Below are 57671 nucleotides of genomic sequence, written 5' to 3' on the forward strand. Positions count from 1 at the left end.
TGGCTCCCGGAAATTCAAGCGGTTGATCGTAGAGGGCAAATATGAAGAGGCATCTGAAATTGCCCGTGCTCAGGTAAAAAGCGGCGCACATGTCATTGATATCTGTGTGCAAGATCCAGATCGCGATGAGATGATGGATATGGAAGCGTTTTTGAAACTGGTCGTAAACAAGGTAAAAGTACCATTGGTGATTGATACCACGGATATTAAAGTGATTGATAAAGCACTTCAATACTCGCAAGGTAAGGCAATTATTAACTCCATTAACTTGGAGGATGGTGAAGAAAAATTCGAGAAAATGGCACCTATTATTCATAAATACGGCGCAGCTGTTGTTGTCGGAACGATTGATGAACGGGGACAGGCGATTACGCGTGAGGATAAGCTTGAGGTAGCCAAACGTTCTTATGACCTGCTGGTGAACCGTTATGGTCTGGCAGCGGAGGATATTATTTTTGATACGCTCGTATTCCCAGTAGGAACAGGGGATGAGCAATATATCGGTTCAGCTAAGGAAACGATTGAGGGCATACGTATTATTAAAGAAGCTCTTCCCGGGGTTCATACCATATTGGGCATCAGTAACGTATCCTTTGGTTTACCTGAAGCGGGTCGTGAAGTGCTCAATTCTGTCTATTTATATGAATGCACCAAAGCCGGACTGGATTACGCAATTGTAAACACCGAGAAGCTTGAACGCTATGCATCTATTCCCGAGCATGAACGGAAATTGGCAGAAGATCTGATCTACAATACAAACGACGATACGTTATCTGCATTTGTAGCAGCTTTCCGTAACAAGAAAGTGGAGAAAAAAGAGAAGATATCCAACCTTTCGCTCGAAGAACGACTGGCTTCCTATGTCGTGGAGGGAAGTAAGGAAGGATTGATTCCAGATCTGGAGCAGGCGCTCGCCAAATATTCTTCGCTGGAGATTATTAACGGACCGCTGATGAAAGGGATGGAGGAAGTAGGACGGCTGTTTAACAATAATGAGCTAATTGTTGCTGAGGTACTGCAAAGCGCTGAAGTGATGAAAGCATCAGTAGCCTATTTAGAGCCGTTCATGGAGAAGAATGAATCCTCGGTAAAAGGTAAGATTTTGTTAGCCACGGTCAAAGGTGATGTGCATGATATAGGTAAGAATTTGGTGGAGATTATTCTGTCCAACAATGGTTACCATATTGTAAATCTGGGTATAAAAGTACCACCAGAACGCATCATTGAAGCTTATCGTGAAGAAAAGGCTGACATGATCGGCCTGTCCGGTCTGCTTGTTAAATCGGCACAACAAATGGTACTAACCGCGCAGGATCTGAAAAATGCGAACATTGATATTCCAATAATGGTTGGTGGAGCTGCCTTAACGCGTAAGTTTACTAAAAATCGTATTCGTCCTGAGTATGATGGACTGGTAGCCTACGCAAAAGATGCTATGGATGGACTGGATATTGCCAATAAGCTTATGGACCCTGAGTCCCGCAAAAAAATGGCCGAGGACATGAAGGCTGAGCAGGAGGCGGAAGCGGCAACGGTCGTGGAGGCCAAGCCGCTCCCTAAGCTAACTCGGGCTGTACGCTCTAACATTGCTCAGGATTTGCCCGTCTATATCCCACCGGATACGGATCGCCACGTACTGCGCAACTATCCGCTGAATTATATTCTCCCTTATGTGAATATGCAGATGCTGATGGGGCATCATCTTGGCTTAAAAGGGAATGTTGAGCAATTGTTAGCTTCGGGGGACCCGAAAGCGATTCAGTTGAAGGAAACTGTGGACAGCATTATGTTTGAAGCTGTTACAGATGGAATTATTCAGGCGAGTGCTATGTATCGGTTCTTCCCGGCGCAGTCCCAGGGAAATCAAATTCTAATCTATGATCCGTCGGATGTAAGCAAGGTACTGCACACATTTACGTTCCCGCGTCAGCAGGTAGAGCCTTATCTGTGTCTGGCTGACTTCTTGAAACCAGTGGAATCAGGGATTATGGACTATGTAGGTTTCATGGTTGTTACTGCTGGTCATGGCATTCAGCAGCTATCTACCCAGTGGAAAGAAAAAGGAGATTATCTGCGCTCGCATGCACTTCAAGCGGTAGCGCTCGAAGTAGCAGAAGGGCTAGCAGAACGGCTTCATCATATTATCAGGGATAGCTGGGGCTTCCCGGACCCTGCCGATATGACGATGAAACAGCGGCATGGCGCCAGATATCAAGGCATACGGGTCTCCTTTGGCTATCCGGCATGCCCAGATCTGGAGGATCAGGGACCGTTGTTCCAATTGTTAAAACCTGAGGACATTGGCGTTGAGCTAACCGAAGGGTTTATGATGGAACCAGAGGCTTCAGTATCAGCCATGGTGTTCAGCCACCCTCAGGCGCAGTATTTTAACGTCGAAAAGGTTTAACACCTTTATCAGATGGGATAGCAAATACCCTCCGAGCTTCGGAGGTTTTTTGCTGGTCAGCAGGAAGAAGGTAAATGTCATGGAATTATATTTTCTCGGTACAAATGCAGGGGTACCTACAATTCAGCGAAATGTAACGTCCATTGCTCTTCGTTTATTAGAGGAACGGAGAAGCATGTGGTTATTTGATTGCGGCGAAGGGACACAACAGGAAGTATTGCGTTCGCCGCTCAAGCTGAGCAAACTTGAAAAGATATTTATCACTCATTTGCATGGGGATCATCTTTTTGGTCTGCCGGGCCTTTTATCGAGCAGGGCATATCAAGGAGGTACTGCACCTCTGACGGTATATGGACCGCCTGGGCTCCAGCAATATATCGAGCTATCATTAGGGATCAGCCAATCTCGGATCAATTACCAACTACATATTGTGGAGCATACAGGTGGAGTTCTGTTTGATGACGGTCAATTTCGTGTGGAATCAGCTTTGCTGGATCATCGGATCGACAGTTATGGCTACCGAATCATAGAGATGGATAAGCCTGGAAAGCTCAACCAAGAGTTGCTGGAGCGATATGGGATCAAGCCTGGTCCGGTGTACGGTAAATTAAAGCGTGGGGAAAGCGTCGAAGTAGAGGGTGGAGTTATTCTGCATCCTCAGGATGTATTGGGCTCACCCAAAAAGGGGCGTATCGTCACTATTTTAGGTGACACGAGACCTTGTCCGAATACAGTAGTGCTGGCACGAGAGGCAACTGTTGTCGTTCACGAAGCCACTTTTCTGCATGATCTGGCGGATACAGCGTACGAGTATCATCATAGTACGGCGCTCCAGGCAGCGGAAGCGGCAAAAGCTGCAGGCGCGGGACAGTTAGTTATGACGCATTTTAGTTCTAGGTATAAAGATCAAGAGCAGCTTCAGCCTTTGCTTGAGGAAGCGAGAAGCCTATTCCCCAATTCATTGCTTGCGGAGCAGCATGTGTTGTTACCGATACCAGATATCGGTCAATAAACAATTGGAGACAAGATATGTGCATAGGTGCCGGGGCTTGCTCCGGTGCTTTTCTTTTTCTACAGAAATTATTTTCCGGGAAAGCGCAGGATGCGACAAGAGGTGAGATGGCAAGAGAATGCGGGAGACGAAATGATTCTACCACATATGGAGGCGTGTCATATTTGAGTTTCTATATATCGAATTTAAAGGATTTAGTTGCTTGAGTATGCACAGGAAATACAGGGAAGTTCCTTTGACGACGTAGCATCTTCGATGGAATTCGACGAAGAAATGATCTTATGCTATGTGGAAGCGACAGCTTTTAGCGAGGAATGACGGTATTTTGGATGGTTTACCAGCAATTCATGGACTTCATATGCATCTTTGACTTAAGATAGATGAGATGAATGGGAAGGATCGGACCGATTATTTAATGACCTAAGTCATTCAGGTGGTTAAATAAAAAGGAGAACACCATTCATGGGGTGAATTATTATTTTCAATGTTATGATGGATGAAATTGAAGTGGGGGAGGGGATTGCGATAAAATCGTTACTAATTGATCTGGATGGAACACTTTATCATGGCAATCGGATGATCGAGGGTGCGGATCTGTTCATTTCGCGATTGCGTTCAGAGCAAATACCTTATGCATATGTCACAAACAATGCTTCACGCACACCCGAATCGGTGGCAGAGCATTTGGTTGGTATGGGAATTGAAGCAGCTAGTCATGAAGTATATACTTCAGCGTTAGCAGCTGCACAATATGTTGCACAGCAAAGCCCTGGAGCTCATGTGTATTGTATTGGTGAAACGGGATTACGCGAGGCACTCACAGGGGCTGGCTTGCAGCTTGTTCAAAGCCATCCTGATTATGTGGTACAGGGGATAGATCGTCAATTTACATATGAAACGCTGGCAGCTGCCATGCGCTGGATTCGGGAGGGAGCTACATTTATTTTGACAAATCCGGATCTACAATTGCCTTCGCATGACGGACTTACACCAGGTGCGGGTACAATTGGAGCTGCCATTGAAGCTGCTTCACAGGTCAAACCGATCGTCATCGGCAAGCCTTCAAGCGTGCTAATGAATTATGCACTGAATCGCTTGAACATTAAAGCGGATGAAGCGTTGGTTGTGGGCGATAATATGCTTACAGATATTGCGGCAGGTGCAGCAGCAGGTTGTAAAACAGCTCTGATTCTGACGGGTGTAACGACTCGCGCTAATATGGATGAACATATTCGTGCCGTTGGGGTGAAGCCTGACCTGATGTTTGAAAATTTGGATGAACTGCAGGAATGGATGCAAAAAGAGCTGAAATCATAAAAGGATATGTCTTAGAAATACATGAGAATTCAAAGCTATGTAGCTACGAAAGGAAAGATGTTGATATGCCGGAACTTCCTGAAATGGAAAACTACAGAATCTTATTGTCAAAACAAATTTTGGACATCCCAATTACTGGAGTAACGGTAAGCCGTGAAAAGTCTATTAATACTGAAGTGGAAACTTTTAAAAACCAATTGCTGGGTGCGACCGTTGTATATTTGGAGCGTCGTGGCAAGCATTTGATTTTTCACTTAAATACGGGCAAACGGCTTGTGCTTCATCTGATGTTGGGAGGACTGTTGTATCTGGGAACAGAGGAGCAGCGTCCAGACCGTACGGTTCAGATCGAATTAGATTTTAGCGGAGTGAAGCTTTATTTTATCGGATTGCGTTTAGGTTATCTGCACTTGCTGACGGCTAAAGAAACAGACGAGGCTTTGTCAGACCTGGGACCTGATCCGTTAGATCGCCGTATGACATTGGAGAATTTTACTGCACGTTTAAAAGGAAGACGCGGGATTTTGAAAACAACATTGGTGAATCAACAGATCTTTTCGGGGATTGGCAATTGCTATTCGGATGAAATTGCTTATATCGCCGGATTTACACCGGGCTCCAAGGTACAAAATATTGTGCAATCCCCAGAAAAAGTGGAGAAGCTATATCATGCTACTCAATCCGTACTTCGTGAAGCTACTGCGGAGGGTGGCTATATAGAAATGCCTCTAATGGAGGGAGACACGCTAACAGGTGGCTTTGATCAGCAGTGTCGAGTGTATGACCGTGAAGGAGAAGAATCTCCAAGCGGTGGGAAAATTGTAAGAGTCGAGCTGGCGGGAAAAAAAGCATTTTATTGCCCGGTGCAGCAGCATGATGCCTAAATTGCTCATCGGCTCCCATGTGAGCACGCGTGGTGGATTTTCCAAAGCTGCTATACGTGCACGAGAGCAGGGAGGACGTTCATTTCAATATTTTCCGAAAAATCCCCGTAGTCTCAGGCTGAAGGAATGGAGCTCTAAAGATGCTGCTGCTTGCAAAGCTTACTGCTTAGAGCACCAGCTTCAATCCATTGCTCATACGCCATATCCGGTTAATCCAGCTCATAGTCGCGAACGTGGTCAGGAACTTTATGAACTGATGGTTGCTTCATTACGCAATGATCTGGATATTGCTGAGGCTTGTGGATCGAAGGGTATTGTTGTTCATTTTGGGCATTTGCATTCGACTGACCCGCTGGAGGGCTATCATAACATTATTAACTGCCTTAATGATGTGCTGGAAGGCTGGCAGGGAAATGCTAAGATATTAATTGAAAATCAAGCTGGGGATCACGGTCCTATGGGAACCACGCTCGAGGAAATGGTCCAAATTCGTCAATTGTGTCGAGAACCTGGCAGCATCGGATTTTGCCTGGATACTTGTCATGCGTTTGCAGCAGGTTTGTGGAACGGTGGAATTGACGAAGCTTTGATTGAAAAAGGGGATCATCTCGGCTATTGGTCAGCACTTTGCGGAGTTCATTTGAACGATTCCAAATACCCGTACGGCTCTAAAAAAGACAGACATGCGCGCGTGGGGCAAGGTTACATTGGTACTGAAGGCATGCGCTGGATAACAGAACAAGAAGCTGTAAGAGGTATTCCCGTTGTTTTGGAGAGTGAGGCGGGGCCTGATGGGACACATCAGGAGGATATTCAAATGATTCAAAGCTGGCAGTAAATTATTCAGTTGATAATTGTACTAAAAGGCTTATGTAAGCTTACTTTTTTGGGAAGAAGGAGGAGAAGCTGATGAATTTGTTTATGGACGATTATCGACCTTGTCCTCCAGGTTTTAAGCTAGCAAGGGACGCGGATGAGTGTCTGCTTCTGCTTCATGAGTACCCTATTTCGATCCTCTCGTTGGATTATGATTTGGGGCCAGGTCAACCGACGGGAAAGGATGTAGCTGCTGCTATTGTTAGTAAGCAATTATATCCACGTGAAATTTACTTGCATTCCTCCAGTCCGCAGGGGCGGCGAGCTATGTATGAACTGCTATATGCGAATAAGCCGGAGGGAGTCACTGTGCATAACGGACCCGTTCCTGAGGTGCGCATGCGAGAGATTCAAGGCGAGTCTAAGCGATGAAAGAGATCGGTCAAAAGGAGGCGTGTCGTGCCATATGGGAGGGATGCAAGCTGGCGCTGTTTGTATACACTCCCATGTGCGGAACATGCGCGGCTGCCCGTAGAATGCTGGAGGTAGCAGAGCATTTGCTCCCCGAAGGAGCAGTGATGCAGATTAATATTAACTATATTCCTGAACTGGTGCAGGAGTACCGCATTTCGAGCGTCCCCGCGCTTCTTATATATGATGGTAAAAATAAAAATCCTGAAATCATCTACAAAATGGAATCTGTAGAACATTTGCTAAGCAGGATAAGGAGCGTGATGGAATGATATCCATGAAAAACATTACATTACAGCGCGAAGAAAGACGTATCTTGGACGATGTAAGCCTAGAAATACGAGAAGGTGAACATTGGGCTATTCTGGGTCGAAATGGTTCCGGCAAAACAACATTGTTGGAAATGATGACAGGGTATATGTTTCCAAGTCGTGGTACGATTGAGGTGCTTGGGCAAACGTATGGTCAATGTGATGTGCGGGAAGTTCGCAAGCAGATCGGATACATTAGTCAGACGTTACTTGAAAAGCTGGCGCTAAAAGATCCTGTTTGGGAAGTAGTGGCTACAGGTGCGTATGCTTTTTTGCGTTTTTATCAGGAGATTCCGACGGAGGCAAAAGAAAAAGCCGTATCTCTGCTGGAAGGTATGAATTTAGGCGATCTGATTCATCACCCGCTGGGCACCTTGTCGCAAGGAGAACGTAAAAAGGTAATGCTGGCCCGCTCGCTGATGGCTGAACCTCGTCTGCTGATTATGGATGAGCCTTGTGCTGGGTTAGATTTATTTGAACGGGAAAAAATGTTGGTCGAGATTGATCGGCTTCGTAAGCGGGACTTATCAGTGGTCTATGTAACACATCACATTGAGGAGATTGTCCCCCTCTTTACACATGTTGCGTTGATTCGGGATGGCAAGGTTGCAGCTGCTGGTTCGAAAAAAGAAGTTTTAACGAAAGAATTGATTATGCACACTTATGAAGTTCCAGTTGAGCTGGAATGGGATGGAGAACGTCCCTGGATTCGAGTGTGCACTGGAGGGTAACGTTATTTTGGAGGAACTATACATGAAAACAGATGAACAGAGTGAGTCCACTTTGTCGACATCGAGATTTGTTTGTACGGCTAACCATGGTTTTGCACCTTATGCTCAGGAGGAGCTTAGAAGATTATTTGGCTCTGTGAAAAGCACGATGCTTCTACCTGGTGAAATGTTCCTAGCAACATTACCCGCGCAAGAAATTGAGGCAGTGAGGATGATCACAGGTCAGCCACCGATGTTTCTGCGTCACTTGTTTCCGGTTCATTTTCAGGAAGAAGGAACGGATCTGCTTCAAGTGCAAGAGCGCCTGGTTGCTTTTATCCGTAACCGCAGGGAATTGATAGATCAACGTGTTTCGTTACAAGTACGCAAAGGATCTAATAGTAGTTGGGCTGAAAGCGCAGGTGCGCTCAAGCTGGCTTTGAGTGAACAATTAAGTGATCTACCTATGGAGTTAGTAGTACAAGGCGCCGATGTTATTGTGTCCGTTTTTGCAGATACGGATACGTGGTACGCAGGTGTATCACATCCCCAGGACAACCTATCGGATTGGAGCGGAGGTGCAGTTCGTTTTCAGAAGGAAGACGGACAGATCTCTCGTGCCAAATTCAAGCTATTGGAAGCAGAAGCTACGTTCGGCATTGATTTTAGCACTTTTCATCAGGGATTGGATATTGGGGCAGCTCCGGGCGGATGGACTTCCTTCTTGCTTGAGCGGGGACTGAAAGTTACAGCGGTTGATCCGGCCAAAATGGAGCCATCGCTGATGAAGTACGCGAATCTTACATTTTTGCGTAAAAATGCAAGCGAAGTTAAATTTAAAGAGAATTCATTCGATCTGCTGGTTTGTGATATGAGCTGGAGTCCGAAACAGATGGCAAGGCTTGTTACTGATTTACTATATAGTTTGCGGAGTGGTGGTACTGCTATCGTAACAGTCAAGCTAATGCATAAAAAGCCCTTGGCGCTCATTCACGATGTGATTGCTTCATTCGAGGAGTCGGGCATGCAGATTCAGCGAGCAAAGCAGCTTTTCCATAACCGAGATGAGATTACCCTGTATATGATCAAGTATGGAAAATAATACTTTACAATAGATACAGGTGTGCTATATAATAGATCCAAATTGTTCCTTTAAAAAAATAATTGTGTTAAATCGAGGGAAAGCATCCCGCGAAAATTGTTTTCATGACATCATGAAAATTTATTTAGCGGTAGCTTTTCCTTTTTTGCGTTGTCTGCTTATAGAAGGGAGGTAAAAGAATAGTGAACCAGCCATCACAATTAGAGTTTGGGTCAATTGTTGGTGAGCGTTACCGAATTATTCGCACGTTGGGTTCGGGGGGGATGAGCCGCGTGTTCATGGCCGAAGATTTAAAGCTGCCGGGTAAACATTGGGCAGTGAAGGAGTCGGTTGCCGATCCCAAAGTAATGAAGATTGTACGGAAGGAAGCCGAAACGTTGATTTCGCTAAGCCATCCACGTTTGCCGAGAATTGTTGATTTTTTTGAACATCCTTCATCTGTTGCGGTATATCTGGTTATGGACTACATCGAAGGAATTACACTGGAAGCATACATGAGGGGATACCAAGGCTGTATTCCACAGGAGCAAATCATCCCTTTCGCTTTGCAGGTACTGGATGTACTTGATTATTTGCATACACGTCAATTGCCAGTCATCTATCGGGATCTTAAACCGGCGAATATTATGCTGACACCAGAAATGGAATTTAAGCTGATCGATTTTGGGATAGCAAGGAGTTATAAGGCTGAGTTGGATCAGGATACGATAAAGCTGGGCACAGTGGGCTTTGCTGCCCCAGAGCAATATGGAACAGGACAGACGGATGCTCGCTCGGATCTGTACAGTCTGGGGGCATTGCTATTGTATCTATGTACGGGTGGTAAATATAGCGAGTGGACAGCAGGAGTTGAAGGGTATATTCGCGGGGAAATACCTCGACACTTGATACCAATAATTCGAAAGCTACTGCGGCATCATCCTCAGGAACGGTTTCAGTCTGCTGAGGAGGTCATTAAAGAACTACGGCGTAGTGCTGATTTTCAGTCTGCCCAACCAGGAAAATCAGTTAGTAACGCTTCAATGGATTATGCAGGTACAAGGGTAGTGGCTGTGCTGGGCGTGTCCTCTGGCTCCGGTGCTACGCACACGGCAATTGCGGTGAGTCACTATTTGGCCCGAAGGGCACGCTCTGTAGCTTTGGTTGAACTGCATAGTACAGCTAAGGCATTTGCCCGACTTCAAGAAGTTGTGGAAGGAATGCCTGCTGGCCAAGCGAGTTCAAGTCGGCGTTTTGAAGTCGATGGAGTCCATTATTGGCGGCAAACATCTCGTGCGGATGTCATTTCTTTGCTGGGCGGCTCCTACAGGTTTATCGTGCTGGACTTGGGGAGTGGACAAGACAATGAACGACTGGAAGAATTTTTGAGAGCTGATTATCCGCTAGTTGTTGGCTCAGGTGCCGAATGGAAAGTTCAGGATATAACGGGCCTAGCCCGATCTCTTCAGCGCCATCCGCAACACAAATGGAATTACTGCTTGCCATTGGCGTCCTCGGAGGCTGTCTACAGGCTGCGTAAGGAGCTAGATCACGATAAAGTATTTGCGTTGCCGTTCCACTCAGACCCCTTCGAGCGTGAGGATGAAATGGACCAGGTATTGGACAAGCTTTTTCGTGGAGTTATTACAGAAACCCGGAAAAAACGTTTCGGATTCCTTAAACGGCAGCACTAAATAGACAAAGGCATATATCAAATAGAGGTGGGGGAGAAGCTGTGTGTCCAAGCTAAGAAAAAGCAGCAAGCAAAAATTATACGCAGGTTGTATTGGGGCAGGAATTGTAGGCATTATTTTTGCAGGCTACCTTATAGTAAATACCCATCAAATGAGTGAGATCAGGAAACAGGCAGAAATGAAGGCAGAGCAAAAATGGAAACTGTATGAACAAGAGCAACGGACCGCGAAAGCAGGCTGGGCGGTTGTTCGTGACATTTCACCAGGCGAGCAGATTACATCTAATGATCTTAAGGGAATTAAGGTCCCTGGTTCTCAAGCTCCGTCCAATTTATTGGCCAATAAAAGTGAAGTTTCTGGCACAACAGCCAAGATAGAACTTAAAAAAGGAGCTGTGCTTACATCGGCTATGATTACTGCTGAGGAACCTACACCTAAGGATCTACGCAACCGTGAGTTAAAAGTGGTGGTACTGCCCAGCAGCTTAAAGCCAGGGGAAGAGGTAGATATCCGTATTCAATTTCCAACTGGTCAGGATTACATCCTATTATCCAAAAAAAAGATTTCCCGGCTAGAAGGTTCAATCGCATGGGTCACTATGAACGAGCAGGAAATACTCTCGCTTTCGAGTGCTATTGTAGATGCCTATCTGCATAAAGCATCCATCTATGCTCTGACATATGTAGACCCCCAATTTCAACCCAAGGCAATCCCGACCTATCCTCCTAATTCACAGGTGCTAGCGTTAATGAATAGTGATCCGAATTTAGTACGTGTTGCTGAACAAAAGCTGTCTAAGCAACTACGAGATTCTCTAGAAAATGCAATTAGTTCATCAAACAATGTGATATCAACACCTGTGGAAAGAAGTCTAAGTGAGGAGATTGCAGCTCAGCATGCAGGTGCAACTATTGAGGACGTAACAAGCGGGATTGATGACACAGGGAGTGAAGAACAGGACCACAAAGAACAAACGAAAATTCTAACACAGGGCGGTAGCTCTGATCCGTATGCCAAATAAATGAGAGAAAAGGAACGGTAGTATGAAAACATGGATATTTGCCGGTCTTTGTGACAAAAGCGATACCTTATTATACATCAGCAGCGTATTGGCAGCTTCCGGCCAACAGGTACTGATTGTAGACGCTACACGGCAGGGACGGTATCGCTATAGCGTAGGGATGCTTGATAAACCACTACCCATTACGCAGTTTTGCGGATTTGACGTGGCGATTGGATTTACAGCATGGGAAGATCTGCATATCGGTATGATGGCTGGTCCAAATACAGAACAGACTTATGACATTGTTATTTTGGATGTAGAGTTGCCTGATTTTTGTCCAATTTCTACTTGGAAAAGGGCAGAACTGCGAGTTTGGGTCAGTGATTATAGCCGTATGCTTATGCACAACGGACAGAATTGGCTTGAGCATTTGTTTGACCAACCTGGATTTCCGAAAGACCTAGTATTTCATAAGCTATTTATACAGGCAGTGGATTGCGCTGTGGAGGAGGCGTATTTGTGGGAATATATGAATCGCTTCCCTGCCTTATGGGAGCAAGAGCCGTATGTACTGCCATGGGATGAAGGGCAGCTTGCTTTAAAGCTGGAAAATGAGCATAAAAAACAGCTTCTGCTCAAACCTCTATCCAGAAGGTATAAGAGGGAGTTGTGCCGTTGCGTTGGAGAATGGATGAGTTGGGAGATAAAAGAGAGTCGACGTGCGCTAAAGCGTGCTGAAAGGAGGAGAGCATGAGCACCATTTTGTTTTGGAGCCCCATTAAGGGGGCGAGTGGAAGTAGCTCATTAGCAGCAGCAACAGCAATTACCCTAGGTAATTTATATAGAGGAAGACTATTGCTGACTCATTTGGGTCGTAGGCATACGGGTATTGAATCAGGATTTCCTATACAGGAGTATGGTATGGACGATCCAAGTCTACAGATTCATGAAGGGGGCTGGGATGCTGTTTCACGTTTAATCCTGAGAGGGACGCTATCTAGAGAAAATATTCGTAACTATACAACACCTGTACTGGAACACACTTTGGATGTACTTGAGGGAACCTCCGGTTTTGGAGCTACATCGCCGTTACTTTCCCCTGATCTTGTAAGGAGGGTAATCGATACAGCGAATCAATATTATGATTTAACGCTGATTGATGCAGGGAGTGGAGTAGGCTGGGGGGCTGTGCAGCATGAAGCGTGTGCTCAAGCCAAGCTGGCCGTTCTTTCGCTCACTCAGAACATGCGTGAGTTGGATGCTTATTTTGAATCTGTGTCTCCGTTGTCTACATATTCGTCATTACCCTTATTAATTGTGCTTGGAAAATATGATGTGCATTCACAAGCAAATGAAGCGAATATCCGCAGGAGATATGGCTACAAGGGTACTTTGCATACAGTTCCTTACAGCACCGAATTCATGGATGCATGGAACCGCAGGGATGTGATTGGCCATGTGCAGCGCGAGGTGCGGAGTGGAAAAGCGCAGCAACGTAAGCTTTTTATATCTGTAGGTTGGGCGCAGAGTGTACAGCAGATTAGCAAAGCTATTTTGGAGGCGGCAGAGTCCGATCTTCGACTTAAGGCTTTGGAGAGGGGCGCTTAATGCTGTCTGCTCATGTGATTAACGGATTGATCATTACCTGCATTGTGCTGTTGTGCATCGTACTGATTATTATTAAGTATCGTGGGAATCTTCACTCGCAACATCTAGCTCTCCGGGTAGAACCAAAGAGCGAGGATGCCACATTCGAAACATTGATAGAGTATATCAAAAATGCGCTTCATGAACTAAGTCATAGCCAGATGGCGGATGCCGGATTACATGAAGAGGAGTATAGGCGGCGTATCCATCAAAGAGCGGAACTACGAAGGGCGTTAAAAGACTGTGCCAATGGCAGCAGTGGAGATAAACGTTTTGTTAAAAACCTGATGAGTGAGCTTCTGATTAACGGTTATGGTTTAAACGAGAAAATCATTGATACTATTATGCCGTTCTCCAGACCTGAGTTGTTTAGCACCCAGGATCAATTCGAAATTATTTTTTACCAATACCAGCAGAAGTTTGGTGCGAATGCATTATCACGTTTATTGGATACTTATGACCTAGCCGAAATGAGGTATTCACAGCAAGGGGAGGAGGATGGAAGTTATTTCGTAACGACAGAGGATGTCCGCTATATCTATGACTGTGAATACCGTCCCCTTTCCTTTATGGAGAAAGTGGATATTATTGTGCAGCGAATTTATCAGCATTACAAAGGATTTTCTGTCATTGATGATATCCGTGATCAGAGAATCGACGGTGTAAGTGGAGGCGTTAGTGGCATACCGGATGGTGGAATTTCTTCATCTCTACATTGGTCTTCGGATAGGTATATGTTTGAACAAAGCTCTGCGCCTACGACGAATGGATATGAGAGCGTATGGATTTTCTATAAGGGTAAAACTATTCACCTTTCATTCCTTTCCTTTGGGTCGGAGCGTGAGCTTAAAAGGGTATGTCAAAATATTTACAAATACAATTACCCGGGACAGCTTTCTGAAGCGAATGGTTATAAGGTCAACGAAATGAAGGATGGATCACGGGTAGTAGTAGTGCGTCCTCCTTTCTCTGAATCTTGGGCCTTCTTTGTCCGTAAATTTGATATTCAAAGTACATCACTGGAACAGTTAATTAGGGGACAAAACGCTAATTTTCCAATCCAACTGCTTTCCTATTTAATGAAAGGCAGTCGTATAACTGCAATTACAGGTGCACAGGGTTCAGGTAAAACGACATTGCTGATGGCGATGGTCAAGCATATTTACGCTTCGTATACGCTTCGCGTTCAGGAAATGGCCTTTGAGCTGCATTTACGTAGTATTTATAGTCGCCGTAATATTCTTACCTTTCGAGAAACAGATCATATTTCAGGTCAACAAGGTCTCGACTTGCAGAAAAAAACAGATGGGACCGTCAATATTCTAGGCGAAGTAGCGAGTGATGAAGTAGCTGCTTGGATGATTCAAATGTCGCAGGTTGCTAGTCTGTTCACTATTTTTACTCACCATGCTAAAACATTTCGTGATCTTGTATTTTCACTTCGTAATTCACTGCTCAAAACCGGAGTGTTTCAGCATGAAGGCATTGCCGAAGAACAGGTGGTACATGTCATTAATTTTGATGTGCATCTCAAGCGTGATGCGGAAGGACGGCGTTATATTGAACGGATTACAGAATGTGTGCCGCGTAATTTAGGGCATACGGATGTAGATCTCAATGCTTCATCAAGCTATAGCTATCGCCATGTTATGGAATATCGAAATGGAGGCTATGTACCAATGGAGCCCTTAACATCTAAAAGTGTAGAAGAAATGTGTGAACAGATGAATGCAAAGGATGCTGCAGATTTCCGCAGCTTTTTGACCCGTTACTGGGAGGAAGACTATGAGTCTTAAAGAAATTTTATTGTGGGTTTTGCTTATATCAGGTGGGGGATTTACTGTTCTATATATAGCTTTGTATTGGTTTCACAAGCATAAAAGCTTTGCAGTACGCGGAGGTAGAATTCATTCTGTACAGGAAGGGCGGAAGGGAAAAGCGGTACTTTCACGAGAACTGCAAACTCTAATGCACAAATTGTACACGCTATGCATGAAAGTCCCTATCACATCTGGATACATCACGAGTGTACGTAAGCGACTAGCTGGTCAGCATGCATATGATGAGTATAAGCTTCGTCTACAGACTATGAAGATGATACTGTTCATCTGGGGTGCTTTTGCTTGCAGCAGCGTTGTGCTGTTGATGATGAAACCAGGAATAGAGTTTGCTATACTGGCCGTTTTATGCGGAGTGGTAATCAACAGTCTCATTATCGATGTGGCCACTAGCCGAATGGAAAAAAGGCTGCTGGCACAAATGATCGAATTGTTTGCCAATGTACGTCATCACTATCATCAGCACGGTATGGTGGAAGAAGCCATATCCGAAGCGGCCGATTTAGCAGGGGCAGAGGCTGGAAGACATGCACGACTCATCCATGAGGCGCTGACAGATGCTGATCCGCACGAGGCACTCGAAAGATATTATGAATCGGCTCCAAATCGGTTTTTAAAAGCCTTTACTGGTATCTCGTATATGGTAATGGAGTTTGGTGATCGGATTGAAGAAGGTGGTTCCATTTATTTAAAGGGGATAAGCAGTCTTGCACGTGAAATTCAGTTGGAGTTGCTGCGGAGAAATAAACTGGACTATCTGCTAAAAAGTTTAAACCTGATCGCACTGGCACCCGTTTTCTTTACTACTCCAATTGAGAGATGGGCGAGATCCAGCTTTCCATCCATGGAAGAGTTTTATCTGGGGAAATTAGGTTATATCACGAAATTGACTGTTTATATTGTTATCATCTTATCCTATTTTCTGCTACAAAAACTGCAACAGTCCGACGAGACAGGATATCGTGCAGGTAAAGGGCGGAGAGTGTGGGAGCAGAAGCTATACCGCATGCCTATCCTTCGTAATATGGTGGATTCTTTAATTCCACGGCAGCATATGTCATCTTATTTTCAGATAACTCGGCTATTAAAGGAAAGTGGTGCGGAGGTAAAGCTCGAGTGGCTCTACATACGCAGAATTGCTCTTTTTATCTTAGGTTTAGGGCTCAGTATCAGTACTATATTTGTTTTACATGGAGCTGAAAAGACGCATATCCTTCACGCGCCAGTACAATCGGGGCAAATGTTTGGACGTTTAAGTCCAACAGAGGAAAAGGAAGCTTTGAAGCAGAGTGAGATTGACCGCAAAATCATGCAAATGTTAAACATGAAAGCGGACAGCACATACGAGCGAACGTACGCTGTTTTAGAACATTATGCTAATGGCACAGCTACTCCAGAGCAGCTATCCAGGAATACTCATCGAATCCTCCAAAAGCTGAAAGATTGGAATGATGAGTATATCAAGTGGTGGGAAGTATTGATCAGTATAGTTGCTGGGTATGTAGCCTATCAAATGCCCATGCTTTTATTATATTTGCAAAGGAAAATGCGTCGTCTGGATATGAGGCATGAGGTGTATCAGTTTCAAACGGTTATTTCCATTTTACGGGTTATGGAACGAATGTCTGTCGAGGAAATACTGGAGTGGCTGAACAGATTCTCAGTTATCTTCAAAAGGCCTTTGCAAAAGTGTCTGCTTCATTATGAACATGGGCCAGAGTCAGCTCTCGATTTGTTGAAAGAAGAAGCACCTTTGCCGGAATTCCAACGTTTGGTGGACAAGCTCCATTTGTCTTTGGGAAAAATTACGATAAGAGAGGCATTTGATGATTTGGAATCCCATATGTCCTACTATTTTGAACAAAGAAAACAGGAGTACGAAAAAATAATAGACAGTAAGGCGATCTGGGGAAGAATGATTGGTTTTGCACCGATGTATGGGCTTATCTTTTTATATTTGGTGATTCCGTTGATCGGTATGAGCTTTGTTCAAATGGATAGCTATTATGAGCAAATACAAAAGATCCAGTAAGTAGGTTTTTTGATGTAAATCCAATATTACAAGTTGAGGAGAGAAAAAAATGAATAATGCATCAACAGCATTAAAGGTAGCCGCTGGGATATTTTTAACCATCGCTCTAATTACGATTGTAGTCATACTATTTATCTCAGCACAGGAGGCCACCAAAACGGCACAAAACAATTTCGCTGATATCCAGACCGAATTGTCACAAGCCTCTTTTACGGTATACGACGGAACAACGATTAGCGGCTCCCAGGTAACCAATGCGCTGCGAAAGTTTCAGGGAAAGGACCAGTTTGGTATTCAAATTAAAACTGGCAAAAATATGTCAGGACAGTGGTACGGAAATGCTCTGAATATTAGTCCAGACAGTGAGCAGTATGGCGCCGTGAATGGCGGCAGTGATAAGACGGGAAAAATTGCGAATACACTGAATGAGAAAGAGAATGAATACGTAAATCCAAGCGGGAAATTCAAAGCTGAAATCGTGAAAGACAAATCGAACGTGGTACGTGGGTTGCTGTTTACCCAGTCTTAATAGTACAGCAATGATAATAGTCATAAGGGAGATGTAAGTATGTCTGATCACGCTTCAAGTATGCTGCGGCTTGGTGTGTCAGTTATTCTATTCATAACCGCATGTGTAATGACAGCAAACTTGTCTAGTCAACTGGGTAGTACATTGGAATTAAGGTCGCAGCAGGAGGAGCAATCTGAGGGACGGCTATTCCGAACTATAGGGGTGGAAACGCCGCAACGGATTAAAGGAACACAAATCATCCAGACCATTCGTATGAACTTGCAGGAGGGGATTCCGGTTCAAGTTGACGGTTCAAAATACGATGTGTACTCTGAACCATTTGAGCCTGATGTAGCTACCCTGGATGCTTCCTCAATGTATGCCATATACCCACAGCGTAATGGGAACGGAGACATAACATCTGTACGTTTTGAGAAATTGGGGGAGGATTGAAGTGGTTCAAACAATATCCAAGCTGTTGGGGGCGCTACTCGCTGTATTGCTTTTGTATATCGTACCCGCAGCTCAAGCTGCTGAACGGCAGGATGATATATCCGGGTTAAATACATATCATTCGACTGTACATTTTGTTGATATGGTAAGAACCAAAGGCTACATTACACCGACGATGTATAACGATTTTATGCATGACCTGGAGCTAACAGGCAATACGTACGAAGTTAACTTGGAGCATATGCACAAAAAATATGTACCAAACTACGCAGACGCAGTGAATCCAGACAGCTTTTTGGGTAGTTATGAAGTTGTATACGATGGTTACTATAACCCGCAAATCTTACCTGTATTGTTTCCTGATCATCCCCAGCCTAAGTCGGAACAGACACGTCGTTATACCTTGATGGCCGGTGATTATTTTACAGTGCGACTACATAATACGAATCGGACTCCTGCGGATTTGTACAAATCATGGCTTCTGGGTGGAATAGATAATGGTAAGCCAGCAGTTGAAGCTTCTTACGGGGGCATGGTTTTAAATGAAGATTACTGATTTTGCAGTTATATTTATACTGATTTTTTTACCTTTTGGTGTGGTTAGCGATTTACGAGTCCAGAATCAGCGAGAAGTGCAGCGGTTAGAAATGAAATATACATCTGCTCTCCGTACCGCAGTTCAGGATGCAGGTGTGGTGCTCTCACAGAATGAACGCCAGGAACGCGAGGCCGGATATGGGTCAGATAAGTTTTTTCGTGTAGATAAAGAGGAAGCGCTGACCACGTTCCTGCACACTCTATACCTTAATATGGACATTGATGGGGATACAGCCGCACAGCGTGCATTATTGGATTACATACCTGTTATAGTGGTTCTAGATTATGATGGTTATTATACATTCGCTTCAGCAACCTACAAAGATATGCATGGACAAGCGATTATAGACCACAAGTGGAGCGAAAAAAAGCCCTATGCCTATGTTGATTCCACAGGCAATAGTGTAGGATTTACTCTGGATCATTATCTACATGCCTATGATGTGCAGAATCACAGATGGGTGGAGGGTTTTCAGAAGGAGCTTGAGGGCCAGACCCCCATTTCGTTACTGAATGATTCAAAGACATTTGAGCAAATACGCCGTTCTACCATCGTTCGCAGTGTTCAGGAGGACTTGGTTCGACTGATTAATATCCACAACGATAAAACAGCGCGTAACGGCATTTCCTATACGTTCACGCTACCGCTCATTCCACAAGAGGAGTGGTATAACACGATAGATGATGTGGGTATGATTGCATTTATCCAAGGCATTCCAGTTGGAGATAGGTATTACAATAACTATGGGTTTGGTGGTGGGAGAGTCGTCAGAAAGCAGCCTATTATCGGTGGTGAAGAACCGGATACTGGAATAAAATATTTTTATAGAGCTTCATGTCCAGTTCCCTTCAAAGCAGTTGAACGTTTTACAGATGAACAATCTGCTGCAGCTGCGGGATATTTCGAATATCCATATGATAATGGCATAAAATAGCCCACTCTGAAATATCTACATGCTTGCCTTCAGGGTTTTTGGCGGGTGTTCAATGAAATAAAGTATTAGACTGGCAACGTACGATTAAGCTAACGAAAAATTTTAGTCAATCATGAATCGACGGCAGTTGGCTATGAACGGCTGAGGATTTCATTGAAGTAACGAGCAGGGAAGGAGTTTAATTACAGAAACGAATAGCAGGGCATTCCTCGAAATAGAGTGCCCTACCACAAAAATGTTTTCATTACATATAACATATTATTATGAGAGTAAAATGATTAGTTTAGTTTCTGTACACCTTTGAACCATACGGCTTTAATGGACAAGGCATCCGAGATGTTGGTTATCGGATCACCGTTTACTAGTATAAGGTCAGCGCGCGCACCCTCGGAAATACGGCCGCGATCGATAAGACCAAAGCAACGGGCTGGTTTCGAGGTAGCCGACTGAAGCGCTTCTATCGGAGTGAACCCGGCCTTCACCAGCAATTGCATTTCATGATGGACGCTGGCTCCATGAGCGAGACCGCCAAGATTTGGAATGGGAACCGGAGCGACATCCGTTCCTACTAGAATATCAACTCCGGCACGGTGTAGGTCCATCACATTCTTAAAGCTGTCCTCCATATTGCCTTGTGGAAACGTATTGAAACTGGAGTTCAAGATATCGATCCAGTCCGGGCTTAATTTGGAATGAACACGCGGATCATTCGCCAATTCCAATGCCGTATTTCCAATGATAGATGAATTCAACACCAAGCACGGTATAACAAAAGCGCCTGAACTCGCTATGGATTTCACTAACTCGGATGTGTACCCGGGTCTGTCGATAAACAAGTGGCCCAAACCGTCGACTCCAAAATTGATGGCTTCTTGCGATGAACGAGCCGTCAAGACGTGGGCGATGACCAACTTATCGAACTTGTGGGCTTCTGTCACAGCTGTTTTTAGAATCTCGTCGTTTAGTACAGGTAAGCCAGGTGCACCCATGACTGTTCCTTCTTCAATCATGATCTTAATATAGTCGGCTCCATTTTCCACTTGAGTATGCACATGTTTAATCGCCTCTTTTACCGTCGTCACTTGTGGTATTTCTTCGTGATCGTGAGCGTATGCAGCCAACATCGCTTCCTGGTCTTCCTTCGATAACTTCTCTAGCTCCTTTAATACGAATTCCGGTATTTCATCTTCATCTGGGATTAATTCATCTGGGTGTCCGCCCGGAGCGGTGATCGCCATGCCAGCAGAACGGACGTCTGCGATGTCATTCACATTTTTTAACTGAATTTCGCGCCCTCTTTTAGTAAAATCGCCGTTCATTTCGAGTTCTGTTGTAACGCCAAATTTTAAGGCATCTCGTAATCCTCCAATTGAGGTATGGACATGTGCATCAATCAGACCAGGCATGAGAGTCGCATTTTCTCCATCGATAATCGTTGCATCGGCAGGAATGTCTCCACCGACTGAAATAATGAACTCCCCTTTAAGGACAACATATCTGGGGGTAATAATTTGATCTCCATCAAAGATACGTACATTTGTAATTGCTGTAACTTGTTCTAACGCAGCATTTTGAGCTACCTTCTCCATTTGAATTCCTCCCAAGTGTTTGCCGTAAACAATTCGGAGTATAACTGTTAGACATCTAACTGTCAACAAACTAATATTCCTTTGACACGAAAGCTATATATCTGTATAGTTTATTTACTTACAGTTAGTTTTCTAACAATATGAGGAGGTACGATCATGAAGCCTCGCAAGTATACGCCTTATCTGGATTTGTTTCAGGTTATTGGCCTTAAGTTAAAGAAAAAAGCGGACGGTAGCATAAAAGAACTAGGATTAAACGCTCAACAAGGAAAAATACTTTGCTATATCTACGAGAATCAAGAAACCGGATTGATTCAGAGGGATCTTGCTGATCGGTTTCATCTGCGTGGGGCTAGCATTACAAGTATGCTTCAAGGTCTTGAGCAAAGAGGATTTATCGAGCGTAAAATCCCAGCCAATAATGAACGGCAAAAAAATATTTATGTTTTACCAAAGGCCATTGAATTGATTGAAGACTTTAATGACTCTTTTCAAAAGGTGGAGGAAGAAATCGTTCAAGTCCTTACTGAAGAGGAGAAGCAAACCTTGAAGGGATTGTTGATCAGAATTAATGAACGCTTATAATTGCGATTGGGATCTGCATTGAAGGTCGCCTGGATTTCTCTATTTCATTAGGCTATGTAATATTGTCCAATAAGCGGAGATTAAAGGTTCAATAGTGGCTACAATGAATGATTACGCTATCGGAAGAAGATAGTTGAATGAATGACAACAGCGGCAGTCTAAGACTTTATTTATCAAGTCTTAGACTGCCGCTGTTTCTTTTATTGGATCAGTCTAAAACTTTATTTTCTGCTGACAACAGGGTTGTTTTGATAGGATTAGCAGTTAACAGTTCCAAAACATTTAGCATTAATTCCATAGGTATATTACTCTAGTGAAGGGGGGAGTATATATACTAATTATCTGCAATTTTTAAACAAGGAGGCTTTTGCATGAATGACCATCTCATTATTTTAATCAGAAGTTTTTCAGCATTCTTTATCCTAATGATAATTGGGAGAATATTAGGGAAGCAAACCCTTTCCAATATGAACTTTCATGAATTCGTAACGGCAGTTATATTAGGAGCGATGGCGGCTAACTTTGCATTTAACGAAAAAATAGAAGTTATCCACCTATTAATAGCCCTGTCCGTTTTTACAGTTACTTCTTATGTTTTAGCCAAGGTTTTTTTGAAATTCAGAAGCTTTAAGATGTGGACAGAAGGAACTCCCACCGTTCTCATCGAAGGAGGGCGCATTCTCGAAGATAACTTGAAAAAAAATAATATGACATTGGATTCTTTAAACCAGCAGCTTCGCGAGAAAGATATTTTTAATATAGAAGAAGTGGAGTACGCTCTACTTGAGATTAACGGAAAACTGTCTGCCCAAAAGAAAAAGGAACTGCAAGCCGTGACATTAAAAGACCTACAGTTGAATGCAGGCAATGTCCCACAGTTCCCAATTGAGCTTGTAATCGACGGACAGCTTTTGCATGGTAATTTAAACTCCAACCATATTTCTGAATCCTGGATGAACTCCCAACTCAAAGCACGCGGCAAAAAGTTAGAGGATGTATTCTACGCCGTTAAAGGCAGCAACGGCCAACTTTATGTGGATGAATATAAGGATAATATTCAGCATCCAATTGATATGGAATAGTATTGATTTTCAGAAAATAGCTACTTGAGATTCAATGTAATCAGATAATTGTATTTGGCAGCGTGCTTAAGCTCATCCAAGATGATACCGTACACCGTGTCCTTATAGATACCAGTGGGTAATCCAAACCAGATGTTGCGGTATCGTTCTACTGCACCCAGTTCTCCCATTAAGGCGCGCTGCAGACCTTCGACATAGGAGTGCACCTTCTCATATTTCTCATTACTGATGCCCGTAATCTCCTGTCCTGTCAAAGCCCGGTACATGTCTCTGAACATTTTATTATGGGCGCGCTCATCGTTACGGATGCTTTCAATAATAGCCACCTGCTCTTGTGAGGGAGCCAAATTAATCAATTCACTGTAGAACAACTCATCGTTACGTTCCCCTTGTACCGCTTCCTTTATCATTTGTACTGCTTTTGAAAAGTCTGTGTTCCAGATCGGTACAAAATCGGCCCGCATATAATATGAATTTCCCCAGTAAGAAGGCACTTGATACAAGTTTATTCCTCCCAATGTTAGTTTTTAGAAAGTATATGCACATCTGCCCATGATGGTTCCCACATCAGAAAAATGGATGTTCCACACTAGTCGCCTTTTTATTGTGAAGTAATGCTGGCGACGATTTGACTTACAAACATACTGGGTTGATTATACTGATAATAGCTAACACCGGGGAAGAATTCATTTTTAAAAAATCAATTGCGATTTGTGTCATAGTTGAGGGTGCTGCATCTATTGCTTCCAGATAATCAATTAATACTCAAACTGCTTGTTTCGAGGTGATCGGGTACGCAAGCTATAAGCTACTGAGAAATAGACGAGGTACCTCTTGACAAACATTAGCTAGTTTTCTTTTTAGGCCAATCCATATAAAAAACCTTTAAATTCGCTGTTTTCAATATTCCGATAAGGTTGCCAGATGTGCTACAATAAAGCTTTGAAAGAAACGAAATGTATTATATAAGAACAGTCGGCAGCGCCGATGACAATAAGGAGCCAAAAACAGCTTATGAGTTTATTGACTGTAGAAAATGTATCACACAACTTTGGGGACCGTGCATTATTTAAAAATGTTTCCTTTCGATTGCTTGCGGGGGAACGTGTAGGACTGGTTGGGGCTAATGGTGTTGGTAAATCGACACTTATGAACATTCTGACTGGAAAATTGCTTAAAGATGAAGGTAAAGTGGAATGGACTCCACGTGTGCGTTACGGTTATCTGGATCAGCACACCAAGCTGACACCAGGTAAAACAGTACGTGATGTACTAAAAGATGCTTTTCTTCCTTTGTTGGAGCTGGAAAAGGAAATGATGCAGATTACGGACAAAATGGGAGAGGCTTCTCCTGAAGAGTTGGAAGTCCTGCTGGAACAGATGGGAGAAATTCAAGAGCAACTGGATATGGGGGATTTTTACCTCATTGATGTGAAGGTTGAAGAAATGGCCAATGGATTAGGTCTCTCCGCCATCGGACTGGATCGGGATGTAGCTGCACTTAGTGGTGGACAACGGACTAAGGTGCTGCTTGCTAAATTGCTGTTGGAAAAGCCGAATGTACTGCTGCTGGATGAGCCTACCAACTATTTGGATGTGGAGCATATTGAATGGCTGACGCGATATTTGAAGGACTATCCTTATGCTTTTATTCTAATTTCACATGATACTGAATTTATGAACCAGGTCGTTAATGTCATCTATCATCTTGAATTTGCTAAAATGACTCGTTATTCAGCTAACTATGAAAAGTTTCTTGAGATGGCGGATCTGAATAAAGCTCAGCATATTGATGCATATGAGAAGCAGCAGGAATATATTAAGAAACAGGAAGATTTTATTCAGCGTAATAAAGCGCGCGCCTCTACCTCAGGCCGAGCAAAAAGCCGTGAAAAGCAGCTTGATCGGATCGAACGTATTGATAAGCCTGAGGAAGCTGCAAAGCCAACCTTTCAGTTCAAAGAAGCCCGTGCGAGCGGGAAAACGGTTTTTGAGGGGATTGATTTTGAAATTGGCTACACACATGCCCTTCTGCCTAAAATGTCTATGACGATCGAACGTGGTGAAAAAATTGCAATTGTCGGCTGCAACGGTGTTGGTAAGTCTACGTTGCTCAAAACCATTCTAGGGAAAATATCCCCAATTAGCGGGAAAACCTATCAAGGGGATTTCTTGCAGCCCGCTTATTTTGAGCAGGAAGTAAAGGCTGGTAAAATTACACCGATTGACGATGTGTGGAATGAATTCCCCCATTTGAATCAGCATGAAGTACGTGCGCATTTGGCGCGCTGCGGTTTGAAGAATGAGCATATCACGCGACCTTTATCTGCGCTTAGCGGTGGAGAGCAGGCTAAAGTCCGCCTTTGCAAACTGTTAATGCGTGAAAGCAACTGGGTACTGTTTGATGAGCCTACCAACCACTTGGATGTCAAAGCAAAGGATGAACTGAAACGAGCTTTGAAGGAATACAAAGGGACTGTGCTGCTTGTATCTCACGAACCAGACTTTTACGAGGATTGGGTAACCAAAACGTGGAATGTGGAAGAGTGGTCTAGTAAAGTCAAATAAAATCCAATTCTGACATATTTCACATGACGTGGGGTTTGCAGAATTAGGAAAATATGCTAAGCTATCTTTAGCTGAAACAATAGAATAGTCACACTAGGGGAGCCGCCCATGCGGCTGAGACGGAATAAATGGATTTCGGACCCTTTGTACCTGATCTGGGTTATGCCAGCGTAGGGAAGTGAGCACCGTACAAACAAGGTAGCTGTTTATTTACTTTTGTTTGCGCGGGGAACGATATATGTTTACGGATATATAGTCCGTATAATTTTGAACGTTCGTCAAACCACTTCCTTTGGGAAGTGGTTTTTTGCGTTTCGTTCTCAATTATTCAAGCTCCCGTAGGCGAATTTACATATGATCTCCTTTCATTATTGCTGGCACATGTGGCTAGCTTCATATGGTATCCCCCAATATGGAGCTGGAACAATATAAGTTTAGCTAAATCGATTTTTTTAACATTTGTTCATATTTTTTAGTCCAAGTGAGGTGAAAATGAAATCGAAATCCACGTAATTACGATGGAAAGTGTCACTTGTGTGAATGTGCCTCAAGTGGCCGCCGCTATTTGTCCTTATATTCATCATTTACATGTACGTTTGAAACAAAAGGGTGCCTCTGCTTTGCTTTCATTGACTCGAAGTATGATCGAGCAGGAAGTTCCTTTGCAGAAAATTGTAGTAAATGACCGTGTGGATGTAGCTTTACTTACCTTGGCAGGAACTGTCCAGCTACCAGCTAATGGGTTATCTGTGGCAGATGCCAAAAGCCTACTTTCAGAGGGCACACGCTGTGGAGTGTCTGTACATTCCTTGGAGGAGGTACAGACTGCCCAGCAGGCAGGAGCGGATTATGTACTATTTGGTCATGTATATGAGACCCATTGTAAGGCTGGTCTTGCACCGCGGGGTATAGCAGAGCTTGAACGCATATGTAGATTGTCGGACATTCCGGTGATAGCGCTCGGCGGCATACAACCCCGCCATATTCCAGAGCTTTATCATGCTGGAGCAAGCGGAATTGCGGTGATGTCTGGTATATGGGAAGCTGAGTCACCCGTAGCAGCAGCGATGGAATATAGACGAATGGTGGATCTTGTAGTTTACGAATCTGTACCAAGAAAATGAAACTAAAGAAAGTGGAATAATCACCGGAGAGGAGACAGGGAGCAAATGTCAGAGACACATACACATACAGAGACCAAAGCGATAGCACACGCTGAATGCTTGGTCATAGGTGGAGGCGTGATCGGCAGTTCCACTGCTTATCATGTGGCCAAGGAGGGACGAAGTACAATCCTGCTGGAACGATGGATTCCCGGTGAGGGAGCATCAGGAGCAGCGGTGGGAATGCTGGCAGCGGAAAGTGAAGAGTTCACAGACCTTGAGCTGGCACGATTTGCTCGCTCAAGTCGGGATGCATTCCCTGAACTTGTCTGTGATTTGGAGCGGTTATCAGGTATTTCAGTGGAGTTTCATACCGAAGGCTTCGTGACCCCTTTTCGTTCAGAAGCAGAGGGCCAAAAACGCTGGAATGCTGCTAAGATGCGAGAAGATGATTGTCCCATTTGGTGGGATGTCAGGGAAGTGGCCCGACGGATTCCGGGCTTGACGGATCAAGTAATTGGGGCTATCTACCGATCAAAGGAGACGCAAGTGGCCCCTGTCCAGCTTTGCCGTGCTTACGCAGGAGCAGCTGCGGTACTGGGAGCAACAATATGGACTGGAACTCAAGCTGAGGAATTGGTCATACAGGAAGGCCGAGTTTGCGGTGTACGAACGAATAGTGGATTTTTTTCCTGCGATCAGGTCGTGATTGCCGCAGGCTTGGATAGCCTGAAATTGCTGGAGCAGATTGGGTTTGATTATCCGCTTTATCCGGTCAAGGGCGAAGCGGTAGCCGTCTCCTTGAAGGATTATCCGTTGGATTATACCATTTATGCCGACGATGTTTACCTCGTACCTAAACAGAATAACGAGCTTTGGATTGGGGCCACAAGTCTTCCGCATCAATATGACAAAAAGGTGACTGTAGGAGGTATAGAGGGGCTACTGAAACGTGCATCTGCCTGGTTGCCGCGTGTGCATGAAGCTTCTTTTATACGTGCCTGGGCGGGCTTGCGTCCCCAGGCAGCAGCAGAACGCCCTTTCATAGGCCCTGTTCCTGGAGTAAAGGGCGTTTATGCTGCGGTCGGGCATTATCGCAACGGTGTCCTGCTTAGTGATGCGACTGGGCGAGCGATGGCAGCATTGCTTAAAGGGTCTGATGCGGCTGGACTTGGAATAAGCAAATTTTCTTCTGAACTCCTCAAGGAGGAAAGCTTATGAAGCTGACCATTAACGGACAGAGCATGATCATTTCTAATCGAATCACTTGTGTGGACCAGTTACTCCATGAACTTGATTTAAAGGTGAAAACTGTAGTAGTAGAGCTGAATCGACATATATTGACCTGTGAAGATCATCATGAAGCGGTACTGAAGGATGGAGATTGCCTGGAAATTGTACATTTTGTAGGAGGCGGTTGATCGTGTTAACCATTGGAAAAGCATCGTTTACCTCAAGGCTGTTGCTGGGAACAGGCAAATTCACGGATCTGGACATCCAATCCCAAGCTGTAGAGGCTGCTGAGACAGAAATATTAACGTTTGCTGTGCGCAGACTAAATTTGGAGGAACGGGACAAGCAGCATTTTCTCGATACACTGGATTTGAGCCAGTATACACTTCTTCCCAACACAGCAGGAGCAACAACAGCAGAAGAGGCAATCCGTATTGCCAAGTTGGCAAAAGCCTCCGGTTTGTGCGATATGATTAAGGTGGAAGTCATTGGGGACAGCAAGACGCTGTTGCCTGACCCTTTTGAAACGTTGAAGGCCAGTGAAAAGCTGCTAGAGGAAGGCTTTGTCGTGCTGCCCTACATATCGGATGATGTGATACTAGCGAAGAGGTTGCAAGAGCTTGGAGTACATGCCGTTATGCCTGGGGCGTCACCGATTGGTACAGGACATGGCTTGCTCAATCCGTTTTCATTAGAGCTGATTATTGAGCAAGCAGAAGTTCCGGTCATTGTCGATGCTGGTATTCGCTCACCTGGTGACGCAGCAATGGCGATGCAGTTGGGAGCAGATGGTGTTCTGTTAAATACAGCCGTCTCGGGGGCGAAGAACCCTGTGAAAATGGCTGAGGCCATGAAGCTGGCTGTACGTGCAGGCAGATATGGTTTTGAGGCAGGGATGATTCCTATAAAACGTTATGCTTCAGCAAGCAGTCCGACAGAAGGTTTGGTTCAAGGATGAGGCTAACTGGAAAATCCGGTGCTGAAGCACCACCAAGTGACCGTTATTCCAGACAGGAAAGGTTCGCACCTTTTGGGCTAATAGGACAACGCCGGCTTGCTTCCTCTCATGTACTGATCGTAGGTGTAGGAGCGCTGGGTACGGGGATTGCGGAGACGCTAGTTCGTGGAGGCGTGGGTACGGTAAGTCTTGTAGACCGCGATTATGTGGAATGGAGCAATTTGCAGCGCCAGCAGCTGTTTCAGGAAAGTGACGCTGTGCAAAGATGGCCCAAAGCAGTTGCTGCCCAGCGAAGATTAAAGGATATTAATTCGCAAACAGTCATACATGCACATGTCTTGGATGTTGGGGTGGAGGAGCTGGAAGAGTTGATCCAGGGGGTGGATCTCATGATGGATGCAACCGATAATTTCGATACCCGACTTCTTATGAATGACATGGCACTCAAGTATCACATTCCTTGGATTTATGGAGGATGCGTGGGTAGCTACGGTGTAACTTACACTATTTTACCGAATCAAACGCCTTGTCTACACTGTCTGATGGGAACTGTACCGCTTGGAGGGGAGACCTGCGAAACGGCCGGGATTATTCCGCAGGCAGTACAAATGGTCACCGCTAACCAGACTACGGAAGCTTTCAAACTTCTTGGTGGATATCCTGACGATTTGAGAGGAAAGTTACTTTCGTTTGATTTGTGGAAAAATGAGTACGTAGCAATCGGAGTAGATCGACTTAAAAAGGTGGATTGTCCTTCTTGCGGAAGCCAACCGACATATCCGTATTTATCGGTCTCTTCTCGGCAGAAAACAGAAGTTTTGTGCGGTAGGGATACCGTTCAGATCAGACCCGCAAACCCGACACATCTGAATCTCACAGAGATAGCAGATCGATTTGCGACATTAAGCGAGGGAAACGTAGAGTGGAATTCATATCTGGTTTCCCTTAGTGTGGGCGAGCATCGCTTGGTTGTTTTTGCAGATGGCAGAGCATTGATCCATGGGACAAAGGACGTGGCAAAGGCAAGAAGTCTATATCATCGCTACTTGGGCTGAAAACTATAAAAGCAGAAAGCCATTCTTTAAAGAATGATTTTCTGCTTTTTTGTTACACTAATACAAATATGTTTTAATGGCTTATAACAAACTTGTTCGTATTCAATATGTAATGCGATGTCCAAACCAGGTGGGTGAAAAGATGAGCCCGTTAATTGTACTTGTGGATGAAAATGAAGCGCCCGTTGTATTCGTTCGTCCATTGGAGCAAGCAGGTTATCGTGTGGTTCATGTTCGCAATACGTCAGAAGCAAGCTCTTATGCAGTTCAGAATCCTGTGAGCTTGCTACTCCTGAGCATTAATGATGAACAGGCGGGCGCTCAAGGCTTGATTCGCATATTGCAGCAGAACCATCCTCATGTTCCGATACTTGCCATGATTTCATCAGATGAGGAGGCGCCTATGGTTTCCTGCTTTGAACAAGGAGCACATGATGTAATGGTAGTGCCCTTTTATCCCAGAGTTCTTCAGGCTAGAGTAGCTAATTTGTTACGCATTTTTGGTATTGAACGTGATATGACAAGAGCAATCGAGGCAGGGGATTTACATATAGACACTGCAAGCAGGATGGTGAGCAGAGGAGAGCGAAAATTGGAATTAACTCCGAAGGAATTTGATCTATTGCTGCATCTGGCAATACATCTTAATCAAGTTTGCAGTAGGCAGCAAATTCTGAAGGATGTCTGGAAACATGATTACATCGTTGATACGAACGTAGTAGACGTGTACATCAGGCATTTGAGGGTTAAAGTAGATAAGGGGCAAAAGTTTAAAATGATTCGAACTGAACGAGGCATTGGCTATTCACTGAGAACACCAACCGAAGCAAATTAGTTAGCATGAGCAATAAAAAAAGCCGGAACTTTTCGTCCCGGCTCACCGATTTAGTATAGGTTTTTATACTATGAGTTTTACATTACAGCACGCGACGTGCTTTAATGTATGTTCTTTTCCAGTTGCCAGAGTTCAAATCAGAGATGGTCACCCCAGGTGCACCATAAGTGTGTAAAATTTTACCCCCGCCCATATAGACTGCTACGTGAGTAATGTTACGTCCTGTGGCACGGCTACCGCTTGAAAAGAACACTAGGTCTCCTTTTTTCAAATTAGACTTGGATACGGCATGTCCGACTTTAGACTGTTCGACAGAAGTACGCGGTAAATCGACTCCGTATTTCTTGAATATGTGCTTCATGAAAGAAGAACAGTCAAAATTACGTGTGGTGCTTGTGGAAGCTCCAAACTTATAAGGAGTACCCATATATTGTTTGCCATAGTTAATTACTTTTTGACCTACAGTAGTAGTAGCAGTAGCAGCTTGTACTGTATTTGTTCCCTCAATGGCAAAAGTACCAAAGCCGATCGTGGCAGCGACTCCTGCGATAATTACCTTTTTTATGATTTTATGCATATTCATGTTGTAAGTACCTCCAAAAATTGATTTGTGCAATATTTTGCTGAGTTGCTAACTTACTGACAGCGTTGAGTATAACAGTTTTGAAGCCACCTAATAGTTGGAAAACTACTCTCAAATGCTTGAGGGACAAGGCTTACGTCGTAATTATTAAAAAACGATTAAAAATTACAATTTGTAAAAAATAAAATAATTTTAGAGCCTGTAAAAATGGAAAAACCCTTGTTAATCAAGGGTTTTGAGTGTGTAAACAACTCTTATAAAAGTTACAACAATGTCATAATTAATCCTTGCTTTGAATAACGAGTAGTAGACCACTTCTAATAGAAATCGTCCCTTTTGTAGCTGTTAGCTTATTGCTGACACCACGTGATTGTCCCATTTTGAGAGTGGCATTGTGAAGTGGATACATAAATCCTTCCAGTTCTATACCTGTTACCTCGGCGGTCAAAGGAATCAGAGATGTATATGTATAGCCCATAGGCTGAATCTCAAGCGTTGATCCGGTGAGCTCAATATAGTTATGTGCGTCCATGATAGCGCATCTAATGTGATGCTGCATGGCCCGTACTAATATTTGAATATTGGCTAATGTGTGGTCCATCCGAGTGCCAGTAACACCGAGCATGAGTACATGATCTGCATGTTCATCCATAGCAATTTCTAAAGCAAGCTCCGTGTCAGTTAGGTCCTTAAGTACTGGATCGCACGCAATCATGCGTTGACTTGCTGATCTTACCTGTGCTTGTTCCTCTGGTGAAATTGAATCAAAATCTCCTACAGAGACATGTGGTGTAACACCGTGTTCTATCAGGAAAAGAGCACCTTTATCTGCACCTATAATAAAATCATCAGGGTGTATTTGTTGTAGATCTTCTTCATGAAGACGACCGCCTGAAAATACAATGGCTCGTTTTCTCGTCATGTCCAACATCCTTTCTTTCTGTATACGGTCCCATATATACGATCATTTTAAGTATACCGCGTTAAATATGGCTTGCACAATTTTGGAGGACCTGGCTACAATGGAACAGAAAAAAACGAAGTGTAACGTGAATAGGAAGGGGAACGAAATGATAAACGTTTTATTTGTGTGTTTGGGCAACATCTGCCGCTCTCCCATGGGAGAGGCCGTACTGAGGCATAAAGCAAAGAGACGGGGACTAGACGCAGAAATCCGGGTGGACTCGGCAGGAACAGGTGACTGGCATATTGGGAATCCCCCGCATGAAGGAACGCTAAAGCAACTTAAACTACACGGAATCAGCGAACAGGGCATACAAGCACGGCAAATAACAGATCGCGATTTTGAAGCGTTTGACTATATTGTGTGCATGGATGACTCTAATGAACGAAACATGCGTAAACTTGTAGGTGGAGCGGATGCTGATATTCTAAAATTTATGGATTTGCTTCCTCAAGAAAAGCTAAGAGAAGTACCTGACCCATATTTTACTGGGAATTTTGAAGAGACCTATCGATTAATGGACGCGGGATGCGAGGCCTTGCTGGACAAGATCATAGAAGAAAAGCTATAATGTGAACGACAGATGACGGCAATCATTGCCGTTTTTCATTATTCATTTTTGAAAGCGTAACCAAAATAATATAAAAGAGGAGGGAGCCTTATAGCCTCGTAGGTCAACGCTCCATTCCTCATTGTTCCTGGGATGTTTATTACTCAGGCGCGATCCAAAAAATACATTAGCGCGTCAGGCAGCTCGTTTTGCCAAAAGCCCCACAAATGTTTGCCATCCTTTTCACGGTAAGAAACTTCGGCGTTCCGCTCGCGCAGCAAATCTGCGCATTGACGGTTCAGCTCTACAAAGTTGTAAATGCCGGTATCGCTCTCAAAAGCATCTTCCTGAAGGCCAACTGTCATCCATACATTTAGATGCGACAGTTCTTTCTCACGGGCAATAATTTCTTGCGAAGCTTCATAGTAGGCACCTGAGAGGCTGATAATGCGATTAAACAGCTCAGGATACAATAGCGCCAAATGCAGAGACACACTGCCTCCCAGTGAATCTCCAGCAAGAATACGGGAAGCTGCATCTTTTCTTATAGGATACTTTTGTTCCACATAGGGAATAATCTCTTCTGCAAAACAGGCAGTGTATGCCTCAAAACGATTGCCGAAGGGAGCGTACTCCTGAGTTCTGATTTTGGTGTTCACTTCTACACCTACAATAATGAAGGGTTCGACGCCTTCATCCAGTATGAGACGGTTGGCGTGTGTTGCAATGCGTCCAAAGTTGAAAAATTCCTCTCCATCCTGACAGTAGACGACCGGGTAGCTCAATATTTCATTATAGCCGGGCGGCAAATAAATCCGAAGAGTTCGGGTTTCGCCAAGTAAGCGGCTGTCTACTTCGTCTTTAAGGATGGTTCGTTTTAAATACCGAGAATCCGTCATTTTTCGTCACCTTTCTTGGGTATTATTTTGCATTAAGGATCACAATAAGTTAAGATTACCCTGATTGCAATAGATGTTTAAAATTTCAATCATGTACTAAGCTGTTATAGTAAAAAACATACCCTGTTACATACACAAAAATGTGGTAAACTCAAAAAAAATAACTAAATCTTTGACGCGAGCGATATAACAGGTGTATAATAATCCTATAACAGCGGAACTTGATATTCAAATTTTTTTGTTGAGGTGAAGAAAATGAGCAAGGTTCCTTATGAAGTTTACACAGAGGAAGTTGAGGCTCTATCCGTGCTTTCTCCGGATGGTGAAATTATCAATAAAGATAAATTGCCTAAACTTACAGATGATCAATTGAAAGAAATTATGTATCGTATGGTATTTACACGTACTTGGGATGACCGTGCTGTTAACTTGGGCCGTCAAGGACGTCTAGGCTTCTACGCTCCAGTATCCGGACAAGAAGCAACCATGGTTGGTAGCGAATTCGCTCTCCAAAAAGAAGACTTTATTGCACCAGGCTACCGAGATATTCCGCAACTCGTTTGGCATGGCCTGCCATTATACCAAGCTTTCTTGTATTCCCGTGGTCATCAACACGGTGGTCAAATTCCGGACGGCGTTAACGTATTGATGCCGCAAATCATCATTGGTGCGCAAATTCTGCACGCTATGGGTATTGCAATGGGCTACAAATTGAAAAAACAAAAACAAGTCGTCATTACATATACAGGCGACGGCGGTTCTTCCGAAGGTGATTTCTACGAAGGTCTGAACTATGCTGGTGTGTACAAGTTGCCAGTTATTTTCTTTGTGCAAAATAATGGTTACGCGATCACAACGCCATTTTCGAAACAAACAGCTGCTCTTTCGATCGCTCATAAAGCAGTAGCTGCTGGTATTAAAGGCGTGAAAATTGACGGCATGGATGTGCTGGCAGTTATTAAAGCTGTTCAAGAAGCTGCAGAGCGTGGACGTAATGGCGAAGGTGCAACATTGATTGAAGCCGTTACTTACCGTTTCCGTCCGCATTCCCTTTCTGATGATGCAACGAAATATCGTTCTAAAGAAGAAGAAGGCGAATGGAATGCAAAAGATCCAATTGCCCGTTTTGCGAAATACCTTGAGAAAAAAGGTCTTTGGACTGAAGAAGATACTGCTCGCGTAAAAGAAGAGGCTAAGGCAAAAGTGAACGAAGAAATCAAAAAAGCCGAGAAAACAGAGAAAATGACAATTCCTGGCTTGATTGATAGCATGTTCGAAACTACGCCTAAGCACTTGGAAGAACAAAAAGCCGATTTTAAATAATTGAACTTAAAAGAGACCGGGCGGCAACCCGATCCGGTCTGCTTTTCGATTGACCTGAACTGAAACTGATCTGTCAATGTTTAAGGAGGAAATGAAGCAAATGGCACAAATGAACATGAAAGAAGCGATTCGTGACGCACTGCGCGTAGAGTTGAAACGCGACCCTAACGTCCTGCTTTTCGGTGAAGACGTAGGTCATGTAGGTGGCGTATTCCGCGCTACAGAAGGTCTGCAAAAAGAATTTGGCGAAGAACGTGTATTCGATACTCCGCTGGCGGAATCCGCAATCGGGGGTCTTGCTGTCGGTCTGGGTATCCAAGGCTTCCGCCCTGTAGCTGAAATCCAGTTCGTAGGCTTTATCTTTGAAGCCCTCGATCAAATGGCAATTCAAGCATCCCGTATGCGTTACCGTTCCGGTGGACGTTACAATTCCCCAATCGTGTTCCGTACACCTTTTGGTGGCGGCGTTAAGGCAGCCGAGCTGCATACAGATTCCTTGGAAGGTCTTTTGACTCAAACACCAGGTATTAAGGTTGTTGTTCCTTCCAACCCTTACGATGCAAAAGGTCTTATGATCGCGTCTATTCGCGATAACGATCCAGTATTTTTCATGGAGCATTTGAACCTGTACCATGCATTCCGTGCTGAAGTTCCTGAAAATGATTACACAGTTGAGCTGGGCAAAGCTAATGTAGTTCGTGAAGGCTCTGATGTAACAATCATTACTTACGGTATGATGGTACACACTTCGGTTAAGGCTGCTGAAGAGCTGGAAAAAACAAAGGGTATTAAAGTGGAAATCATTGATTTGCGTACAATCAGCCCGATTGACATTGATACTATTGTTGCTTCCGTTCAAAAAACCAATCGTGCTATCGTTGTTCAAGAAGCACAAAAGAGTGCCGGTGTTGCTGCTGAAGTTATTGCACAAATTAACGAAAAAGCAATCCTGCATTTGGAAGCACCAGTTCTGCGTGTAGCAGGTCCAGATACCGTTTATCCATTTGCTCAAATTGAAGATACTTGGTTGCCAACACCAACACGTATCATTGATGCGGTTAATAAAGTATTGGAATTTTAATTAAAGCACACCGTAAATTTGGGAGGTTTTAAACGTGGCAAAATTTGAATATAAATTCCCGGAGCTGGGTGAAGGTCTTCACGAAGGCGAAATCATCAAGATGCACATTAAGCCCGGCGACAAAGTAACTGATGATGATATCATCATGGAAGTACAAAACGACAAGGCTGTAGTTGAAGTTCCATGTCCAGTTAATGGTACAGTGCAAGAAGTATTTGCCAAAGACGGAGACATCTTTAACGTAGGTCAAGTTGTGGCTGTCATCGACGCAGAAGGCGAACTTCCTGAACAAGAAGATGCACCGGAAGCACCGGCTGCTAGCCCTGAGCCAAGTGCTGCTGCACAAGGCGGAGCTGCAGGTGCGGCTAGATTTGAATATAAATTCCCAGAGCTGGGTGAAGGTCTTCACGAAGGCGAAATCATCAAGATGCACATTAAGCCCGGCGACAAAGTAACTGATGATGACATCATCATGGAAGTACAAAACGACAAGGCTGTAGTTGAAGTTCCATGTCCAGTTAATGGTACAGTGCAAGAAGTATTTGCCAAAGACGGAGACATCTTTAACGTAGGTCAAGTTGTGGCTGTCATTGCTGCTGAAGGTGAACTGCCAGAGCAAGAAGAAGCACCAGCTGCTGTTAAACAAGAACAGGATGCTGCACAAGGCGGAGCGAACACTCAACCAGGTGCAACACCAGCTGCTTCGAATAAAGACGTACTGGCTACTCCTAGCGTACGTAAATTTGCACGTGAGCAAGGTGTTAACATCGCTCAAGTGAGTGGCTCCGGCAAAAATGGTAAAATCACTAAAGAAGATGTAGAAGCTTTCAAAAATGGTGGCGGCCAAGTAGCTGCACCAGTAGCGAAAGAAGCTGCAAAAGCACAAGAGCCTGCTAAAAAAGAAGCGAAAGCTGCAGCACCATCCGCACCAGCTGCAGATCCGCGTGCTGAGGAAGAACGCGTACCATTTAAAGGTATCCGTAAAGCGATTTCCAATGCGATGGTTAAATCGGCTTACACAGCTCCACACGTTACAATTATGGACGAAGTGGATGTAACCGAGCTGGTTGCTTTCCGTACTCGCATCAAACCAATTGCAGAGAAGAAAGGCACAAAAGTTACTTACCTGCCATTCATCGTAAAAGCTTTGGTTGCTGCTTCCCGTCAATTCCCGGCTCTGAATGCTTCGATCGACGAAGATGCTAACGAAATTGTCTACAAAAAATACTACAACATCGGTATCGCTACAGATACAGACAACGGCTTGATCGTTCCAGTTATCAAAGATGCTGATCGTAAGAGCATCTGGATGATTGCTGATTCCATCCGTGATTTGGCTGTACGCGGCCGTGATGGAAAACTGGCTGCCAATGAGATGAGAGGAAGCACAATTTCCATCACTAACATTGGTTCTGCTGGCGGTATGTTCTTTACTCCAATCATCAACTTCCCAGAGGTTGCAATTTTGGGTACTGGCCGTATCAGTGAAAAAGCAGTCGTGAAAAACGGCGAAATTGTTGCCGCTCCAGTAATGGCTCTTTCCTTGAGCTTTGACCACCGTATTATTGACGGTGCAACTGCGCAAAACTTCATGAACTATATTAAACAGCTGCTCGCTAACCCTGAGCTGCTTGTAATGGAGGTGTAATCAATGGTAGTAGGAGACGCTTCTCTGGATATTGACACATTGGTTATCGGTGCGGGTCCTGGCGGCTATGTAGCTGCCATCCGTGCCGCACAATTGGGACAAAGCGTATTGATCGTTGACAAATCTGAGCTGGGCGGTGTCTGCTTGAACCGTGGATGTATTCCATCCAAAGCTTTGATCTCTGCAGCTCATCAATACGAAGCAGCTAAACATGGCGAAACTTTCGGTATTACGGCTGAAAATGTAAAAGTAGATTTTGCTAAAACACAAGAATTCAAAAACGGTGTTGTTAAGAAAATGACTGGCGGCGTAAGCGGCTTGCTCAAAGGCAACAAAGTCGAAGTTTTCAACGGTGAGTGCATGTTCATCAACGAAAACGAAGCGCGTGTATTCAACGAACATGAATCACCACGTTACCGTTTTAAAAATGCGATTATCGCAACAGGCTCCCGTCCTATCGAATTGAAGCCATTCCCGTTTGGCGGACGCATTCTGTCTTCTACTGAAGCATTGAACCTGCCTGAAATTCCGAAAAGCCTGATCGTTATCGGTGGTGGATACATTGGTGCAGAGCTTGGACAAATGTATTCCAAATTCGGTTCCAAAGTAACGATCATTGAAGGTATGGATACTGTTCTTCCTGGTTTCGACAAAGATATGACTTCCATCGTTTCGAAAAGCATGAAGAAAACAGGTATCGAAATCTTCACTGGCGCTAAAGCGGAAAGTGCGGAACAAACTGATAAAGATGTAACAGTGAAATTCTCTGTTAACGGTGAAAGCAAAGAAGTAACTGCTGAGTACCTGCTTGTAACTGTTGGACGTCGTCCAAATACAGACGGTGAACTGGGTCTGGATTTGATCGGTGTAGAACTGGATGAACGCGGAATGGTGAAAGTTGACCACCAAGGACGCACAAGCATTCCTCACATCTTTGCAATCGGCGATATTGTTCCAGGTCTTGCTCTGGCTCACAAAGCTTCTTACGAAGGTAAAGTAGCTGCTGAAGTAATTGCTGGCCAACCATCTGTTGTAGACTACAAATGTATTCCGGCTGTTGTGTTCACAGATCCAGAATGCTCTAGCGTAGGTTACACAGAAACACAAGCTAAAGAAAAAGGCTACAATGTCAAAGTTGGCAAGTTCTCTTATGGAGCAAACGGTCGTGCCGTTTCCCTGAACGCTGCTGAAGGCTTTGTAAAAATCGTAGCTGACGCAGATACAGGTCTGGTATTGGGTACGCAAATTGTAGGTTTGGAAGCTTCCAACCTGATTGCTGAGCTGGGTCTGGCGATTGAAATGGGTGCTACACTCGAAGATATCTCCCTGACTATCCATGCTCACCCTACACTGGGCGAACTTGTAATGGAAGCAGCAGAAGTCGTAATGGGTCATCCGATCCACGCATTGGCACCACGTCGCTAATTCCATTTCATTATCTTGTTTTTGGTTTTCATACATGAAAAAAAGAGGCAAAGAGCGCTATATCTGCGTTCTCTGTCTCTTTTTTTTTCAAGCTTTAGAATTATAGGGTTAACATGAAAATTCACACAGTCATGGTCAACAAAGCACCGTACATGATAAACTAAATATAGATATAGGGCAGATCGAGAATTTTTAAAAATTAAAAATTGACGATGCTGTTTTTTTAGCCGTGCTCAAAGGAGAGAAATAAACATGCGCAACTACTTGGAATTGCTGGAGGACATTTTAGAGAACGGAGTAAAGAAAGAGGATCGGACAGGAACGGGAACATTATCTGTTTTCGGAAGACAACTCCGTTTTGATTTGGCCAAGGGCTTCCCGCTAGTAACCACTAAAAGAGTGCATTTGAGATCCGTTGTACATGAGCTGTTATGGTTTTTGCGCGGGGATACCAATATTGCTTATCTCAAGGAGAATGGCGTTAGCATTTGGGATGAATGGGCAGACGAGCAGGGGAATCTGGGGCCTGTGTATGGATCGCAATGGCGCGCATGGGAAACAACGGACGGGCAACACATTGATCAAATCGCGAATGTCATTGAGGCTATTAAAAATAATCCGGATTCACGTCGACATATCGTCAGTGCTTGGAATGTGGCTGAGATTGAATCCATGAAGTTGCCGCCATGTCACTTTGTATTCCAGTTCTACGTAGCTGGAGGAAAGCTATCCTGTATGCTGACGATGCGTTCAGTAGATTCTTTCCTTGGACTGCCGTTTAACATTGCCAGTTATGCATTGTTGACGCATATGGTTGCACAGCAATGCGGTTTGGAGCCCGGAGAGTTTATTTGGTCAGGCGGTGATGTGCATATTTATTCAAATCATATACAACAAGTGCATACGCAGCTGGAACGCGACCCGTATCCCTTGCCACAGTTAAAAATTCTGCGTAAACCGGAATCCATTTTTGATTACACTTATGATGATTTTGTTTTTGAGAATTACGAACATCACCCAGGGATCAAGGCGCCTGTCGCCATCTGAGTAGAGGAGGTGGAGAGATGAGCATTTCAATGATATGGGCTATGGCACAAAATGGTGTGATTGGCCGGGATAACAGTCTTCCTTGGCGCCTTCCCAGAGACATGGCTTTCTTCAAAGAGCAGACGATTAATAAAACGGTACTCATGGGACGCAAGACGTGGGAATCGTTTGGTGGGAGAAGCCTACCAAACCGCCGCAACGTCGTTTTGACTCGAGATGAGAGCTATCAGGCGGAAGGAGCAGAAGTGATCCATACACTGGAGGAGGGGCTCAAACTTGCACAGCAAGAAGAACTAATGGTCATTGGCGGAGCGGAGATTTACTCACTGTTTTGGCCACATGCGGATCGACTGATTGTGACTCGAATTGAGGAGACTTTTGAAGGCGATACAACGTTTCCCGACCTGGATTGGAGCGACTGGACTATTGTCAGTGAGACGCCGGGTATCAAGGATGACAAAAACTTGTATGACTACCGTTTTGTTGTTTACGAGAGAACAGAATAACGATAGATGAATTCGGCATAGCTCATTTGAAAAATTAATAAACCATATAAAAAATCCTTTTGGCTGTAGATGCAGAAAGTTGCATAAGTTTTCATTACTTTTACGCTGTATTGTGATACAATAAATCAAATTCAACGAGAACAGACCCTTTCATAACACAAACAGACAAGTTCGAATTTGATCAGAATTCTGAATGGATGATCGGGGTTCATAAGCGAAGAGATGGGGGAACGTAACATGTCTACACCAACTGGATTTATGGAATACACACGACAGCTTCCTGCAGACCGGGACCCGGCAGAGCGTATTAAGGATTGGGAAGAATTCCATAAGCATATGTCTGAAGAAGAGCTGCGTACCCAAGGGGCGCGTTGTATGGACTGCGGAACTCCTTATTGTCATACGGGGATGGATCTCATGGGAGCAACTTTAGGCTGCCCGGTTCATAATCTTATCCCGGAATGGAACAATCTCGTATATCGTGGTTTATGGAAGGAAGCGTTAGATCGGTTGCACAAAACGAATAACTTTCCTGAATTTACGGGCCGTATCTGTCCTGCGCCATGTGAAGGTTCATGTACAGTTGGCCTTATCGGCCAATCTGTTACCATTAAGACAATTGAGGAAGCAATTATCGAAAAAGGCTTTGAAGAAGGTTGGGTTGTTCCTAACCCGCCAGAAAAACGTACAGGCAAACGAGTGGCTGTTGTCGGCTCGGGTCCTGCGGGATTGGCTGCGGCAGCACAGCTTAACAAAGCAGGACATAGCGTCACTGTGTACGAGCGTGCAGATCGTATAGGTGGGTTGCTAATGTACGGAATCCCGTCCATGAAGCTGGATAAGAAGGTTGTACAGCGTCGTGTAGATTTGCTGGAGGCTGAAGGTATCCAATTTATCACGAATACGGAAATCGGCAAGGATATCCCTACTGAGCAGTTGATTGCTGACTATGATGCAGTTGTGCTATGCGGTGGATCTACAAAGCCGAGAGAATTCAATATTGAAGGCAGCGATTTGAATGGTGTCCATTATGCTATGGATTATTTGAATGGCACCATCAAGAGTTATCTGGATTCTAACCTCGAAGATGGCAACTATTTGTCCTCCAAAGGTAAGGATGTTATTGTTATCGGTGGCGGGGATACGGGTTCGGACTGTGTAGCTACTTCTTTGCGGCATGGTTGCCGGAGTGTCACTCAATTTGGCACGCACACCAAAGCTCCACTGGAGCGTGATCCGATTGCGAATCCTTGGCCGCAGTTTCCGAATGTGTACTCTCTCGACTATGCACAGGAGGAAGCTAAAGCATTGTTTGGGGATGATCCGCGTGAGTTTTCCATCATGACAACCAAATTCGTGGGTGATGAGAATGGCAATCTGAAAGAACTGCACACCATTCAAATTCAACGTATTGTCGATGAAACAGGACGTAAAATCTATCAGCCGATTCCAGGTACAGAACGCGTATTTCCGGCACAAATTGCGCTGATTGCGATTGGGTTTGACGGACCTGAGCAAACGATTGTGAAGGAAATCGGTTTGGAAACAGACCGTCGTTCCAATGTTAAGGCGCGTTATGGGAAATATGTGACAAATGTGGATAAGGTTTTTGCTGCAGGTGACATGCGCCGCGGGCAGAGTCTTGTCGTGTGGGCTATTAATGAAGGCCGAGAAGCTGCACGTGAGGTTGATAAATACCTCATGGGTGCTACTGTTTTGGTGTAGTTATAAATTTTATATTATGAATTTAGTAAGCTCCATCTTAGGATGGGGCTTTATTTATATTTTAAACTTTTTAACTGGTTGCTCAATTAATTTTTCTAGAGAGCTATACATATGTTGTGAAGTTTTTGTTATATAATATGACTTAAAATCGAATTTCCAATCATTTTATTGTTATCTATAGTGATCATAACATAAAAAGAAGGGGAGTGTGTAGCTTTTTTATAGAAAAATAGATTTTTAACAAGAAAATTAAATAACACCCTTAAATTTATGTAATATAAACTAACTCGAATATAACTTCGTTTAATCGCATAAAATCATGACCTGAGAGAACCATGCTATCTATGGTATAATAGACGTACATTGTTGAAGCGCTAGACTAAATGAATTTACAAAGGAGCTTTCGCCGGGAGAAGGCTCCTTTTGCATGAGGCCGGGATACCTGTTTTTTATTTGCGTTCCATGATATCTATGATTCATGGGAGAGAAACAGAAGGCCGTCAGGAAGGAATGGAATGAATGAAGACGTTGATTATTGCTGAGAAACCAGATATGGGACGGACGATTGCCGCTGTTATGGAGCCACGTGCTAAAAATAACCGTACCTATTTGGAAGGGGAGAGATACATTGTAACCTGGGCGATCGGCCATTTGTTGGGGCTGGCTGAGCCGGATGCTTACGATGCTAAGTACAAACGATGGAATATTCAAGATCTTCCGATTATCCCTGAACAGTTCAAAATTGTACCCAATCCGAAAACAAAAGATCAGCTTAAAATCATTGGTGAACTGGCCAAACGCTGCAATGCCATCGTGAATGCTTGTGACGCTGGACGGGAAGGGCAATATATTTTTGCGTTAATCCAGCAGCAATTGAAGTTACGACAGCCAGTTAAGCGATTGTGGATTTCGGACTTGACGGCGGAAAGTATTGCGACAGGTTTTGAAAGATTGCGAGATGCTTCGGAGTTTGAATTCCTGACTCAAGCTGCGCGGGCACGAAGCGAAGCGGATTGGCTGATTGGCATGAACGCCTCCAGAGCATTCACTACACGACATAACACCTTACTGTCGGTAGGACGGGTGCAGACTCCCGTGCTCGCACTAATTCATGATCGAGAAAAGGAAATTGAAGCATTTCAGTCTCAAACCTTTTATGACGTGTGGGCTGAGTTCAAGCAAGATCAGATTAAGTACAAAGGGGCATGGCAGGGAGACCGGCTGACGAAACCAGAAGTAGCTGAGGAGATAGCTGCGGCGGTTCGCGGAAAAGAGGGGAAGATTACCAAATATGATACGAAACAGACAAAGGAGTATCCTTTTAAATTGTACGATTTGACGCTGCTTCAACGCGAGGCGAATGCCAAGTACGGTTATTCAGCTAAAAAAACGCTGGATGTGGCACAAGCGCTATATGAGCGTCACAAAGTCATTTCCTATCCGCGTACCAACTCTAACTATGTGACAGAGCAGAATATAGACGGTATGCATAAAGCATTAAGGATGCTGGGGACAGGTCCTTATGCGGATCTGGTACAACAAGCCAACCCTAATTTGGTGCATAAACAGAATAAATCGGTCTGCAATCCGTCTCGTGTTGAGGACCACCATGCAATTTTGCCGACGTTAAAAAGGCCAGGTACGCTGAGCAAAGAGGAACAAAATGTATATGACCTGGTTATTCGAAGGTTTTTGTCGCATTTTTTCCCGCCAGCTGAATATAAAATGCATACTGTAATGACGCAGGTGGACAAGCATCTGTTTAAAACCAATATTAAGGAGCTTCTGTCCTTAGGATGGAAAGTGGTTTTGAGCAAGGCTGATCAGGATAAAGGCAAAAAGAGCAAATCCTCTAAAAAAGAGGATGAGGAGGAAACGGACGAATGGACGGACAAGAAGTTCGAAATTGATGCAGGGCGTCCGGTGGATTGTGTTCGCGCTGAGATGAAAGAAAAGGCGACTCAGCCTCCTAAAAGCTACACGGAGGGCACATTGCTTAAAGCGATGGAAAGCGCGGGTAAGCAAATGGAAAATGAGGAATTACGCGAGGTTATGAAGGATGCTGGCTTGGGAACACCTGCGACCCGAGCTGCCACAATTGAACGATTGAAGAAGGTCGGCTACATTGAAATGAAGGGTAAAAAGATTCTGATTACGGATAAGGGAAAGATGGCTATTAACCTGATCCGTCATGCCGGGGTAGATCTATTAGCCTCGCCGGAGATGACAGGTCAATGGGAACGTCGTCTTCATCAAATCTCCAAGGGTGAGGCGGCTCAGGAGAAGTTTATGGACAACGTTAAAAGGTTTACCTTGTCCATCATTGATAAGGTAAGGCAGCAGCCACCTGCTCCCGCAAATGCCTTTGGCGAGGAGGCAAGGAGCAATCGCTCAGGAGGGAAGGGAAATGTCCGCAGTGCAGGTGCGAGTGGACGTGCCACCACCAAAGGAATGGATCGCACAGCATTAGGAGGTAGTAGCGGTGCAGGAAGTGCTGCACTAAAGCAAGTAGCATCGCCAACAAGACGCAGTTCGACTACAAAAGCAGTGCGAAGCTCGTCTGATGGACAGTCAGATAATTCAGCGAGCCAAAGACAGACGCTGGGTAGCTGTCCGTGCTCCAATTGTGGTGGAAGCATTATTGAAGGCCGCAAAGGGTATGGTTGCAGTCACTATAAGCAGGGCTGTGGCTTTGTTATTTGGAAAGAATATGCTGGCAAGCAGATTACCGAAACAATGCTCAAGTCCCTACTGGTGAAGGGGCAGACGCAATTGTTGTCTTTTAAGCGTAAAGATGGATCGAACGTCAAAGCGCGGATTGTTCTGGATGAACCAGGAACAGGACAACTTAGTGTTCGTGAGGATTCCTGAGATAGACCATCTATTATAGCAGAATGCGAAGGTTGAATGATTTTTTTAGATACGAAAAAGGACCCTATCCGAGGGTCCTTTTTTGTTGATGTAACTGTATGCTTTCGTGGATTACTCGTGGCACTTCTGTCAGCTTCTGTATCGTATACATCACAGAGTTCACGTTCTTTTGCAATTCAACCATATTGTAAATCCATTCTTTTGGCTGCTTTAGATACACAGCATGAATACCTGCTGCAAGGGCTGGAGAGACATCGGTGCGCAGAGAGTTTCCAATCATCCAGGTAATGTTTCGGTCCAAGCGCTTCATTTGGATGATTTCTTCCAGTGCTTCGACATTTTTGTGCTGGCGAATGTAGATGCGGTCATCAAAGTAATTAGCCAGCTTCATTTGCTTAATCTTTTTTTCTTGAATAACCTGCTCACCGCCAGTATAAAGGTGGAGGGAATGACCTGCTTTTTGGAGTGAATTTAACGTTTCGGCCATACCTGGATAAGGTTCGATTTCCTGCTCGTACACACTTCGACCAAGCGAGCGAAGCTCCTGCTCTTCTTGAGAATCTGTTCGGCGTCCGAATTGTTCCGAGAAAAACTGGTACGTATCTATTAGAGATTGTGGAAAATGCTCGCTGGCAAAACCCACCTGATGAACCCCAGCCACATCAATTTCAATTTGTTTTTCACGGATTGCATTTCTCGTCAGGTTATGAGCTGCAAACCATTCCTGAAGCAAATCGAAAAAGTGGTTGAGAATAAGGTCGAAATACTTGTTGCAATGGACCAAAGTGTCATCAAGATCAAACAAAATGTGTTGCTTCGGATACGACATGATGCATACTCCTTCCAAGCCAAAGCTTTAACGGCGTTCGGTTTATAACTACAGTTGCAATACAAACTATAATCCAATATAGGATTCCAAAAATATTTGTAAATCAGCCGCACCGTCGGGGCGGATGCTGAATTTTTCCTTATGATACCGTCCAATGTGAATACGGAGCAGGCCAGCCACTCGCAAAATCATCATATCAGACATAAGTGTATCTTCCAATCGGCTTAAATCATGGCGCATGTCTTCGAGAGACTTGGGACCTTGAGCTACATAACGCAGAATGCGCAGCCGTTGCGGATCACTGACCGCACGAGTGAGTCGTAGTAGAAGCGTTGGTGGCTCTTCCTCACTCTCCTCAGGAATATCTACTGGATATTGGATCAGCAGTGTACGGGTATAAAAGCAGTATGAATTAATTGGGCGATTATGGACGACCGGAAACAGCACTACTGTATCGAGATCTTCCATATTCGGCACGACTAGTCCAGCTGTCGCATATTCTACAAGGGCTTCGGGTTCCATCTTACTTAACAGCATGCGCTTTTCAGCAGCGTCTTCTTCTGCCAATACACGCAGTTCGCCTTCCAAAGCCCGGAAATAATCACGATCCCACAATCTGAGGAGAGGTGCATATACCTTACGGATGCGTATAGATTCCTCGAAGGTCAAGAAAGGAATATGTGGAACAAGCAGTTCAAACATATCTTTATCCGGTCCGTGATCCAAATAAGAGATATAATCGGATATTTCATCTGATTCCGGTCGAAGTACCGCCCAGGCATAGAGCGCGTCATAATCGCTAAAAGGGCAACTCTGAGCTGTAGCAAGCTCAGTACGAACTTCATGTTGTAGTCGTGCATCCACCTTGTCAATCCATTCATGACCCAAGTCCATATCTTGAACCCACTTTTTAGTTACATAGGCCATGAAGCTGCCGAGCAATTCATAAATTGGAGAAGTGTCTATTTTTATTTGATAACTCATGGAACCAAATGCCTCCTATTCTGTCTTCTAGCCCAGAGCGGTGAACGTAATTAAGCCCGTCCATAAGCAAAACATGAGCATTTTGTAATTGCCCACTTATTTATTATGGCTTGTTCTGCCGGACATTGTCCACTATAATATGAAATAGTGCGTTGTGACGTGAACTTCGTCGGATTGAATATATGAGACTCCTTAACCGAATGGGAGTCGGATACATACCAGACAAGCTCTATCCGTAAAATCGTCATCTCCGATGGCGATTTTTTTCTTTCTCTCTTTAATACACTAAATTTAATACATTAAAAACATCCTAATATGTAATATACTGATTTTTTATAATCCATGATACAAATAGTGATAAGAATTATTATTGATTATGATATCAAATGCAAATCATTTCTTAGCATTCATTTTATAATGTTGATATTTTATTTGTTCGAGCAGGAGGAGCTAGGATGTCGTCGTCGTTACGTGTTCATTATTTTATCTTAATTGCAGTTATTATTGTTGCCGGATTATGTCAAGGTTTATTATTACCTATTTTGTCAATCTCTTTGGAACAAATGGGAGTGTCATCTTCGCTAAACGGAATGAATGCAGCTGCGCTGTATATTGGCTCATTTGCAATGACACTGGTGGCCGAACGGACTTTGGGATGGTTGGGCTTCAAAAAGCTGATGGCCGGAGGGCTTGTGCTTGTGCTCATTACGTTGCTGCTGTTTCCGCTGATCCCTGATATTCGAGTTTGGTTCATACTGCGTCTGCTGGTAGGTATTGGTGACAGTGCCCTGCACTATTCAGCGCAGTTGTGGATATTGCTCGTAACTCCGCCAGAGAATCGAGGTCGCAACATTTCCTTTTATGGTATGTCTTACGGTCTTGGTTTTGCATTAGGACCATTGGGCCTATGGCTGCTCGATTATGGAATGCTGGTTCCATTTGCTGCGTTGGCGTTACTGTGCCTGCTTGTGTTGCTGTTAGTGTTAATCAAGCTGCCTGACTCCAGGCCGGAGAAACAGGAGACCGAGGCGCGCCCCGCACGAAGATTCCGGCGCAGCTATAGCTGGGCATGGTACGCGCTGTTGCCTGCATTTTTATACGGTTATATGGAAGCAAGCCTGAACAGTAATTTTCCAGTCTATGGCCTGCGTATTGGCTTTCATACCGACGAAATCGCTGCTTTGCTGCCTTTTGTCAGTTTGGGGGGCTTAGTGCTGCAACTGCCTTTAGGTATATTAAGTGACCGTTGGGGACGTAAAAAAGTGCTAATGAGCGTAGGCATAGCTGGAGGGTTGACCTTTATGTTACTACCATGGAGTGGTAATCATTTTATGTCTACTTTGGTGTTGCTGACCATCGCAGGTGGATTGGTAGGCTCCTTTTTCTCGCTTGGTTTGGCCTATGCGGCTGACCTGCTGCCCAAATCATTTTTAGCAGCTGCCAATGTTCTGGCATCCTTTCATTTTAATCTAGGAAGTGTGGTCGGACCTAATATTAGTGGAGGATTGCTAGACATTGGAACACAAGGAAGTATGTTTCTAGTACTTGGAGGTAGTTACATTGTTTTCGGATTGTTAGGTCTGTTTTCCCGAAAAAGAGTGCCGGCCGTTTAAAACTGCGGTTTGCATAGTATTTGTTTCACAATTACTATAAAATATAAACATGTATTGATGGCGGACAAAGGGGAATCATAGATGATTAAAATTCGGAAGCTAACCAAGCAAGTGGGACCTGAACGTACCCCGTTGCTTCGAGGGATTGATGCTGAAATTCATCAAGGTGAATTCATTGCTGTAGTAGGGCCGAGTGGAAGTGGTAAAACGACACTTCTTCGCTGCCTTGCTCTACAAGAGCCTTGGGAAGATGGCAGTTTGATTGTGGGCGGCCATGATGTACTGAAATCCGGGTGGACGGGCAAGATGAAAATAAAGCGGGAATGGGCATATCTGGAGCAAAATCCGCATCTTAATATGAATCGGACTGCTCTTAAAAATGTTCTCATTGGCAGATCCGGTCAAACACCCTGGTGGAGAATGGCGACTGGCATGGTGCGTTCCGACGATTATATGGGAGCGATGGACGTCCTGGAGGATCTGGGTCTGCTGGATAAGGCGCATGATAAATGCGACAAGCTCAGTGGTGGCGAACGGCAACGGGTAGCTACTGCACGTGCTCTCGTTCACGGAGCCAAGGTTATTTTAGCTGATGAGCCTGTAAATGGACTAGATCCTGCTTCAGCGGCGCATGTACTGGAAACCTTTCGCAAGCTGTGTTCAGACGAGCGTGTAACAATCATTACTGTACTGCCGCTGGAAATGGCTGAACGTTTTGCTTCCCGAATCTGGGGGCTGAATGAGGGCGAACTGGTGTTTGATATCCAGGGAAGACGTTTGACACAGGCAGAAAAGAACAAATTGTGAAGGGGACGGCAATAGAATTGAAAAAAACGCTGTTGAAAATGGTGGCTGGCTGCTGCTCCTTGCTGCTCCTTGTTGGATTTTTAAGCGGCTGTAACGTGATTAGCGACCCGATTTCGCTGATGCAGACACCAACGATGTCTGATGAGAAACAACAGCTGAATGGTGCAGTGAATACGCAGTTAGGGGCGGTACAGCCTTTAAGGCCGAATGATCCGGACGATCCTACGCCAATTCGGACGGGAGATTTGAATAATGATGGTATAGATGAAGCGGTGCTTTTTTATGAAACACCAGATGAGAGCGTAAAAATACATGGTGCCTTGTTTGAAGATCAGGGCGGAACGTGGGTAAAGAAGCTTACGTTTGATGGGGAAGGCACTGTGTTGGAATCATTCAAGCTTGTTGATTTAACGAATGACGGTACGCTTGATATTGTAGCAGGCTTTTCGAGCGGAGACAGTGGCGAGAATGGGGACCAGAAGGGTCTTATCGTTTACTCTTATACTGGAGGGACGTTGGAAAAAATATATGCAACAGGCTATACGGATTTCGTTGTAGACGATTTTAACCATAAAAAGATGGATTTGAACGGGGATAATCTGAATGACTTGACGATTATCTTGCTCCGTCGCAATGAATTTTTTACTGTAAAAACGTTCCAGTTCAGCGGAGGAACCTTTAAGGAGATCGGATCGTTGGATTTGGACAGTCAGGCTTTAGGTGTATATAATGTCGTCGCTGGTAAGGTAGCCCAGGGTAGGCAGGGAATCATTATAGATACAAAGATTGCTCAGACGACTACGGTATCCAATGTTATCGTGATGGATCACGGCAAACTTAGAAAGCTCAATCTTATGGATGTTACCTTCAAGGATGCTACCATCGCTAGTGGTGATGTGGACGGTGACGGTATTCTTGAATTTGGAAATTTGGAGAAGCCCAAAGGCTGGAGCAACAGGCCGCTTGATGAAGTTCCGTATTTTGTATCGTTCTATCAGTGGGACGGAGCTAAAGGGACAATTTTCAAACAGCAGCAGTATCGAGATTCTAATGAACAGGTCTACTTCAGGTTGCCTAAAGAACTGCATGGCAAGGTGACCATTGACCCGAAAGTTTCCAGGAAGGACAGCTATTTACGGTTTATTCTGGATGATACAGACAAAACGATAGCTGAAATCAAATTTTTCTCATTATCACAATGGGAGCGAAATAACGAAGGCTATAGCCAACTGTGGCGAACGAATGCACAGGTAGTTGGTATTAAACGATCCAGCGAGCTGGAGCCACGTAAAACTATTAAAAACAAGCTGGGGGAAAGGCAGGTAGAGTAGAGTGAGTAAAGTTTTAATCATGGAAGACGAGGAATCTATCCGTAGCTTTATCGTTATTAACTTGAAACGTAATGGCTTTGAGGTGTTGGAGGCGTCAGAAGGACACGAGGCTTTGAATATTTTGAATACGGTGCGGGATATCGATATTGCGTTGCTTGACGTGATGGTGCCGGGCATGGATGGTTTTGAGGTTTGTCGGAGAATTCGGGAAACGAATGAGCGCATCGGCATTATCTTTCTCACGGCCAAGGTACAGGAACAGGATAAGGTGTATGCCTTGTCTGTAGGGGCTGATGATCATGTGAGCAAACCCTTTAGCCCAACGGAGCTGATTGCACGTATACAGTCGTTATTGCGCCGGGTGAATGTGCATCGTGAAACAGCAGCCAAGGTGTCCTTCCAGTCCGGTCCGTTCACGCTGGATTTGATAGCTAAGCAATTTAAGAAAAACGGGCAGCTGATCGAGCTGACACCGACAGAGTTTTCCCTGATTCAGTTTTTTCTCGAAAAGGAAAATACGCCGCTCAGCCGGGATGTTCTGCTTGACCACGTATGGGGCAAGGAATATATGGGCGATCCGAAAATTGTAGATGTGAACATCCGACGTCTGCGGCAGAAAATTGAAAACAATCCATCCGAGCCGGCTTTCTTACAAACCGTATGGGGACATGGATATAAATGGAAAGGTCAGTCTCAATGATCAAAAAGGGGATTCGCCGACAGATTGTGCTTCACTATTTTTTCGTAGTGTTCTTGGCGCTTCTGTTAGTAGAAGTCATTTTTATGTTTGCACTCCGGTCATATTATTATGACACTATTTATAAAAAGATCGAGAACCGTATCCAATCGGTAAGTGAATTTGCATCCAAATTCAAGGAGCCGGAACAATCATTACAATCGTATTTGTTGGATACATTTTCACTGCCCAACACTGAATTGCAATTGCTAGATGAACAGGGAAATGTAATTGATAACTCGACAAATTTCGCTGCAGATCTAAGTGTGCAAACCAGTGATGTGACACAAGCTTTAGCTGGAGATACGGGCAAATGGATCGGAAAACAACCGAGTACGGGGCAACAGGTAATGGCGGTATCTCAAAAACTGGACAATATCGTCGGAGACCAAGTGTATATTATCCGATATACGACTTCGCTGGAATTAGTAAATGACAAGTTGTTCATCATTACATTATTTTCGGTGGGAATCATGGCAGCCGTACTGATTATTGTCTTTGTAGTGAGTACAGGGCTTGCCAATTCCATCGTCAGACCGATTAACAATATTCGCGATGTATCTGCTCAGATGGCGCAGGGGCGATTCGATGCACGTATCAAAGGCGATTATCGCTATGAATTGGGTGAATTGGCATCGACGTTGAACTACATGGCACAGGAGATTGTGAGAACAAACCAAATCAAGGATGATTTTATTTCTTCGATTTCTCATGAGCTGCGAACTCCGCTTACTTCCATTAAGGGCTGGAGTGAAACGTTAAATTCTGGTGGTTATGATCCGGATGAGACGAAAATTGGGATGCAGATTATTTCCAAGGAAACGGATCGGCTGATTGGCTTGGTGGAGGAAATCCTCGATTTTTCCAAACTGGAGCAAAATGCCATGAAGCTTGTAATGGGAACAGTTGATCTTCGAGAACTTTTACAGGAAATTATGTTGAACGTGTGGGCCAAGGCAGAAATGAAGCAGATCAAGCTTCAACTGGATTCCGAGGAAACGGCTTATCTCGTTCATGGAGACGGTAACCGTCTGAAACAGGTATTTTTGAACATTGTGGATAATGCCATTAAATTTTCGCATGAGAGTTCGATTATTTATCTGTCTCTTCAACGTGTTAAGGGCAATATCGAGATATCGGTACAGGATACAGGGATTGGGATTAGTGAAGAAAATCTTGCCAGAGTAAGAGATCGCTTTTTCCAGGTAGACCATCAAAATGGCGGGACTGGTCTGGGTTTGGCAATCTCGCAACAGTTTGTGGAGCGACATCACGGTCAGATGCTCATCAGAAGTGAACTGGGCGCTGGAACCACTATTACAGTTTCATTACCAGCTCTGCAAGCAGAGACGTCTGTGGAACCACCACAACTCTCGGAAGGGCAGTTGTAAAGTCAAATGTTAAGATAGCCATTATAAAAAAACAGCCAGTCCTCTCTTATGGGAGGGCTGGCTGTTTGAAATTTCAGGAGAGTGTTATGAAGTAAAGCCTTCTGCACGCAAGCGTGTGTTTCGCTCATAAACTTCTTTCAGCATACGTGTAGTTTGCGGCCGTACTGCCATTTTACCAAATACCGTTTCATTAGGCCCAATGACCATAATCTCGCTCGAATTACCTTTAATCACAGCGCCGTCACGAATCACAGCACCTTCACCGATAATTGCGTGCTCAATATGCACGTTGCGCCCAATACGTGTGTCAGGCATAACGATACTTTCCTTGATGGATGAGCCTTTTCCCACCTCGACGCCACTAAACACAACGGAGCGCTCAATTTGGCCTTCGACTTGGCAGGAATCATGCAGGAGGCTACCCAATGACTGCGTTTTACGACTTGGCATCTTTTGTGCACTCAACCGTGTGCGGCGTTCACGCGTATACATCGGCCAGTCTTGACGCTGAAGGTCAATCGCACAATTTTCTTGCAGCAAGTCCATATGGGAGTCCCATAGGCTTTTCACTGTGCCTACGTCTTTCCAGTAGCCCTGGAATTCATAAACGTATAGAGATTCTTGGTCCGCCAGCATTTTAGGTATGATATCTTTGCCAAAATCATGGCTGGATTGAGGATCTTGTGCGTCTTCCAACAGGTAATTCCTTAAGTAATCCCATTTGAAAAGATAAATCCCCATTGAGGCCAAATTACTTTCAGGCTTCTCAGGCTTCTCCGCAAATTCAGTGACGCGTAGATCTTCATCGGCGCTCATAACACCAAAACGATGCGCTTCATCCCATGGAACCTCCATGACAGAAATAGTTGCCGCAGCTCCTTTTTCTTTATGGTAGTTCAGCATCTCGCGATAATTCATATAGTAAATATGATCACCGGATAAAATAAGCACATGCTCTGGATTTTGGCTGTCAATATATTCGATATTCTTATGAATAGCATCTGCCGTACCCAAGTATTCAGCGTTACCTGTATTATAAGATGGAAGCAGGGTAATTCCTTTGTCATCCGTTTTTGTCAGGCCCCAGGGCGTTCCATCCCCAATATGCTCGTGCAAGGATTCTGCCTCATATTGCGTCAGTACACCTACAGTATCAATGTTTGAATTTACGCAATTACTGAGAGGAAAATCGATGATTCGGTAATGACCGCCAAAAGGTACGGCGGGTTTTGCAATTGTTGAAGTAAGGGGAGCAAGACGGCGTCCCTCTCCGCCTGCCAGCAGCATGGCAATGCATTCTTTATTAAACATTTCGTTTCCCTCCCGGTTTAGTTGTCTGTTGTAGTACATACATAAACGGTATGGGGTACTCTTGAAACCATCAGGTATATAAGATTCCCCAAAAACTAAGGTTTATTTTTTTCCTAGTCATTTTTCTGTTCATTGTGGCTAGAATGGGGTAATAACTCAGGTCAGCTTTGACCCAAAAGCGAATGCATTACCGACTCATACATTTTTACTCACAAAACATATAAGGGTGGTGACGTGATGACAGACCAAACACTTCCGCAACAGGCTATATCACCGGAAGATATTTATTTGTTTCATGAAGGAACGCTTTATTACAGCTACCGATCTTTGGGTTCCCACCTTACTGTGGAGAACGGAGAACAGGGCGTTCGTTTTACGGTCTGGGCTCCTCATGCTCTCCATGTCGGGCTTGCTACAGATAGCAACAACTGGAATGGGGAACAGGATTCCTTATATAGGGTTCCCAAATCCGGTTTTTGGAGTCGTTTTTTTCCGGGGATATCCCAAGGAACATTTTACAAATACGACATTACAGGTCCAACTGGTGAACGATTTCTAAAAGCAGATCCTTACGCTGTACGTGCTGAAGTGAGACCAGCGACAGCTTCAGTAGTAGCATCCCTGGATGGTTATGTTTGGAATGATGCGGCTTGGCGCCGTAAACGAAGAGCACCTTATGGCAAGCCTCTACATATATACGAGCTTCATTTAGGCACTTGGAAGCAAAAAGCAGACGGTACGTTTTATACATACAGGGAGATGGCTGAGCTTCTTGTGCCTTATGTGGTTGATATGGGGTATACACATATTGAACTGATGCCGTTGAGTGAGCATCCGTATGATCTTTCCTGGGGCTACCAACTTACTGGATATTTCGCACTGACAAGCCGTTACGGTGAACCACATGATTTTATGTATTTGGTGGATCGCTGCCATCAGGCGGGAATTGGGGTGATTATGGACTGGGTTCCGGCTCATTTTGCCAAGGATGCTCATGGATTAAGACGATTTGACGGATCACCGCTGTTCGAATACGCGGACCCGCTTATTGCGGAAAAGCCTGGCTGGGGAACGCTAACATTTGATTATAGCAAGCCAGAAGTTCGTTCTTTCCTGATCTCCAATGCTTTGTTTTGGATGGATGTGTATCATATTGACGGTCTGCGTGTAGATGCAGTGACGAGTATGCTACGGCTGGATTTTGAAAAGCAGGAAGGACAATATTGTCTCAACTCCAAGGGAGGAATAGAAAATGAGGAGGCTATCGCCTTTCTTCAGCAGCTGAATGAGACGGTATTCCGCTATTATCCATACGCACTCATGATGGCAGAGGAGTCCAGTGCATGGCCAATGGTAACCTCTCCCGTAAGCGATGGAGGGCTCGGTTTTAATTACAAATGGAATATGGGTTGGATGAACGATACACTTGATTATATGGAATCGGAGTTTGATCAACGACCGGAGCGCCATAATTTGCTGACATTCCCCATAGCCTATGCGTACAGTGAAAATTTTACACTCCCTTTATCGCATGATGAGGTTGTTCATGGTAAAAAGTCACTGCTTGATAAAATGCCGGGCACCTATGAACAAAAGTTTGCTGGACTACGGGCGCTTCTTGGCTACCAAATGACCTCACCAGGTAAAAAGCTCTTATTCATGGGAGGGGAATTTGGCCAATTTATTGAATGGAAGGATGAGGAGCAGCTGGACTGGTTTTTGTTGGACTATGACAGTCATCGGTCCCTGCATGCATATACGAAAGCACTGAATCATTTATATCTCCAGGAGAAGGCATTATGGGAATTGGACCATTCGTGGGATGGTTATCAATGGATTGAAGCTGAGGACCGTGGGCAGAGTGTGATTACGTATTTACGTAAAGGTAAAAAAGCGGGAGATACGCTGGTTGTCCTCATTAATTTTCAGCCTGTACAAAGAGAAAATTACCGAATTGGATTGCAAAAGCCAGGGAGCTATATGGAATTGCTGAACAGCGATCATAAGAACTTTGGGGGGAGTGGTCAGCTAAACTCTGAAGTGATACGTACTTCCAAGATTCCATACCACGGACAGCTTTACAGCCTGGAGGTGACAATTCCTCCCCTAAGCATCGTTATACTCAAAAAAACACCACGTAGGTCTAAAAAGCGGATTAACCATATAAGGAGGAAGCACATATGAACATTTTATTCGCGGCAGCAGAGGCACATCCATTTATCAAAACAGGCGGGTTGGCTGATGTTATTGGTGCACTGCCAAAGGCACTTCGTCAGGCGGGGTGCGACGTCCGAATCATCCTACCTAAATATGCAGGCATTCCTGATACGTATAAGAAGTCTCTGCGTTTGGTAACAGTCAAGCATGTGGCTGTAGGCTGGCGTGATCAGTATTGTGGGGTAGAGGAAATGACATTGGACGGGATCAGGGTTTATTTTATAGACAATGAATATTACTTCGGTCGTGATGGTATTTACGGTTATATGGATGATGGCGAACGCTTCTCCTTCTTCAACCGGGCCATATTAGAAGTACTGCCTGAACTGAATTTTCGGCCAGATATTGTGCACTGTCATGACTGGCATACGGCGATGGTTCCGCTGCTTCTGAATGCCGATTATCGACATTTGCCCTTTTACAGCGATATTCGCACGGTATTTACGATACATAATCTGTTGTATCAGGGTGATTTTCCTTATGAGGTTTTAACGGAGTTGCTTAACTTGGATGGAAGCTACTTTACCCCCGAAGGTGTGGAGTATTATGGCAGACTGAATTTTATGAAAGGCGGGCTTACTTACTCGGATCATGTCACGACTGTGAGTCCAACCTATGCAGAAGAGATTCAAACTGATTTTTATGGATACGGACTGGAGGGCCTGCTTCGTAAATTAGGAGATCAGGGGCGCCTGACGGGAATTGTGAACGGGATTGACACTCAAAGCTACAATCCTGCCACAGACGATCGAATTTATACGAAGTATCGCACGAGTCTGGCAAAGAAAAAGGAAAATAAAATTGCTTTACAAAAGGAGCTGGGGCTGCCGGTACGTCCAGACGTACCTATGATTGCCATGGTAACCCGGCTTGTGGATATGAAGGGGCTAGATCTGGTAACGAGAGTGCTTGACGAAATCTTATATTATGATGATATTCAGTTTGTCGTGCTGGGAACAGGGGACCTGGCTTTTGAGCACTGGTTCCGGGAAGCAGTGGGAAGATATCCTCTGAAAATGTCAGCGCAGCTTACTTTTAGCGAACCACTGTCACGAAAAATATATGCGGCAAGTGATATGTATCTTATGCCGTCGAAGTTTGAG

At 44.4% G+C, this 57671-nt stretch carries 52 protein-coding genes and 1 riboswitch (2 of these 53 running past the window's edge); of the genes, 44 read left to right on the top strand and 8 right to left on the bottom strand.

Annotation, left to right across the window (positions count from 1 at the left end):
• The 19 genes from metH to ABEW32_RS17705 form a co-directional block, all read left to right on the top strand.
• Positions 1 to 2407, top strand: the 3' portion of a protein-coding gene (metH, locus tag ABEW32_RS17615) for a methionine synthase (RefSeq protein ID WP_430189884.1). The gene continues 1034 nt to the left of window position 1, outside the view; 2407 of the gene's 3441 nt are visible here — the last part of the coding sequence; the start codon falls outside the window, past its left edge; the stop codon is at positions 2405 to 2407.
• Positions 2408 to 2486: 79 nt separating this feature from the next.
• Positions 2487 to 3419 carry a ribonuclease Z gene (gene rnz / locus ABEW32_RS17620; protein ID WP_430189887.1) on the top strand — a complete coding sequence of 311 codons (933 nt, stop codon included), beginning with the start codon at positions 2487 to 2489 and terminating at the stop codon, positions 3417 to 3419.
• Between the two features lie 489 nt (positions 3420 to 3908).
• Complete coding sequence (locus ABEW32_RS17625; protein ID WP_430189890.1) at positions 3909 to 4736, top strand: TIGR01457 family HAD-type hydrolase; 828 nt, start codon at positions 3909 to 3911, stop codon at positions 4734 to 4736.
• A 65-nt stretch (positions 4737 to 4801) separates the two neighbouring features.
• On the top strand, positions 4802 to 5620 hold the full coding sequence (locus ABEW32_RS17630; protein ID WP_430189893.1) for an Fpg/Nei family DNA glycosylase: 819 nt from the start codon (positions 4802 to 4804) through the stop codon (positions 5618 to 5620).
• Positions 5610 to 6458, top strand: a complete 849-nt coding sequence (locus tag ABEW32_RS17635; RefSeq protein ID WP_430189896.1) for a deoxyribonuclease IV — start codon at positions 5610 to 5612, stop codon at positions 6456 to 6458. Before ABEW32_RS17630 ends, ABEW32_RS17635 begins: the two co-directional genes overlap by 11 nt.
• Positions 6459 to 6529: 71 nt before the next feature.
• Positions 6530 to 6868 carry a cyclic-phosphate processing receiver domain-containing protein gene (locus ABEW32_RS17640; protein ID WP_430189899.1) on the top strand — a complete coding sequence of 113 codons (339 nt, stop codon included), beginning with the start codon at positions 6530 to 6532 and terminating at the stop codon, positions 6866 to 6868.
• The gene (locus tag ABEW32_RS17645; protein WP_430189902.1) at positions 6865 to 7179 is read left to right on the top strand and encodes a thioredoxin family protein; all 315 of its coding nucleotides are present in this window, start codon (positions 6865 to 6867) and stop codon (positions 7177 to 7179) included. The genes ABEW32_RS17640 and ABEW32_RS17645 overlap by 4 nt, the downstream gene beginning before the upstream one ends.
• Positions 7176 to 7949 (top strand): ABC transporter ATP-binding protein, encoded by a 774-nt coding sequence (locus tag ABEW32_RS17650; RefSeq protein ID WP_430189905.1) that lies wholly within the window; start codon positions 7176 to 7178, stop codon positions 7947 to 7949. The genes ABEW32_RS17645 and ABEW32_RS17650 overlap by 4 nt, the downstream gene beginning before the upstream one ends.
• 22 nt (positions 7950 to 7971) lie before the next feature.
• Positions 7972 to 9030, top strand: coding sequence for a 23S rRNA (cytidine(2498)-2'-O)-methyltransferase RlmM (locus tag ABEW32_RS17655; protein WP_430189908.1), 1059 nt, complete (start codon positions 7972 to 7974; stop codon positions 9028 to 9030).
• 179 nt (positions 9031 to 9209) lie between these two features.
• A complete protein-coding gene (locus tag ABEW32_RS17660) occupies positions 9210 to 10703 on the top strand; it encodes a serine/threonine protein kinase (protein WP_430190438.1) in 1494 nt (497 codons plus the stop codon).
• Between the two features lie 43 nt (positions 10704 to 10746).
• Positions 10747 to 11724, top strand: coding sequence for an SAF domain-containing protein (locus ABEW32_RS17665; RefSeq protein WP_430189910.1), 978 nt, complete (start codon positions 10747 to 10749; stop codon positions 11722 to 11724).
• 22 nt (positions 11725 to 11746) lie between these two features.
• The gene (locus tag ABEW32_RS17670; protein ID WP_430189913.1) at positions 11747 to 12460 is read left to right on the top strand and encodes a hypothetical protein; all 714 of its coding nucleotides are present in this window, start codon (positions 11747 to 11749) and stop codon (positions 12458 to 12460) included.
• The gene (locus ABEW32_RS17675) at positions 12457 to 13314 is read left to right on the top strand and encodes a hypothetical protein (RefSeq protein ID WP_430189915.1); all 858 of its coding nucleotides are present in this window, start codon (positions 12457 to 12459) and stop codon (positions 13312 to 13314) included. The genes ABEW32_RS17670 and ABEW32_RS17675 overlap by 4 nt, the downstream gene beginning before the upstream one ends.
• On the top strand, positions 13314 to 15149 hold the full coding sequence (locus ABEW32_RS17680) for an ATPase, T2SS/T4P/T4SS family (RefSeq protein WP_430189918.1): 1836 nt from the start codon (positions 13314 to 13316) through the stop codon (positions 15147 to 15149). The genes ABEW32_RS17675 and ABEW32_RS17680 overlap by 1 nt, the downstream gene beginning before the upstream one ends.
• Positions 15139 to 17223, top strand: coding sequence for a hypothetical protein (locus ABEW32_RS17685; protein WP_430189920.1), 2085 nt, complete (start codon positions 15139 to 15141; stop codon positions 17221 to 17223). The genes ABEW32_RS17680 and ABEW32_RS17685 overlap by 11 nt, the downstream gene beginning before the upstream one ends.
• A gap of 49 nt (positions 17224 to 17272) precedes the next feature.
• The gene (locus ABEW32_RS17690) at positions 17273 to 17752 is read left to right on the top strand and encodes a hypothetical protein (protein WP_016821930.1); all 480 of its coding nucleotides are present in this window, start codon (positions 17273 to 17275) and stop codon (positions 17750 to 17752) included.
• Between the two features lie 39 nt (positions 17753 to 17791).
• Positions 17792 to 18187, top strand: coding sequence for a hypothetical protein (locus ABEW32_RS17695; RefSeq protein WP_430189923.1), 396 nt, complete (start codon positions 17792 to 17794; stop codon positions 18185 to 18187).
• A 1-nt stretch (position 18188) separates the two neighbouring features.
• Positions 18189 to 18743: a hypothetical protein gene (locus ABEW32_RS17700; RefSeq protein WP_430189925.1), complete on the top strand. Its 555-nt coding sequence runs from the start codon at positions 18189 to 18191 to the stop codon at positions 18741 to 18743.
• The gene (locus tag ABEW32_RS17705; RefSeq protein ID WP_430189928.1) at positions 18730 to 19719 is read left to right on the top strand and encodes a hypothetical protein; all 990 of its coding nucleotides are present in this window, start codon (positions 18730 to 18732) and stop codon (positions 19717 to 19719) included. The genes ABEW32_RS17700 and ABEW32_RS17705 overlap by 14 nt, the downstream gene beginning before the upstream one ends.
• 278 nt (positions 19720 to 19997) lie before the next feature.
• Here ABEW32_RS17705 and ABEW32_RS17710 read toward each other — a convergent pair whose 3' ends face one another.
• A complete protein-coding gene (locus ABEW32_RS17710) occupies positions 19998 to 21308 on the bottom strand; it encodes an amidohydrolase family protein (protein WP_430189931.1) in 1311 nt (436 codons plus the stop codon).
• 156 nt (positions 21309 to 21464) lie between these two features.
• On the opposite strand from ABEW32_RS17710, the gene ABEW32_RS17715 reads away from it, so the two are divergent.
• Complete coding sequence (locus ABEW32_RS17715) at positions 21465 to 21893, top strand: MarR family winged helix-turn-helix transcriptional regulator (protein ID WP_430189934.1); 429 nt, start codon at positions 21465 to 21467, stop codon at positions 21891 to 21893.
• A 371-nt stretch (positions 21894 to 22264) separates the two neighbouring features.
• Complete coding sequence (locus tag ABEW32_RS17720) at positions 22265 to 22975, top strand: DUF421 domain-containing protein (protein ID WP_430189937.1); 711 nt, start codon at positions 22265 to 22267, stop codon at positions 22973 to 22975.
• 20 nt (positions 22976 to 22995) lie between these two features.
• On the opposite strand, the gene ABEW32_RS17725 is transcribed toward ABEW32_RS17720, so the two are convergent.
• Entirely contained in the window at positions 22996 to 23439 is a 444-nt protein-coding gene (locus tag ABEW32_RS17725) for a ferritin-like domain-containing protein (RefSeq protein ID WP_430190442.1), read from the bottom strand.
• Between the two features lie 550 nt (positions 23440 to 23989).
• Between ABEW32_RS17725 and ABEW32_RS17730 the strand changes: the two genes are divergently transcribed.
• The 7 genes from ABEW32_RS17730 (at position 23990) to ABEW32_RS17760 (ending at position 30727) form a co-directional block, all read left to right on the top strand.
• Positions 23990 to 25543 (top strand): ABC-F family ATP-binding cassette domain-containing protein, encoded by a 1554-nt coding sequence (locus ABEW32_RS17730; protein WP_430189939.1) that lies wholly within the window; start codon positions 23990 to 23992, stop codon positions 25541 to 25543.
• An 85-nt stretch (positions 25544 to 25628) separates the two neighbouring features.
• Positions 25629 to 25737, top strand: a riboswitch (TPP riboswitch).
• 324 nt (positions 25738 to 26061) lie between these two features.
• On the top strand, positions 26062 to 26667 hold the full coding sequence (locus ABEW32_RS17735) for a thiamine phosphate synthase (RefSeq protein ID WP_430189943.1): 606 nt from the start codon (positions 26062 to 26064) through the stop codon (positions 26665 to 26667).
• Between the two features lie 45 nt (positions 26668 to 26712).
• On the top strand, positions 26713 to 27867 hold the full coding sequence (gene thiO / locus ABEW32_RS17740; RefSeq protein ID WP_430189945.1) for a glycine oxidase ThiO: 1155 nt from the start codon (positions 26713 to 26715) through the stop codon (positions 27865 to 27867).
• A complete protein-coding gene (gene thiS, locus ABEW32_RS17745) occupies positions 27864 to 28067 on the top strand; it encodes a sulfur carrier protein ThiS (RefSeq protein ID WP_430189947.1) in 204 nt (67 codons plus the stop codon). Before thiO ends, thiS begins: the two co-directional genes overlap by 4 nt.
• A 2-nt stretch (positions 28068 to 28069) precedes the next feature.
• On the top strand, positions 28070 to 28837 hold the full coding sequence (locus ABEW32_RS17750; RefSeq protein ID WP_430189950.1) for a thiazole synthase: 768 nt from the start codon (positions 28070 to 28072) through the stop codon (positions 28835 to 28837).
• Positions 28834 to 29892 carry a ThiF family adenylyltransferase gene (locus ABEW32_RS17755; protein WP_430189953.1) on the top strand — a complete coding sequence of 353 codons (1059 nt, stop codon included), beginning with the start codon at positions 28834 to 28836 and terminating at the stop codon, positions 29890 to 29892. Before ABEW32_RS17750 ends, ABEW32_RS17755 begins: the two co-directional genes overlap by 4 nt.
• 142 nt (positions 29893 to 30034) lie before the next feature.
• Positions 30035 to 30727: a response regulator transcription factor gene (locus tag ABEW32_RS17760; RefSeq protein WP_430189956.1), complete on the top strand. Its 693-nt coding sequence runs from the start codon at positions 30035 to 30037 to the stop codon at positions 30725 to 30727.
• Positions 30728 to 30809: 82 nt separating this feature from the next.
• Here the strand turns inward: ABEW32_RS17760 and ABEW32_RS17765 are convergent, their stop codons facing one another.
• Both ABEW32_RS17765 and ABEW32_RS17770 read right to left on the bottom strand, forming a co-directional pair.
• On the bottom strand, positions 30810 to 31310 hold the full coding sequence (locus tag ABEW32_RS17765; protein WP_430189959.1) for a C40 family peptidase: 501 nt from the start codon (positions 31308 to 31310) through the stop codon (positions 30810 to 30812).
• A 280-nt stretch (positions 31311 to 31590) separates the two neighbouring features.
• The gene (locus ABEW32_RS17770) at positions 31591 to 32232 is read right to left on the bottom strand and encodes a thiamine diphosphokinase (RefSeq protein ID WP_430189961.1); all 642 of its coding nucleotides are present in this window, start codon (positions 32230 to 32232) and stop codon (positions 31591 to 31593) included.
• Between the two features lie 148 nt (positions 32233 to 32380).
• Here ABEW32_RS17770 and ABEW32_RS17775 point away from each other — a divergent pair, with 148 nt between their 5' ends.
• Positions 32381 to 32845 carry a low molecular weight protein-tyrosine-phosphatase gene (locus tag ABEW32_RS17775; RefSeq protein ID WP_430189963.1) on the top strand — a complete coding sequence of 155 codons (465 nt, stop codon included), beginning with the start codon at positions 32381 to 32383 and terminating at the stop codon, positions 32843 to 32845.
• Between the two features lie 143 nt (positions 32846 to 32988).
• Here the strand turns inward: ABEW32_RS17775 and ABEW32_RS17780 are convergent, their stop codons facing one another.
• Positions 32989 to 33723: an alpha/beta hydrolase gene (locus ABEW32_RS17780; RefSeq protein ID WP_013371458.1), complete on the bottom strand. Its 735-nt coding sequence runs from the start codon at positions 33721 to 33723 to the stop codon at positions 32989 to 32991.
• Positions 33724 to 33978: 255 nt separating this feature from the next.
• Between ABEW32_RS17780 and pdhA the strand changes: the two genes are divergently transcribed.
• The 8 genes from pdhA (at position 33979) to ABEW32_RS17820 (ending at position 45349) form a co-directional block, all read left to right on the top strand.
• The gene (pdhA, locus tag ABEW32_RS17785; RefSeq protein ID WP_013371457.1) at positions 33979 to 35046 is read left to right on the top strand and encodes a pyruvate dehydrogenase (acetyl-transferring) E1 component subunit alpha; all 1068 of its coding nucleotides are present in this window, start codon (positions 33979 to 33981) and stop codon (positions 35044 to 35046) included.
• A gap of 100 nt (positions 35047 to 35146) precedes the next feature.
• Positions 35147 to 36127 carry an alpha-ketoacid dehydrogenase subunit beta gene (locus ABEW32_RS17790; protein WP_013371456.1) on the top strand — a complete coding sequence of 327 codons (981 nt, stop codon included), beginning with the start codon at positions 35147 to 35149 and terminating at the stop codon, positions 36125 to 36127.
• Positions 36128 to 36161: 34 nt separating this feature from the next.
• Positions 36162 to 37775 carry a 2-oxo acid dehydrogenase subunit E2 gene (locus ABEW32_RS17795; protein ID WP_430189966.1) on the top strand — a complete coding sequence of 538 codons (1614 nt, stop codon included), beginning with the start codon at positions 36162 to 36164 and terminating at the stop codon, positions 37773 to 37775.
• 3 nt (positions 37776 to 37778) lie between these two features.
• Positions 37779 to 39200 carry a dihydrolipoyl dehydrogenase gene (gene lpdA, locus ABEW32_RS17800; RefSeq protein ID WP_013371454.1) on the top strand — a complete coding sequence of 474 codons (1422 nt, stop codon included), beginning with the start codon at positions 37779 to 37781 and terminating at the stop codon, positions 39198 to 39200.
• Positions 39201 to 39452: 252 nt separating this feature from the next.
• Positions 39453 to 40247: a thymidylate synthase gene (thyA, locus tag ABEW32_RS17805; protein ID WP_430189969.1), complete on the top strand. Its 795-nt coding sequence runs from the start codon at positions 39453 to 39455 to the stop codon at positions 40245 to 40247.
• Positions 40248 to 40264: 17 nt separating this feature from the next.
• Positions 40265 to 40753, top strand: a complete 489-nt coding sequence (locus ABEW32_RS17810; protein WP_430189971.1) for a dihydrofolate reductase — start codon at positions 40265 to 40267, stop codon at positions 40751 to 40753.
• Between the two features lie 237 nt (positions 40754 to 40990).
• Complete coding sequence (locus ABEW32_RS17815) at positions 40991 to 42478, top strand: glutamate synthase subunit beta (protein ID WP_430189973.1); 1488 nt, start codon at positions 40991 to 40993, stop codon at positions 42476 to 42478.
• Positions 42479 to 42997: 519 nt separating this feature from the next.
• Positions 42998 to 45349 (top strand): type IA DNA topoisomerase, encoded by a 2352-nt coding sequence (locus ABEW32_RS17820; protein WP_430189975.1) that lies wholly within the window; start codon positions 42998 to 43000, stop codon positions 45347 to 45349.
• Between the two features lie 64 nt (positions 45350 to 45413).
• On the opposite strand, the gene ABEW32_RS17825 is transcribed toward ABEW32_RS17820, so the two are convergent.
• Both ABEW32_RS17825 and ABEW32_RS17830 read right to left on the bottom strand, forming a co-directional pair.
• Positions 45414 to 46178, bottom strand: coding sequence for an HAD family hydrolase (locus ABEW32_RS17825; RefSeq protein WP_430189978.1), 765 nt, complete (start codon positions 46176 to 46178; stop codon positions 45414 to 45416).
• Positions 46179 to 46244: 66 nt separating this feature from the next.
• Positions 46245 to 47162: an ArsR family transcriptional regulator gene (locus ABEW32_RS17830; protein WP_430189980.1), complete on the bottom strand. Its 918-nt coding sequence runs from the start codon at positions 47160 to 47162 to the stop codon at positions 46245 to 46247.
• A gap of 455 nt (positions 47163 to 47617) precedes the next feature.
• Between ABEW32_RS17830 and ABEW32_RS17835 the strand changes: the two genes are divergently transcribed.
• From ABEW32_RS17835 to ABEW32_RS17855, 5 genes are all read left to right on the top strand, one after another.
• Positions 47618 to 48775 (top strand): MFS transporter, encoded by a 1158-nt coding sequence (locus ABEW32_RS17835; protein ID WP_430189983.1) that lies wholly within the window; start codon positions 47618 to 47620, stop codon positions 48773 to 48775.
• An 81-nt stretch (positions 48776 to 48856) separates the two neighbouring features.
• Positions 48857 to 49582 (top strand): phosphonate ABC transporter ATP-binding protein, encoded by a 726-nt coding sequence (locus ABEW32_RS17840; RefSeq protein ID WP_430189985.1) that lies wholly within the window; start codon positions 48857 to 48859, stop codon positions 49580 to 49582.
• On the top strand, positions 49579 to 50913 hold the full coding sequence (locus ABEW32_RS17845; RefSeq protein ID WP_430189988.1) for a hypothetical protein: 1335 nt from the start codon (positions 49579 to 49581) through the stop codon (positions 50911 to 50913). Before ABEW32_RS17840 ends, ABEW32_RS17845 begins: the two co-directional genes overlap by 4 nt.
• 1 nt (position 50914) lies before the next feature.
• Positions 50915 to 51613 carry a response regulator transcription factor gene (locus ABEW32_RS17850; protein WP_007432526.1) on the top strand — a complete coding sequence of 233 codons (699 nt, stop codon included), beginning with the start codon at positions 50915 to 50917 and terminating at the stop codon, positions 51611 to 51613.
• The gene (locus ABEW32_RS17855; protein ID WP_430189991.1) at positions 51610 to 53040 is read left to right on the top strand and encodes a sensor histidine kinase; all 1431 of its coding nucleotides are present in this window, start codon (positions 51610 to 51612) and stop codon (positions 53038 to 53040) included. Before ABEW32_RS17850 ends, ABEW32_RS17855 begins: the two co-directional genes overlap by 4 nt.
• Positions 53041 to 53124: 84 nt before the next feature.
• On the opposite strand, the gene ABEW32_RS17860 is transcribed toward ABEW32_RS17855, so the two are convergent.
• Positions 53125 to 54351 (bottom strand): glucose-1-phosphate adenylyltransferase, encoded by a 1227-nt coding sequence (locus ABEW32_RS17860; RefSeq protein ID WP_430189994.1) that lies wholly within the window; start codon positions 54349 to 54351, stop codon positions 53125 to 53127.
• Positions 54352 to 54588: 237 nt separating this feature from the next.
• Here ABEW32_RS17860 and glgB point away from each other — a divergent pair, with 237 nt between their 5' ends.
• Both glgB and glgA read left to right on the top strand, forming a co-directional pair.
• Entirely contained in the window at positions 54589 to 56535 is a 1947-nt protein-coding gene (gene glgB, locus ABEW32_RS17865; RefSeq protein WP_430189996.1) for a 1,4-alpha-glucan branching protein GlgB, read from the top strand.
• Positions 56532 to 57671 carry the 5' portion of a glycogen synthase GlgA gene (gene glgA / locus ABEW32_RS17870; RefSeq protein ID WP_430189999.1) on the top strand. 303 nt of this gene lie beyond the right edge of the window, so 1140 of the gene's 1443 nt are visible here — the first part of the coding sequence; it begins with the start codon at positions 56532 to 56534; its stop codon lies beyond the right edge, outside the window. Before glgB ends, glgA begins: the two co-directional genes overlap by 4 nt.

This window comes from Paenibacillus jamilae (genome assembly GCF_050482105.1).
GTDB classification, from domain to species: Bacteria; Bacillota; Bacilli; order Paenibacillales; family Paenibacillaceae; genus Paenibacillus; species Paenibacillus jamilae_B.

Excerpts from the sequence above, each read along its gene's own strand:
- ABEW32_RS17840 (WP_430189985.1), top strand. The coding sequence starts at position 48,857 with ATGATTAAAATTCGGAAGCTAACCAAGCAAGTGGGACCTGAACGTACC.
- pdhA (WP_013371457.1), top strand. The coding sequence starts at position 33,979 with ATGAGCAAGGTTCCTTATGAAGTTTACACAGAGGAAGTTGAGGCTCTA.
- ABEW32_RS17690 (WP_016821930.1), top strand. The coding sequence starts at position 17,273 with ATGAATAATGCATCAACAGCATTAAAGGTAGCCGCTGGGATATTTTTA.
- ABEW32_RS17835 (WP_430189983.1), top strand. The coding sequence starts at position 47,618 with ATGTCGTCGTCGTTACGTGTTCATTATTTTATCTTAATTGCAGTTATT.
- thyA (WP_430189969.1), top strand. The coding sequence starts at position 39,453 with ATGCGCAACTACTTGGAATTGCTGGAGGACATTTTAGAGAACGGAGTA.
- ABEW32_RS17755 (WP_430189953.1), top strand. The coding sequence starts at position 28,834 with ATGAGGCTAACTGGAAAATCCGGTGCTGAAGCACCACCAAGTGACCGT.
- ABEW32_RS17710 (WP_430189931.1), bottom strand. The coding sequence starts at position 21,308 with ATGGAGAAGGTAGCTCAAAATGCTGCGTTAGAACAAGTTACAGCAATT.
- ABEW32_RS17670 (WP_430189913.1), top strand. The coding sequence starts at position 11,747 with ATGAAAACATGGATATTTGCCGGTCTTTGTGACAAAAGCGATACCTTA.
- ABEW32_RS17730 (WP_430189939.1), top strand. The coding sequence starts at position 23,990 with ATGAGTTTATTGACTGTAGAAAATGTATCACACAACTTTGGGGACCGT.
- ABEW32_RS17680 (WP_430189918.1), top strand. The coding sequence starts at position 13,314 with ATGCTGTCTGCTCATGTGATTAACGGATTGATCATTACCTGCATTGTG.
- ABEW32_RS17675 (WP_430189915.1), top strand. The coding sequence starts at position 12,457 with ATGAGCACCATTTTGTTTTGGAGCCCCATTAAGGGGGCGAGTGGAAGT.
- ABEW32_RS17650 (WP_430189905.1), top strand. The coding sequence starts at position 7,176 with ATGATATCCATGAAAAACATTACATTACAGCGCGAAGAAAGACGTATC.
- ABEW32_RS17655 (WP_430189908.1), top strand. The coding sequence starts at position 7,972 with ATGAAAACAGATGAACAGAGTGAGTCCACTTTGTCGACATCGAGATTT.
- ABEW32_RS17640 (WP_430189899.1), top strand. The coding sequence starts at position 6,530 with ATGAATTTGTTTATGGACGATTATCGACCTTGTCCTCCAGGTTTTAAG.
- ABEW32_RS17770 (WP_430189961.1), bottom strand. The coding sequence starts at position 32,232 with ATGACGAGAAAACGAGCCATTGTATTTTCAGGCGGTCGTCTTCATGAA.
- ABEW32_RS17830 (WP_430189980.1), bottom strand. The coding sequence starts at position 47,162 with ATGAGTTATCAAATAAAAATAGACACTTCTCCAATTTATGAATTGCTC.
- rnz (WP_430189887.1), top strand. The coding sequence starts at position 2,487 with ATGGAATTATATTTTCTCGGTACAAATGCAGGGGTACCTACAATTCAG.
- glgB (WP_430189996.1), top strand. The coding sequence starts at position 54,589 with ATGACAGACCAAACACTTCCGCAACAGGCTATATCACCGGAAGATATT.
- ABEW32_RS17760 (WP_430189956.1), top strand. The coding sequence starts at position 30,035 with ATGAGCCCGTTAATTGTACTTGTGGATGAAAATGAAGCGCCCGTTGTA.
- ABEW32_RS17720 (WP_430189937.1), top strand. The coding sequence starts at position 22,265 with ATGAATGACCATCTCATTATTTTAATCAGAAGTTTTTCAGCATTCTTT.
- ABEW32_RS17715 (WP_430189934.1), top strand. The coding sequence starts at position 21,465 with ATGAAGCCTCGCAAGTATACGCCTTATCTGGATTTGTTTCAGGTTATT.
- ABEW32_RS17790 (WP_013371456.1), top strand. The coding sequence starts at position 35,147 with ATGGCACAAATGAACATGAAAGAAGCGATTCGTGACGCACTGCGCGTA.
- ABEW32_RS17775 (WP_430189963.1), top strand. The coding sequence starts at position 32,381 with ATGATAAACGTTTTATTTGTGTGTTTGGGCAACATCTGCCGCTCTCCC.
- ABEW32_RS17695 (WP_430189923.1), top strand. The coding sequence starts at position 17,792 with ATGTCTGATCACGCTTCAAGTATGCTGCGGCTTGGTGTGTCAGTTATT.
- ABEW32_RS17855 (WP_430189991.1), top strand. The coding sequence starts at position 51,610 with ATGATCAAAAAGGGGATTCGCCGACAGATTGTGCTTCACTATTTTTTC.
- ABEW32_RS17645 (WP_430189902.1), top strand. The coding sequence starts at position 6,865 with ATGAAAGAGATCGGTCAAAAGGAGGCGTGTCGTGCCATATGGGAGGGA.
- ABEW32_RS17765 (WP_430189959.1), bottom strand. The coding sequence starts at position 31,310 with ATGAATATGCATAAAATCATAAAAAAGGTAATTATCGCAGGAGTCGCT.
- ABEW32_RS17825 (WP_430189978.1), bottom strand. The coding sequence starts at position 46,178 with ATGTCGTATCCGAAGCAACACATTTTGTTTGATCTTGATGACACTTTG.
- thiS (WP_430189947.1), top strand. The coding sequence starts at position 27,864 with ATGAAGCTGACCATTAACGGACAGAGCATGATCATTTCTAATCGAATC.
- ABEW32_RS17705 (WP_430189928.1), top strand. The coding sequence starts at position 18,730 with ATGAAGATTACTGATTTTGCAGTTATATTTATACTGATTTTTTTACCT.
- ABEW32_RS17780 (WP_013371458.1), bottom strand. The coding sequence starts at position 33,723 with ATGACGGATTCTCGGTATTTAAAACGAACCATCCTTAAAGACGAAGTA.
- lpdA (WP_013371454.1), top strand. The coding sequence starts at position 37,779 with ATGGTAGTAGGAGACGCTTCTCTGGATATTGACACATTGGTTATCGGT.
- ABEW32_RS17635 (WP_430189896.1), top strand. The coding sequence starts at position 5,610 with ATGATGCCTAAATTGCTCATCGGCTCCCATGTGAGCACGCGTGGTGGA.
- ABEW32_RS17810 (WP_430189971.1), top strand. The coding sequence starts at position 40,265 with ATGAGCATTTCAATGATATGGGCTATGGCACAAAATGGTGTGATTGGC.
- ABEW32_RS17630 (WP_430189893.1), top strand. The coding sequence starts at position 4,802 with ATGCCGGAACTTCCTGAAATGGAAAACTACAGAATCTTATTGTCAAAA.
- ABEW32_RS17685 (WP_430189920.1), top strand. The coding sequence starts at position 15,139 with ATGAGTCTTAAAGAAATTTTATTGTGGGTTTTGCTTATATCAGGTGGG.
- ABEW32_RS17625 (WP_430189890.1), top strand. The coding sequence starts at position 3,909 with ATGATGGATGAAATTGAAGTGGGGGAGGGGATTGCGATAAAATCGTTA.
- ABEW32_RS17735 (WP_430189943.1), top strand. The coding sequence starts at position 26,062 with ATGGAAAGTGTCACTTGTGTGAATGTGCCTCAAGTGGCCGCCGCTATT.
- ABEW32_RS17815 (WP_430189973.1), top strand. The coding sequence starts at position 40,991 with ATGTCTACACCAACTGGATTTATGGAATACACACGACAGCTTCCTGCA.
- thiO (WP_430189945.1), top strand. The coding sequence starts at position 26,713 with ATGTCAGAGACACATACACATACAGAGACCAAAGCGATAGCACACGCT.
- ABEW32_RS17820 (WP_430189975.1), top strand. The coding sequence starts at position 42,998 with ATGAAGACGTTGATTATTGCTGAGAAACCAGATATGGGACGGACGATT.
- ABEW32_RS17725 (WP_430190442.1), bottom strand. The coding sequence starts at position 23,439 with ATGCGGGCCGATTTTGTACCGATCTGGAACACAGACTTTTCAAAAGCA.
- ABEW32_RS17860 (WP_430189994.1), bottom strand. The coding sequence starts at position 54,351 with ATGTTTAATAAAGAATGCATTGCCATGCTGCTGGCAGGCGGAGAGGGA.